Below are 55,895 nucleotides of genomic sequence, written 5' to 3'. Positions count from 1 at the left end.
GGCGCCGCTTTTATGCGAAATTCCACTTCTGCGCACTGCCCTCGCTAGGACGGAATTTTAAACTTAGAGTTTTGAATTTATCCTTAAATTTGGGGGCGCTGTGTAAAATTCATATAAAAAACTCGCCTTATGTGCGGACGAGCGAGCTTTGAAATTCCAAAATTCCTAGAATTTAGCTAAAATTGCGGGCAAATTTAAAGAGGGACGAAATTTTGACTATTTATGATTTGGAGCGCCTGAGGCTGGATGCGAAAAAGCACGTGGAGCAGCTAAAGTTTATTGTCGTCGTAAGCACGATCGTCTTGTTTGCGGTGTTCGGCGCTATCGCGTATTTCGCAGATAGGCAGGGCGCGCAGAGCTTTAGCGCGACGATGCTTATGCTGCTGGCGGTCGCCTCGCTCGCCGTAAGCCTTAAAGAGGTGCACTTAAACGGCTGGCAAAAGGATCTCATCGGCACGGAAAATATCTTAAAGTTCGGCGCGGTCGCGATCTCGTTTTTGATCTTCAAATACTCCGCGGCCTTGCCGCAGGCGTTGATAGGCTTAGCCGCACTTGCGCTCGCGGTGTGGCTAGCGGCGCGGCTTTATGCGCTCGGCGTAAGAAGCGCACAAGATATCTTTACGGGGCGATACCGCCAAAGCTACAAGCAGCACTATCTGGCACCTTTCGTGCGCGAGCTCGGCTACGAATACGTCTCCTACGGCAGCGTGCCGTTTTGGCGCGTGGTGCAGAGCGATCTGTTCGAGTTCATCGAAAATCTGCGCGGCAACGACCGCGTGGGCGGCGCGTGGCAGGGGGTGAGCTTCGAGTTTAGCGATGTGAGCTTTTTTCATCAAAATTTACAGCACGAGCTCGTGGGGGCGTTTTTCGTAGCGGAATTTAACAAACGCATCATCGCGCCCGTTTTCATCTATCCCCGCGAGATACAAAATAAACAGCACGTAGGTCTAAAGCCCGTTGCGATGGACAACGTGGAGTTTGCCGCGCGCTACAAGGTGCTTAGCGGCGAGCCGCAAAATGCGATGTACGTGCTAACCCCCGCATTTATGGAGCGGTTTTTGGCGGTGGGCGATGCGCTCGGGGCGCAGATCTGGGCGAGCATCAGAGAGCGGCGGATCCATATTTTCGTGCACACTAAGCGCGATAATTTCGAGCCTAGCGTCTATGAAAGCGTGCTGCGCCGCGACCCCGCAAGCGAGATAAAGAGTGAAATTTTAAACTTTTTGAGTATCGTTAAAATTTTAAAACTGAATGTGAGGATTTGGATTTAATAAAATTTAAGCGGTATTTTTGCTAAAAATTTTTAACTCTTAAAAGATAATTCGGCGCGTCCAGGCTTATCAAATTTTGATTTCATACGAGGCTATCTTCTAAACGTTTATCGCTTAGCTGCTTATCAAATTTTTGCTTTACTTCTAAACCTGCTCCTAGCCTATATAAAAATTTGCGGCTGGATTTTGTCTAAAATTTTACCCGTTTTTAGCAGAAAATAGGTCTTTAATTCCTGGTATTCCCTGCTCGTTAAAATCGAGGCGTCGATAATGAAATGCTTATCGAAGATAATCAAACTGTCGCCGCTTAGCATATCCAGTCCGAGCCCTAGCCCGTTTACTAATCTAAAAATCAGCAGCGGAAGAATGCCGAGCCCAAATGCTATCGGCACTACGAACGGGGCTATCGCATAGTCTTTAAAGTAAAAAACCGCAGACATCAAAACGAAGTAGATCATAACGACGCTAATTACAAACTTTTTTGTGATTGTCGGCAATTGGAGTTGGGAAGGCCCAAAGGTTCGTTTTATCCCCACTATATTTGATAATTTTATTTCGAGCAGGACTAAATTCTTCTTCGTAGAAAAATACTCTATAGCGGAATTTTTAAATTTAATATAGCAGCTTCCTAGCTCTTTTGGGCGCCTAGTTAGCTCTCCGGGATGCCTATATGGAGAGAGGTATGAAATAATATCTAAAAGAAATAGAAACGGCAGGTATAGCTTTATCATCTCTATCGAGTTGTCTTTGATGATTATCGGATATTTGTCGTAGTCTCTAGACTCGGCTTTTTCTAGCGTAGTGCTGATTTTAAATTTATCCAAATTTAGCTCTTTATAAATAGAATTTCAAAGCGTTTTATATGTTCTTAAATAGGGCGGCGGCGCACAAGTGCGGCGGATAAATTACTATCTGCCGTCGTACGGCTCGCAAAACTGCGCTACGGCTTAAAATCAAAACCCGTCTCACAAAAGCAAATCCGTGGCTCGCAAGTCTGCAGTCTGTAAAATCTATAGCTCACACAATCATGCCGTGCCGTCGGCTTATAAAGTCGCAGTTTGAAAACCGCGCCGTAAAGCCAGCTTAAAATCACGCCCTGCAAAAACCGTGCTCGCGCTGCCAGTCTGTAAAATCATACTCTGTAAAGCGTAAAAAACCGCGGCGCCTCGCTAACTCGTAAAATTTTGGCTCGCCAAAGTCGCGCTGCGCCGCGGGCTGATAAAATCACGGCTCGCACAAACGCAGCGCAATACGCGCAAAAGTAAAATCCGCGGCTTGCGAAATCAAGCCGCAGCATTCAAAAGCGGTAAGCTTTAAATTTTTGGAATTCTGATCTTCTGCCCCGGATAGATTAGGTTCGCGTCCTTGATAACCTCGCGGTTGGCGTCGAAAATAATCTTGTATTTATTCGCGTCGCCGTAGAATTTCTTCGCGATTTTAGATAGGTTATCGCCCTTTACGATGGTGTAGTAGTTCTCGGCGCTATCCTCTCTAATGCCCTCGATCTGCACGTTTTTGATACCTGCGGTGTTGCCCGCGATGAGGGCTGCTTTTTCGAGAGTTTCCTTATCGGCGTTGCCGCTGATTTTGACGGTGTCGCCCTGCACCTCGACCTCTAGCCCCTCTACCGGCGTCGAGCTAAGATTGGCGGCGATCTCGTCTTTTACGGATTTGGCGTCATCGCCTAGACCTAGTAGTTTCTTGCCTGCTTCGGCTACGAATGAAAGTAAACCCATGTCTTCTCCTTTGGTTAAAGTGGCAAAATTTTATCTTAAATTTACCAACGATCAGCTTAGATGCATATCCTTACGGCTTCGCCCTAGCCCAATGATGCGACCTACTGCGCTTACTCTATGCGCGACAGCAGGTTTTCAGACCATCATCGTCGCGCCCATCGATTTATGTTTGCAGCGTATGAATTATCAGCGCCGAGACTACGCTAAATTTTTCGTCAGTAAATTTCTAGCGATCACGGCGCATACGATGCTAAAAACGACGACCGAATATGAGTTGAGATTTAGCCCGCAAAATCCTGCGCTTAGGGCAAAGGCACAAAGCGGCGCGTTTAGATTGATCGCTAAAAAGGCAGCCCCTCCGCAAACCCCCGCTGCGCTTAGGCTAATAGGCAGAATTTCGCCGATCGCAAATCCTACGCATAGCCCTAAAACTGCGCCCAGCGCGAAACTCGGCGTTAGCGTGCCGCCATATCCGCCGCAGCGAAAGATCATCAAAATGCAAAATGCCTTGCAAAACAAGATCGCAAGCAAATACGGGCTAAAGGATGCGGAGTTGAAAGCAAACTGCGCTGCGGAGCGCCCGTTACCTAAAATTTCAGGCACGTATGCGCCGATCGCCGCGGTAAGCAAGAATGCAAATGGCAGTGTAAGCGCGATTTTAAGGCTTTTTATGCGCAGCTTTTCGCACAAGCGCACCCCGTCTTGAAAGTATTTTGCTGCGACCCCCGTGACAAGCCCGATTAGCGCCGCTGCGAGTAAATTCTGTGGGGTAGGAGCGAAGTTTGAAACTGCGTAATAAATTTCTTTTGAAGCTCCGAATTCTGCCGTAGCTGTAGCCACCGCGCTTGTGGCAAAGGCGCACAAAATCGCTCGAGTATCGAAGCTTTTAAGCAAAATTTCTAGGCTAAAAAGCGCGCCCGCTAACGGGACGTTATATGCAGCGCCCAGTCCAGCTCCCGCGCCGCATGCGACAAATAGCCGAAGCTCGTCTCCGCCGATATTTAAGGCACGGCAAATTTTAGCTGCAAATAAGCCACCCAGCTCGCGCGGAGCAGCCTCGCTGCCTACCGGTGCGCCCAGGGCGATGGCTGCAAGCTGCAAAACCGAGTGGATTAAATTTTGCCAAAACGGCGGATTTTGCCCATCCATCATCGAAGCTACGTTTAAAAAGAGTTTTAGTCTTATTAGCAGAATTCTAATTAAAGTTACGATTGCGCCGGCTGCGAGGACGCTAAGAAAGCGCCTAAGCGCAGTGGTTTGCTCTGTGATAATGTGAAATTCCTCATCATTATGTCCGAAAGCAAAAGTTTCAATTTCGTTGATGCCGAAGTTTAAAAGCCCCGCGCAAAGCCCCATTATAACGCCTATCGCGAGGATCGCTAGAAAGAATTTAGTACTCAAAATATGCCTTTTTGAAACGCATAATTATATAAAATTTTAGCTTTAAAAAATCCTTACCGTGCATATAAAAGCAGCTAAAACGCGAGTAAAATTTAAAACAATGGCTAGGAATTTATATCATCTCTGTGAGTAAATTTTGCGCGAAATTCTATGAAGCGCAGGCAGGTACGGAATTTTATTTACGTTAATCGCGCGAGTAAAATTTACATAGATTTTATATCGCGCGTAGAAAATTTAGTAAAATTTCGCATCGCGCGGGAGGATAAAATTTTATTTGAAATTTCTTGCCGCGAGGACAGGCGAAATTCTACGTAAAATTTAAATCTATCCGAGCGGGTAAAATTTTAAATTGAGTAAGCGAGAAAATTTTGCAGAGGACGCGTGGGATTTCGCGCAGAATTCCAATTTACGAAAGAGGGCAAAATTCCGCGTAGAATTCCGATCCGCGTAAGCAGGCGAAATCTCGCGTTAAATTCTAAGCCGCGAGGCTAGGCAAAATTATGCGCGGAATTTTAATTCGTGTGAGTCATAGAAATTTTGCACTCCGCGAACAAATTCGCTTAGGATTTTGCTATTTTTTCCAAATATCGTCGTTTTTGCCGGCTGCGGGCGCGCTTAGCTTTTTATCCAGAGCCGAAATTTTATCCGCGAGCTTTTGCGCGCCGCCGAAAATTTCATCTTTTTTCGGAAGTCCGAAGTGAAATTTTGAGCCTACGCTATCTCCGATGCTTGCAAGTAGCGATTTGGGCGCGTTTGCGATCGCGTCTTTAAAGATCGCCGCATCGATTCCGAGCTCGGCTAAGTTTTTTAACGCCCGCGCAGAGCCGATAAACATCGCGATCTTGGCGTCAAAAAGATAATCGTTTGCTAGCTTTTGCGCGGCTGCGGCGGATTTTTTATCCACGACGATGAAGCGCGCGCCTGCGCCGTTTGCGAGTAAAATTTCATTTATATCGTTCGTAATAACGCTAAATTTTTTCTGCGCCTTTTGCGCGGCGGCGATTAGCCTGTCGTTAAATTTAAAGAGCAGATTGTCGTATTTGAAAACTCCGTCGCCGTTTTTGATGAGATACAGCGGCTCGTAGGGCACGAGCGCGTGGCCTAGGATGATCATTTGCCACCCCTTAGTTTGGCTTCGCAGGATTTGCAAAGGCGCTTTTTATCGCGCAGAGCAAGCTCGTCGTTGCTAAAGTACGTCCCGCACTCGTCGCACGCCAGAAGCTCGGTCGCATCGTCCTTTTTCTTTATGCGAAATCTAGGCACTATCAAAAAATATATGAGCGCCGCGATAACGGCGACGGCTAGAATTTTTCCCATTATTTCACCCCTTTGATCACTAAAAATTTTCTATTTTTCAAAGCGTTTTCGCCGCTAAAAATTTCGCAGTGTGCGCTCGTAAATTCCTTGCGGAATTCTGCTGCTTCCATCTCTGCGCCCGAGCCTTTGTAGAGCAAAAACGTCGTGTTTTCATCGTAAAAGCCGCGGCAAATTTCGACTAAACTTCGCGCGCTCATTAGCGCTCGTGAGCTTATCAGATCGGCGCGCAGCTTTGCGCCGTCTTGCACGCGCTCGGCGTGGATTTTTACGTTAGCTAGAGCAAGGCTAACCTTCGCGTAGGTTAGAAACGCCGCTTTTTTTTGATTTGGCTCAAACAGATGCCACTCGCACAGCGGCAGCGCAAGCGCTAAAAAAATCCCGGGGAACCCCGCTCCCGAGCCGATGTCGCACGCGACGTGCGGATAGCGCGGTATGAAATTCGCTCCGCTTAGGCTGTCGCGCACCACCGCGTCCAAATCATCGTAATTTGTGAGACTATGGACGCGGTTAAATTTTTGCAGACAGGCTTTAAATTTAGCGATCTGCTCGCCAAAGCTCTCGCCCGGCGCAAGCTTCACAGCAGATGCCCCATCTGCTCTTTTTTGACGCGCAGATAGTTTTCGTTAAATTTATTAGGCGTGATGATTATCGGCACGCGCGCGACCACTTCTACCTTTAGATCGTGCAGCTTTTGCGGGTTGTTCGTAAGCAGATTTATGCGTGAAATTCCAAAATGAGCGAGTATGAAATCCACGATCTCGTAGGTGCGCTCGTCCGCTTTGAAGCCGAGCTGATGGTTTGCTTCGATCGTATCGAAGCCCTGATCTTGCAGAGCGTAGGCGTTGATTTTATTAAAAAGCCCGATATTGCGCCCCTCTTGACGCAGATAGATCACCATGCCGCCGTGCTCTTCGATATATTTTAGACTTGCTTCGAGCTGGTCGCGGCAGTCGCACTTTAGGCTGCCGATCGCATCGCCGGTAAGGCACTCCGAGTGGATCCGCACGTTTACGACGCCCTCCAAAGGTTGCTTAAATATCACTAGATGCTCTTTCTCGCCTTGCTTAAACGACTGAACGCGGAAGCTTCCGAAGCGGGAGGGGAGATTTGCGACCTCTGAAATTTTTATATCCATGCTTAAATTTACTCCGATTGTGATATTATAAATCTCACAATTCTAGCTAAAAAAGGAAAAATAATGTTTAAACGATTTAGACGCCTACGAATAAACCCCGCGCTTAGGGATCTGGTGCGACAAACCGATCTGCAAACCCGCTTTCTAATCTATCCGCTTTTCGTGGTGGAAGGAAGCGGCATTAAAAAGGAGATCACCTCGATGCCGGGCGTATTTCAGATGAGCTTGGATGAAATTTTACAAGAGTGCGAGGCCCTCATATCGCTTGGTTTGGATAAAATTTTACTTTTTGGAATTCCTTCGCTAAAGGACAGCATCGGCTCGGATGCGCTAAGCGAGGACGGCATCATCGCGACTTCGCTACGCGCTATAAAGGCTAAATTTCCAAATTTACTCGTCATCACCGATCTGTGCTTTTGCGAATATACCGACCACGGACACTGCGGCATCATCGATCATGTGCATCAGACGGTGGATAACGACGCGACGCTTGAAATTTCGGCGCAGCAGGCGCTCATCCACGCCAAAGCGGGTGCGGACATGATCGCGCCTAGCGGTATGATGGACGGCATTATCGAGATTTTGCGAGGAGCGCTTGATCGCGGCGGATTTGAAAATTTGCCGATTATGGCGTATTCGACGAAATTTGCCAGCGGCTACTACGGGCCGTTTCGCGACGTGGCGGAGAGCGCACCGAGTTTCGGCGATCGCAGCAGCTACCAGATGGATCCCGCAAATAGATTTGAGGCGATCAACGAAAGCCTGCAAGACGAGGCGCAGGGAGCGGACATCTTGATGATAAAGCCCGCGCTTGCATATCTGGATCTAATCAGAGATCTGCGGGAGCGCACGCTACTGCCGATCTGCGCGTATAACGTAAGCGGCGAATACTCGCTGTTGCAGGCGGGCAAGAAGGCGGGTGTGATCGATTATGAGCGCGTGATGATGGAGACGATGATAGGCATAAGGCGCGCGGGTGCTGATATGATCATCACCTATCACGCCAAAGAGATCGCGGAAATTTTAAACAGGGGCTAGCGATGAATAAAGTGGCACTCGAAATTAAAAGTAATGAAATGCAAGCCGTCTTGGATGCCGTGATGAAGCTGGCAAAAAAGATGAAATTTGAAGCTAAAATTTTGCCCGAAAATAGGGATGAGTATATAGAAAATTTTGGCGAGCTTTCGAGCGCCGTTATTGTGAAATTGGATAAGCCGAGCAATAGGGCTGTTTTTGAGCGCTTAAAGGATAAATGAAAAAGACAAATGAAATATTTAACGCTGCATCAGGCTATTTTTATCCACGATAAAATGCTGGAAAAAATAGGCGGAAGCAAGGGTTATAATAAAACTTCGCTTAGCTATTTATCGTCTGCGTTGCAGAATATAAAAAACGATCTGTATTATCCTACTATGGCGGATAAACTCGCGCATTTGACGCATTCGTGCATAAAATTTCATCCTTTTACCGACGGCAATAAAAGGACGGCGATTTTGCTAGCCGATATGTTTTTGTTGGCAAATTCTATAGTTTTGGACGACGAGGAATTTTATGCGGCGATGGAGGACATAGTCGTAAAGGTGGCTATGGGCGATATGACGAAAGGTGATTTAAAAGAATTTTTTAGTAAATTTATAAAAGATAAAGGAGCGATATGAGGCACTTTCTTACGTTAAACGATTTTAGTAAAGACGAGATAATCGAAATTTTAAATTTAGCCTTTGAGATAAAAAAAGAGGCGAAGGCGCGAAATTTTAAGCCATATTTGAAAGATCAAAAATTGGCGATGATATTTGAAAAAAGCTCTACTAGAACGCGCGTTAGCTTCGACGTAGGGATGAACGAGCTAGGCGGGCACGCGTTATTTTTGAGCAGTCGCGACATCCAGCTCGGGCGAGGCGAGCCGATCAAAGACACCGCGCGCGTGATTTCGCGAATGTGCGATCTAATCATGGCGCGCGTAAATCGCCACGAGACGCTAATAGAGCTCGCGGAATTTAGCCGCGTGCCGGTGATAAACGGGCTAAGCGATAAATTTCATCCCGTGCAGCTAATGGCGGATCTAATGACGATCGTGGAGCGCGGTATTGAAACTCCAAAGATAAAAGCCGCGTACGTGGGCGACGGTAACAATATGGCGCACTCGTGGTTGATGCTTGCTAGCAGGCTTGGCTTTGAGCTGCGAATAGCGACGCCTGTGAGCTATGAGGCTGATCCGCAGATACTAGCGCAGGCGCAAGAAAATGCTAAAATTTCAGGTGCTAAAATTTTAATAACGAACGATATAAAAGAAGCCGTAGCGGGCGCAAACGTCGTGACGACCGATACTTGGGTCTCGATGGGGCAAGAAGCGGAAAAGGAGCAAAGAATTCGCGATTTCGCGGGCTTTTGCGTGGATGAAAGCTTAATGGCTCTAGCAGGTAGCGGCGCGATCTTTTTGCACTGCTTGCCGGCGTACCGCGGATATGAGGTAAGCGAGACCGTGTTTGAAGCGCACGCGGATGAAATTTTTGCAGAAGCGGAAAATCGCCTGCACGCGCAAAAGGGCGTTATGGTCTGGCTGGATCAAAAAAGATAAATTTTAGGAGAACGCATGGAAGAAAAAGATAAAGCGCTAAAAAAGATCGACAAAGCGAGCGAATTTTTCGGGCTGGATAGCTCGAAAAGGACGGTTTTTGAAATTTCGCAGGGCGAAGACAACGAGAAAAAACTCACTCTAAAAAGCGGCTCGTGGAGCGATGAGGAGCCGTGGTTCGGCATCGACGAAAATAACGAAGTGCACACGATGATCTCGATAAAATCGCTTGCAAATCTCATCGCCGCGACCAAAAACGCGATGCAGGAAAATTTTAACCTCAAGCTTGAGCGCTCGATTTTGCAGCATACGCCGGTGGATTTCGGCGACGCATGGATCGTGTGTATGGACGAGATCAGAAGGCTAACGGGCGCAAATCCGAGTGCGAAAAGATTAAGCTTAGACGTAGATGCCGTCGTTTCGCGCGTAAAAAGTCTGCATCCGAACCTTTTCATCGACATCGAAGAGCTTATCAAAGCCAAGGCGGGCGGCCGTGAATAGCATAGACTTCGACGCTTACGCGAAATTTTCGCGTCCAGGACCACGCTACACGAGCTATCCGACCGCTTTGGAATTTAGCGAAAATTTCAGCTACGACGGATATTTGAACGAGCTGAAAAATCAGAAAAGCTCCACGCCGCTGTCGCTTTACTTTCACATGCCGTTTTGCCGCTCCGCCTGTTATTTTTGCGGCTGCAACGTAATCTACACGGGCAAGCGCGACAAGATGGATCGGTATTTGGACTATATCGAGCGCGAAATGCAAATTTTAAGCGGCGTCGTGGACGGCTCGCGCCAGGTCGTGCAGATGCACTTCGGCGGCGGCACGCCTACATATTTTAGCGCCGAACAGCTCGCGCGCCACATAAAAAATATCAAAAAATATTTTAAAAACTTCAGCTCCGAAGCCGAGATCAGCTGTGAGATTGATCCGCGATTTTTAAACGCCGAGCAGCTTGACGTGCTCGTTTCAAATGGCTTTAACCGCATCAGCTACGGCGTGCAGGACTTCGATCCGCAGGTGCAAAAGGAGATCCACCGCATTCAGCCTTTTGAGCTTACGCAGGAGGTCATAGCCACGGCTCGCGAGAGGGGGATAAAATCGATAAATATGGATCTGATCTATGGTCTTCCGTATCAGAGCCTAGCTAGCTTTAGGCGCACGCTGGAGCTTGCGCTTTCGCTTGATCCGGACCGCTTCGCGATCTTTAACTACGCGCACGTGCCGTGGATAAAAAAATCTATGCGTAAATTTGACGAAACGACTCTGCCCGAGCCCAAGGTGAAGCTTGAAATTTTAAAATTTACCCACGATTTTTTGAGCGCGAACGGATATGAGATGATCGGCATGGATCACTACTCAAAGCCCGCAGACGAGCTTCATGCCGCGCTTAAAAACGGCTCGCTGCACCGTAACTTTCAGGGCTACACGACCAAGGGCGGCGCCGATTTGATCGGCATCGGGCTAACTAGCATCGGCGAGGGCGCGCGCCACTACGCGCAAAATTTCAAAGATATGGACGCTTACGAGGCTGCGATCGATGCGGGTAGGCTGCCGTATTGCAGGGGCGTTTTGCTAAATGAAGAGGATCTGCTGCGTAAAGAGGTGATTATGGGGCTGATGAGTAATTTCTGCGTCGATATAGAGGCGATCGAGGAGAAATTTAAGATAAAATTTTTCGAGCATTTTGGCGCTAGCCTAAAACAGCTTGAGGCGCTAAAGGATTTCGTACAAGTCTCGCCGCATAGAATTTCGGTAACGCCTACCGGCACGCTTTTGATCCGCAATATCGCGATGTGCTTTGATGAGTATATGGGTAAAAATTTAGGCGAAAAGCGCTTTTCTAAAACCGTTTAAGCGGCGCGGCTATGAGTAAGGCAAAGCTTGGAGCGTTCGATTTTGCGGCACTTAGCGAGCGCTGCGTAAAATGTGGTAAATGCATCCAAGTCTGCACGATTCATGGCATTAACGGCGATGAAGTAACGAGCCCACGCGGATTTGTGGATCTTTTGGGCGCTTACGGCAGAAATGAGCTAAAGCTTGATAAAAACGCTAAGAAAATTTTTGAAAGCTGCTTTTTATGCGCCAACTGCGTAGATATTTGCGGCGAGTCTTTGCCCATAGATACGGCAATCGAGAATGTTCGCGCGCGCATTGCGGAAAAATTTGGCATCGCGTGGTACAAAAAAGCTGCGTTTTGGCTGCTCGGGCACCGCAAAGCGCTGGATCTAGCAGCAGCGCTTGGATACGTGTTTCTTAGCTGTGGCTTTAAGATGCGAAAAGATACGCAAAGCTCTATGTCGCCTAGATTTGACTTGCCACTACTTAAAAAAGAGCGCCTGCTGCCTGCTCCTGCGAAAAAGAGCTTTATGAACTCTCATGCAGAATTTATCGACAACGGCGGCGAAAAAACTATTGGAATTTTTATAGGCTGCATGGCAAACTACGCCTACACGGGCGTAGGCGAGGCGGTTTTACATATCGCGCGAGCGCTAAAGCTAAACGTAAATTTAATGAAGGAACAAGCCTGTTGCGGCGCCCCTGCGTATTTTACGGGAGATTTTGCGGCGGTTGAACGCGTGGCAAAATTTAATATAGCATATTTCGAAAAAGCTCTGCCTGCTCTTGATGCGATTATAGTGCCCGAGGCTACGTGCTCTGCAATGCTGCGGGTGGATTACGCGCATTTTTTTGAAAACGAGCCGCAATGGAAAGCCCGTGCGCAAAAGCTTGCGAGTAAAATTTTTATGGCGAGCGAATACTTTTATAAATTTACAAACTTAAGTGATCTTTTGATGCGCCGCGGCAAAAGGGCTTTAGCGATTACTTATCACGATCCGTGCCATGCCCGCAAAATGCAGGGTATTTGGAAAGAACCGCGCGGCTTGCTCGCTCAAAACTACGAAATAACCGAGATGGATGAGCCTAATAAATGCTGCGGATTTGGCGGCGTGACGATGCAAACCGAGCGCTACGAGCTCGCGCGCGCAGTGGGATTAGCTAAGGCGCGTGCAATGGCAGATCTGCCTGTGCGCGTAGTTTCTGCCGAGTGCAGTGCGTGCAGGATGCAGCTAAATAATTCGCTTTCTTTACGCAGCTCGCAGACGAGGTGCGTAAATCCGTTGGAGCTCATCGCTGAAGCGCTTATGAGTGAGGAAAATTCCAATGGATAAAATTTAACATTTGTGAAATTCCTGCGTTTCGTTAGCTTTTTACTCAATTCACATCCTGGGACAAAATTCCGTGCTTTTGAAATTTTGGTTTTTAAAAATTATGATTAAATTTTATCGTTAGCTTTTAGAGCTTATGGTCTACACTTTTAAGCTTTCGGATATATCAGCCTGAAGTGGCGTGCAGTGTGAACCCATAGGCTTTGCTGCTGCGGTGGGGTTGATTAATATGATTTTAAATACTAAAATTTTGTAGTTTAGAATTTTAGCTGATGGATTTGCGCAAAATTTTAAGAAGTTGAATTGAGGGATGGATTTTGGCAGGAATTCTAATTTTACGCGGTATTATTTGAAATTCTATGGAATTTGCGGCTAATGGCTGGAATTTTGATTTATTAATTCGCGTGGATTTGCTTAGCGTTGCAGGATTAAAGCGCAAATTTTAAATTTCGTAAAATTTAAGAAGTAGTTACGTATGAGCTTCTTGCACTTCGTGGTTTCGACGTTGCGGCAAAATTTCTTTCAAAAATGCCAAAGTATGCATAAAATATACTCACAATTTTCAGCACGAGATATTTGGCAAAAAGGCTAAGCTAGCGAGATCATGGATTTAAATTTAATTTTATTCTTGCTCTTTTGCGTCATCTTCAGAGTCCAGCTTTGCTTCTTCGATCAAGAGCCTGTTGGCTTCGGTAGCCTTTTTTATCTCGCTTAAGTTTTCTTCTATCTTATTTAGGCGCTTTTCAAGGGTATTTAGACGCTTTTCGGAGCGGGAGATAAAATAATAAATCAAATAAATCATAAAAACTATTATGATCCAAGGTACGATTTTCATATAAAATTCCTTAAAATTTAAAATTGCGCGCATTATAGCAGAAATTTTATGAAATTTTAAAATAGGCTGTTTTAGCCTTGACAATTGGGGATTTTTCGGTTATAATTGCCACTTCAATTTCAAAATGCTGGTGTAGCTCAGCTGGTAGAGCTACTGCCTTGTAAGCAGTGGGTCGGCGGTTCGATCCCGTCCACCAGCTCCATTTTTTTGTAACAGTGTTTGACCAGATTTCATCAAAGGGTGAGATACTCAAGTGGCCAACGAGGGCAGACTGTAAATCTGCTGGCTTTGCCTTCCGTGGTTCGAATCCACGTCTCACCACCATGAATTTTTGATGCGGGATTAGCTCAGTTGGCTAGAGCATCAGCCTTCCAAGCTGAGGGTCGCGGGTTCGAGCCCCGTTTCCCGCTCCACCATTTAGGTTTACTGGGAGCTGTAAAACTTAACTGCTTTTATATGCTTACATAATCTAAATTTTGGTCGCATTGTTGGGTATTGGTAGCGATTTCTCTTTGCCTGAGTTTAGGCTCATATGGCTCAGAGGTAGAGCACTTCCTTGGTAAGGAAGAGGTCGCGGGTTCAAGTCCCGCTATGAGCTCCATAAAATAGAGTCGCTTAGTTTGTTGTGTAATCCACAAATCAATAACGGAGGATATGATGGCTAAAGAAAAATTTAATCGTAACAAGCCACACGTAAACATTGGTACCATCGGTCACGTTGACCATGGTAAGACTACTTTGACAGCTGCTATTTCTGCTGTTCTTTCCAGGAAGGGTCTAGCCGAGCTAAAAGACTACGACAATATCGACAACGCTCCAGAGGAAAAAGAGCGCGGTATTACTATCGCTACGTCTCACATCGAATATGAGACTGAGAAGCGTCACTATGCTCACGTTGACTGCCCTGGCCACGCCGACTACGTAAAAAATATGATTACCGGTGCGGCTCAGATGGACGGCGCTATTTTAGTTGTTTCTGCTGCGGATGGCCCTATGCCTCAAACTCGCGAGCACATCTTGCTTTCTCGCCAGGTAGGCGTTCCTTATATCGTAGTTTTCCTAAACAAAACCGATATGGTCGATGATCCGGATCTTTTAGAGCTAGTTGAAGAGGAAGTTAGAGATCTTTTAAAAGAGTATAAATTCCCTGGCGACGAGACCCCAATCATTAAGGGCTCTGCTCTTAAGGCTCTTGAGGAAGCGAAAGCCGGACAAGACGGCGAATGGTCTGCAAAGATTATGGAGCTTATGGATGCGGTTGATAGCTATATTCCAACCCCTGTTCGCGATACCGACAAAGATTTCCTTCTTCCGATCGAAGATATTTTTTCGATTTCCGGTCGCGGTACCGTTGTAACCGGTAGAATCGAAAAAGGTATCGTTAAAGTTGGCGATACTATCGAGATCGTAGGTATTAAGCCTACTCAGACTACTACCGTCACTGGCGTTGAGATGTTTAGAAAAGAGATGGATCAAGGTGAAGCCGGCGATAACGTAGGTGTTTTATTGCGCGGTACTAAGAAAGAGGAAGTAGAGCGCGGTATGGTTTTATGCAAACCAAAATCGATCACTCCTCATACTAAATTTGAGGGCGAGGTTTATATCCTAACTAAAGAAGAAGGCGGACGTCATACTCCATTCTTTAATAATTATAGACCGCAGTTTTACGTTCGTACGACAGATGTTACCGGTTCGATTACTCTTCCTGAGGGAACCGAGATGGTAATGCCTGGCGATAATGTTAAGATTACCGTTGAGCTAATCGCTCCAATTGCTCTTGAGCAAGGTACTCGCTTCGCGATTCGCGAAGGCGGTCACACCGTAGGCTCAGGCGTCGTTTCGAAAATCATCGCTTAATTTTTTTGCAAGCGGAATTTTATAAAATTCCGCTTGCTTTTTTATTCAAGGAAACCAAATGGCAAAGAATTCAAGTAGAGTAAAGGTCGGATTAAAATGCTCCGAAAGTGGCGATATTAACTATACTACTTATAAAAATAGCAAAACTACGACCGAAAAACTAGAACTTAAAAAATATTGCCCTAGATTAAAAAAGCACACGCTTCATAAAGAAGTCAAGTTAAAAGGCTAATGTTATAGGGCAATAGCTCCAACGGTAGAGCGCCGGATTCCAAATCCGATGGTTGGGGGTTCGAATCCCTCTTGCCCTGCCACGAGGATTGGGTATGGAAAAAGTAAAAGAGTATTATAAACAAGCAAAAGTAGAGTTAGATAAGGTAATTTTCCCGACTAAAGATCAAACTAAAACAGCATATATCTCTGTAGTCGTCGTAGTCGTAGTTATCGCACTGTTTTTAGCGTTAGTGGATCTTATTATGTCCGCTTTGATAACGGCCTAAGTAAGGATCGCAATATGGCAAATAAATGGTATGCGATACAAACTTACGCCGGCAGCGAGATGGCGGTAAAGCGCGCGATAGAAGCGCTAAAGCAAGACGAAGCGCTTGAGACTAAGATCGGCGAAGTGCTAGTGCCTACCGAAGATGTTATAGAGGTCAAAAATACAAAGCAAACCATTAAAGAGCGCAGCTTATATCCTGGGTATTGCTTTGCAAATTTAGATCTGGATACCACTTTATGGCATAGAATTCAGATGCTGCCTAAGGTCAGTCGCTTTATTGGCGAGGCTAAAAAGCCCTCTGCGTTACCGGAAAAAGATATCGAAATAATTCTAGAAAAGATTAATAATCGCGAGGCTCCTAAGCCCAAGATTAATTTCGATGAGGGCGAGACGGTTAGGATCGTCGACGGACCTTTTGCTAATTTCAACGGCATCGTAGAAGAGTATGATATGATTCACGGCAAGCTTCGCCTCAATGTTTCAATCTTCGGTCGAAGCACGCCGATTGAAATTTCATACTCGCAAGTTGAAAAGATTATTTAAATTTTATAAGGAGTAAATTTATGGCTAAGAAAGTTGTTGGCGAAATTAAGCTGCAAATAGCGGCCGCAAAAGCGAATCCAAGCCCGCCGGTAGGTCCTGCACTAGGCCAAAAGGGCGTTAATATTATGGAATTTTGCAAAGCATTTAACGAGCGAACCAAAGATATGGCGGGCTTTAACATTCCTGTTATCATCACGGTTTATGCTGATAAAAGCTTTACTTTCATCACTAAACAACCGCCTGCGACGGATTTGATCAAAAAAGCGGCGAAGATAGATAAGGGTTCGGACAACCCTCTTAAAAAGAAGGTGGCGTCCTTAACTAAGGCTCAGGTTTTAGAGATCGTCGAGAAAAAGATCGCTGATCTGAATACCAAAGATAGAGAGCAGGCGGCTAGGATTATAGCGGGTTCGGCTCGTTCTATGGGTATTACGGTTACTGACTAGACCTTTTGACCGCTAAGGTTTAAAAAAGCGGTAGCACTTTAATTGCGGAGAAATATATGCCAAAAAATTCAAAAAGATTCAACGAACTTTTAAAAAAAGTTGACGTAAATAAAATTTATAGTGTAGACGAAGCGGTAAGCACAGTAAAAACTCTAGCTTCTGCTAAATTTGACGAGACGGTGGAGATCGCTCTTAAACTAAACGTGGATCCAAGACATGCCGATCAGATGGTGCGCGGCTCGGTCGTTTTACCTGCCGGTACTGGCAAGAGCGTCCGCGTAGCCGTGATTGCAAAAGACGCAAAAGCTAGCGAGGCTAGCGAAGCGGGCGCCGATATCGTGGGCGCCGATGATCTAATCGAAGAGATCCAAAAAGGAAATATAAATTTCGATGTTCTTATCGCTACTCCAAATTTAATGGGACTAGTCGGTAAGGTAGGTCGTATTCTCGGTCCAAAAGGCGTTATGCCGAACCCTAAAACCGGTACCGTTACTATGGATGTCGCTCAGGCCGTTAAAAATGCTAAGGGTGGACAGGTAAATTTCCGCGTCGATAAGCAGGGAAATATCCACGCAGGCCTTGGCAAGGCTAGCTTTAGCAAAGAGCAGCTTTTAGACAATCTTACGACGTTTATTAAAACCATAAATAAGCATAAGCCAGCGACTGCGAAGGGCAGATACGTAACTCATGCATCGCTTTCACTTACTATGAGCCCTGCAGTTACACTGGATAATCAAGAAATAATCGATTTAAAATAAAATTTTAAATTTTTATCTTAGATTGGAGATAGCTCAAGGTTTTTAACTTAATTGATCGAAATTTTAAAATTTCGATCGCTTGGCTTGAAATCACCGATCGGAAAGGAGACCTAATGACGAGAGACGAAAAATCAAAGATAGTAGCGGAGCTTGGCGAGGCTTTCAAAGCTAGCGAAGCTATAGTAATTTCCGATTTTAAAGGCCTTAGCGTTAAGCAGCTTGAAGATCTTAGAAATAGCGCGCGCGAAGCGGGCGTAAAGGTTCGGGTTATCAAAAATACCCTAGCCAATATCGCTTTAAAAAATGCCGAAAAAAACGGACTTAGCTTTAAAGATACCAATATCTTCTTATGGGGCGAGCAGCTTTCTGTATGTAAAGTAGCGGCTAAATTTGAAGAGAAAAATGAAATTTTTAAGCTTAAGACCGCTCATATCGATGGGGAAGTAGCCGGCGTAGATAAGGTTAGAGCGCTTTCGAAGATGCCTTCGAGAGACGAGCTTATCGCGATGTTACTTCAAGTATGGAATGCGCCGATTCAAAATTTTACGATCGGCCTCAATGCGCTTAAGCAGAAAAAAGAAGCTAGCGCTTAATTAAAATTTAGGAGAATAAAATGGCAATTTCAAAAGAAGACGTTTTAGAGTATATCTCTAATCTTTCGGTGCTAGAGCTTAGCGAGTTAGTTAAAGAATTCGAGGAAAAATTCGGCGTAAGCGCAGCTCCGGTTATGGTAGCTGGCGGCGCAGGCGCTGGCGGCGCAGGCGCGGCAGCGGCTGAAGAGAAAACGGAATTCGACGTCGTATTGCTTGATGCAGGTGATAAGAAAATCAACGTAATTAAGGTTGTTCGCGCCTTAACGGGCCTTGGTCTAAAAGAGGCCAAAGACGCTACCGAGGCTACTCCGTCCGTTCTTAAAGAGGGACTTAACAAAGAAGACGCCGAGAAGGCTAAAAAAGAACTTGAAGAAGCAGGCGCTAAAGTCGAACTCAAATAAATCGCGGAATTTTAAAATTTCGCATACAAATGTGTGCCGGTGCGTCGCATCGGCACTTCTTTCTTTAAAATACAACTACGAGGTAGTGGAATGTTAAACAGCCTATATTCAGGAAATCGTCTCAGGGTGGATTTTTCAAAGGTTCCCAAAGACATCGAAATTCCGAATTTATTACAACTACAAAAGAAAAGTTTTGATCATTTTTTAAATCTTGATAACTCGGGTGGAGAAAGCGGCATAGAGAAGGTTTTCAAAGCCATTTTTCCTATCCACGATGCACAGAATAGACTAAGTATCGAGTATGTAAGTAGCGAAATTTCAAAGCCAAAGTATTCGATTAGAGAATGCATGGAGAGAGGTCTTACCTACTCCGTAAATTTAAAGATGAAGCTCCGCTTGCTAGTGCATGAGCGCGACGAAAAAACGGACAAAAAAATCGGCGTAAAAGAGATCAAAGAACAAGATATATTCATTCGCGACATTCCTTTAATGACCGATAGAATTTCATTTATCATAAACGGCGTAGAGCGCGTCGTCGTAAATCAGCTGCACAGAAGCCCGGGCGTAATCTTCAAAGAGGAAGAGAGCCCGACGGTTCTAAATAAACTTATCTACACCGCTCAAATAATACCTGATCGCGGCAGCTGGCTATACTTCGAATACGACGTAAAAGACGTACTATACGTGCGCATAAATAAAAGGCGCAAGGTTCCGATCACGATCCTATTTCGCGCACTCGGCTACAAAAAACAAGACATTATAAAATTATTTTATCCTATTAAGACGATCTATATTAAAAAAGGAAAATTTCTAACCGATTTTGATCCGAAAGAATACGCGGGCAGGCTCGATTACGACATTATAAATGAAAAGGGCGAAGTGCTTCATCAAGTAAGCAAGCGCCTAACATCTAAAAAAGCGGAGAAGTTAGCAGAGGACGGACTAAAGCTCATCGAGTATCCGGCTGAAATTTTAGCCGAGCGCTACCTAGCCGACGCCATCGTCGATAAAAACAGCGGCGAAGTGCTTTTTGATTCGCTAACTGCGCTAGATGAGGGTAAGCTAGCCAAGATCGCTAACGCCGAGAAAAAATTTACGATTGCTAACGACCTAGCTAGCGGCGTAGATACTTCGATTATAAATTCCTTCATTCAAGATGCGGACGCGCTTAAGCTCTTGCAGCAAAGCGAGGGCATAGACGACGAGAACGATCTAGCTGCGATTAGAATTTACAAGGTTATGCGACCCGGCGAGCCGGTGGTAAAAGAAGCGGCAAAGAGTTTCGTAAACGATCTATTTTTTAATCCGGAGCGCTACGATCTAACCAAAGTCGGTCGTATGAAGATGAACCACAAGCTGGGTATCGAAGCGCCGGAGTACGTAACCGTGCTAACCAGCGAGGATATTATCAAAACCGCAAAATACCTAATCAGGGTTAAAAACGGCGACGGCTTCATCGACGATCGCGATAATCTCGGCAATCGCCGCATCCGCTCGATCGGAGAGCTTTTGGCGAACGAGATGCACCTTGGATTTATCAAGGTTCAAAAGGCGATCAAAGATAAATTTACCGGCATTAGCGGAAATTTAGACGAGCTTATGCCGTATGATTTCGTAAATCCTAAAATCATTACCACTACGCTTATGGAATTTTTCACCGGCGGTCAGCTAAGCCAGTTTATGGATCAGACCAACCCGCTTAGCGAGGTCACGCATAAGCGCCGTCTATCTGCGCTAGGCGAGGGCGGACTAGTTAAAGAGCGCGCCGGCTTTGAGGTGCGCGACGTCCATCCTACGCACTACGGTAGAATTTGCCCTATCGAGACGCCGGAGGGCCAAAACATCGGTCTGATCAATACCCTAGCGACCTATGCAAAGGTAAATGATCTAGGCTTCGTCGAGGCTCCGTATAAAAAGGTCGTAAACGGTAAGGTCACCGACGAGATCGTCTATCTTACAGCTACGCAAGAAGAGGGGCTCGTAATCGCTCCTGCGTCTGCGAAATTGGACGAAGAGGGCAATATCGTAGAGGAGCTTTTGGAGGTTAGAAAAGACGGCGAAAACATCATGGCTAAGCGCGAGGATATTTCGCTGATAGACCTTTGCTCCGGTATGGTCGCGGGCGTAGCGGCGTCGTTGATTCCGTTTTTGGAGCACGACGATGCTAACCGTGCGCTTATGGGCTCGAACATGCAGCGCCAAGCCGTGCCACTTCTGCACTCCACCGCTCCTATCGTCGGAACGGGTATGGAGGCAATCATCGCGCGCGATTCGTGGGAAGCGATCAAGGCTAAACGCGACGGCGTCGTAGAAAAGGTTGATAATAAAAACATATTCATTTTGGGCGAAGACGAGAAGGGGCCGTTTATCGATCACTACTCGATGGAGAAAAATTTACGCACCAACCAAAACACTACCTTTTCACAGCGCCCTATTGTGCGAAAAGGCGACGTGATAAAGGCAGGTCAAATCATAGCCGACGGTCCTAGCATGGACGGCGGCGAGCTTGCGATCGGCAAAAACGCCCTTATAGCTTTCATGCCGTGGCACGGTTACAATTACGAGGATGCCGTCGTCATGAGCGAAAAGATGATCCGCGCCGACGAATACACCAGCGTGCATGTTTATGAAAAAGAGATCGAGGCTAGAGAGCTTAAAGACGGCGTGGAGGAGATCACGCGCGATATCCCTAATATCAAAGAGGAGGAGCTTACCCACCTCGATGATAGCGGTATCGTAAAGATCGGTACTCACGTCAAACCGGGCATGATCTTGGTAGGCAAGGTAACTCCGAAGGGCGAGGTCAAGCCGACGCCTGAAGAGAGGCTTTTACGCGCGATCTTCGGCGAGAAGGCGGGGCATGTGGTAAATAAATCTCTCTACGCTACCGCTTCGATGGAAGGCGTGGTAATCGACGTTAAAATTTTTACCAAAAAGGGCTATGAGAAGGATCCGCGCACGAACAAAGCTTATGAGGATGAAAAAACCGAGCTCGAAAGGGAGCATCACGACAGGCTTTTGATGCTCGATCGCGAGGAGATGCTAAAGGTAGTGGCGCTACTTTCTAAAAGCGCTTTGCAAAGCGATCAAAGCCTAAATAAAAAAGATTATAAAAAGGGCGATAAGGTTAAAAAAGAGGAGCTTGAAAGTTCCAACCGCTTTACGTTAAATTCCTTCGTCAAGGCTTATTCTAAAGCTGTTCAGAAGGAATACGAAGAGCTAAAAAACCACTTCCAAAACGAGAAGCGCAAGCTCAAAGAGGAGCATGACGAAAAGATTGAAATTTTAGAAAAAGACGATATCTTGCCAAGCGGCGTCGTTAAGCTCGTAAAGGTCTATATCGCGACTAAGCGCAAGTTAAAAGTGGGCGATAAGATGGCGGGCCGCCACGGAAATAAGGGCATCGTCTCAAACATCGTCCCTGAGGTCGATATGCCGTATCTTCCTAGCGGACAGCGCGTGGATATCGTGCTAAATCCTCTCGGCGTTCCAAGCCGTATGAATATCGGTCAGATAATGGAGAGCCACTTAGGTCTTGTGGGCTGGCGCTTAGGAGAGCAGATCGCTAAAATTTTAGAAGAGAAAACGGGCGAATGGATAAAAACCCTTCGCGCCAAAATGATTGAGATCGCAGGCGTTTCCAAACTAATGCAGGCTAAAAAAACGCTTGAAAAGATCAGCGACGAAGATCTTTTGAAATACGCTAGAGACTGGGCTAAGGGCGTTAGATTTTCCGCTCCGATATTCGAAGGCATTGTGCCGGAGGATTTCAAAAAGCTATTTGAAATGGCGGGCATCGATCAGGACGGCAAGACCGAGCTTTACGACGGCCGTACCGGCGAAAAGATCAAAGAGCGCGTAAACGTGGGCTGCATGTATTATCTTAAGCTGCACCACCTAGTCGACGAGAAGGTCCACGCAAGAAGCACCGGTCCTTACAGCCTAGTTACGCAGCAGCCGGTCGGCGGTAAGGCGCTATTCGGCGGTCAAAGATTCGGCGAGATGGAAGTTTGGGCTCTGGAAGCATACGGCGCGGCATATACGCTTCGCGAGATGCTAACGATCAAATCCGACGACGTCGACGGACGCTTGGCTGCGTATAAGGCGCTGACAAAAGGCGAGAACGTTCCGTCTACCGGAATTCCTGAGACATTTTTTGTTTTAACAAACGAGCTTAAATCGCTTGCTCTAGACGTTGAAATTTACGAGAATGGAGAGAATAAATGAGCGATAATTCAAATTTAGAAAGAATAGAAATAAAAGAGGACGCCAGAGTCCACGACTTCGACGCGTTTGCAATCAGGCTTGCTAGTCCCGAGCAGATCAAGGCTTGGAGCCACGGCGAGGTCAAAAAGCCCGAAACCATCAATTACCGCACGCTCAAGCCGGAACGCGACGGTCTATTTTGCGCTAAAATTTTCGGTCCAGTAAGGGATTATGAGTGCATCTGCGGCAAATACAAAAAGATGCGCTACAAGGGCTGGAAGTGCGAAAAGTGCGGCGTCGAGATCACGAGCTCGAAGGTTCGCCGTACTAGAATGGGGCATATCGAGCTGGTAACGCCGGTGGCGCATATTTGGTACGTAAATTCCTTGCCTAGCCGCATAGGTACGCTGCTAAACATCAAGATGAAAGATCTCGAGCGCGTGCTTTACTACGAAGCGTATATCGTAGAAAGTGCAGGCGAGGCGTTTTACGACAACGAAAATTCTAAAAAGGTCGAGAAATACGATGTTTTAAATGAGGAGCAGTATCAGAGCCTAAAAGAGCGCTTTTCACAGACGGGCTTCGTCGCCAAAATGGGCGGTCAGGTGATCCGCGATATGCTAGCCGAGCTTGATTTGGTCGAAATTTTAAATTCTTTGAAGGAGGAGATGGCTAACACAAACTCCGAAGCGAAGAAAAAAACCATCGTCAAGCGTCTAAAGGTCGTAGAGAGCTTTTTAAATTCCGGCAATAAGCCCGAGTGGATGATGATTACAAATCTGCCCGTACTGCCTGCCGATCTACGCCCGCTTGTAAGCCTTGAGGGCGGTAAATTTGCGGTTTCTGACGTAAACGATCTATATCGCCGCGTCATAAATCGAAATTCTAGACTTAAAAGGCTGATGGAACTCGACGCACCCGAGATCATCATCCGCAATGAAAAACGAATGCTTCAAGAGGCGGTGGACGCACTTTTTGACAATGGACGTCGCGCCAATGCCGTAAAAGGCGCCAATAAGCGACCGCTTAAATCTCTAAGCGAGATCATTAAAGGCAAGCAAGGTCGCTTCCGTCAAAATTTGCTCGGCAAGCGTGTGGATTTTTCGGGTCGCTCCGTCATCGTCGTAGGTCCAAATTTACGCATGGATCAGTGCGGTCTGCCTAAGACGATGGCGCTTGAGTTATTCAAGCCGCATCTAATCGCTCGCCTTCAAGAGAAGGGCTATGCTACGACCGTTAAGCAGGCTAAAAAGATGATCGAAAATAGGATCAATGAGGTCTGGGAGTGCTTGGAGGAGGTCGTTAAAGATCACCCGGTCATGCTAAACCGCGCGCCGACGCTTCATAAGATGTCTATTCAGGCGTTTCATCCGGTGCTCGTCGAGGGTAAGGCGATCAGGCTGCATCCGCTAGTCTGCGCCGCGTTCAACGCGGACTTCGACGGCGATCAGATGGCAGTGCACGTGCCGCTTAGCCAAGAGGCGATCGCGGAATGTAAAATTTTAATGCTAAGCTCGATGAACATCTTGCTTCCTGCGAGCGGAAAGCCCGTCGCGGTGCCTAGTCAGGATATGGTTTTAGGAATTTATTATCTAAGCCTCGAAAAGCCGGGTGCAAAAGGAACAAATAAAATTTTTGCAAACGTCGATGAAGTAATGCTCGCCGTGGAGGCAAATGCCCTAAATATCCACGCTAAAATCAAAACGATGATCGATCGCCGCATCATCTTTACGACCGCGGGGCGCTTGATCATCAAATCGATCCTGCCTAGCTTTATTCCGGATCATCTTTGGAATAAGATCATGAAGAAGAAGGATATCGCCGAGCTTGTCGATTACGTCTATAAAAACGGCGGCCTTGAGATAAGCGCGGAATTTTTGGATAATCTTAAAAATTTAGGCTTTGAATCCGCGACTAAAGCGGGCGTTTCGATCTCCGTTTCGGATATCATCGTGCCGAAGTCCAAAGCAGGCCTCGTCGAAGAGGCTAAAAAGCAGGTGCGAGAGGTTCAGAACCAATACGGTGCGGGCTTACTAACCGACGGCGAGCGCTATAATAAAACGATCGATATCTGGACCAGCACTAGTAAGAAGCTAGCCGATGAGATGATGAAGATGATGGAGAAGGACAAGGACGGCTTTAACTCGATCTATATGATGGCGGATAGCGGCGCGCGAGGTAGCGCGGAGCAGATCAAACAGCTAGCTGGCATGAGAGGTCTGATGAGTAAGCCCGACGGCTCGATCATCGAGACGCCGATTACTTCAAATTTTAGAGAGGGTCTGAACGTAAATGAGTACTTCATCTCGACCCACGGCGCGCGTAAGGGTCTTGCCGATACTGCGCTTAAGACTGCAAATGCGGGCTATCTGACGCGCAAGCTGATTGACGTCGCGCAAAATGTCAGAGTTACGATGCACGATTGCGGTACGCACGAGGGTATCGAGGTTACCGAGATCGTAGAAAACGGAACGCAAATAGAAAGCTTAGCCGATAGGATTATGGGTAGGGTGCTAAGCTCGGATGTGATTGATCCGGTGTCGAATGAAATTTTATTCACCGAAGGTACGCTTCTAGGCGTTAATGAGGTACGCACCATAGTCGATGCCGGCATCAAATCCGTAAGCATCCGTACGCCTATTACGTGCAAGGCTGAAAAAGGGGTTTGCGCGAAGTGCTACGGCGTAAATTTGGGCGAGGGCAAGCTAGTAAAACCTGGTGAAGCGGTCGGTATCATATCGGCGCAATCAATCGGCGAGCCGGGTACGCAGCTTACGCTACGAACCTTCCATGCCGGCGGTACTGCATCTACCGAGCAGCAAGATCGTCAAGTAATCGCCGATAAGGAAGGCTTTATCAGATACTACAACGTCAAGACCTATGAAAACGGCGGCAAAAATATCGTGATGAACCGCAGAAATGCTGCGGTGCTTTTGGTCGAGCCAAAGATTAAAGCTCCAATTACCGGCAAGGTAAGTATTGATATAACTCACGGCGACGTAAATATAACGCTAAAGGGTAAGAAAGAAGAATTTAAATATACTATCCGACGTCATGATCTAGCTAAGCCTACTGAGCTTGCTGGCGTAAGCGGTAAAGTTGAGGGAAAATTCTACATCGTTTTCAAAGACGGCGAAACCGTTGGAGAAAATGATAGTTTAGTGGAGGTTATAAAAGAAGACTGGAATATCCCTACTCGAATTCCGTTTGCAAGCGAACTTCGCGTCAAAGACGGCGAGCCGGTAACCCAAAAGATCAAAGCGGGAGCAAATGGTACGCTTAAGTATTTCATCCTAAAGGGCGATTATTTAGAGAGGTTAAGAGATATCAAAAAAGGTCATGTCGTAAGCGAGAAGGGTATGTACGTAGTCATCTCCGATGAAAACGGCAGAGAGGCGATCCGCCACTATATACCGCGCGAATCGGTCATTACCTATGATGATAATAGCGTCGTAAAAAGCGAAGATCTTATTGCTAAGCCTAAAAAAGACGATCGATTGATTATCGCCGAGTGGGATCCGTATTCTATCCCGGTAGCTGCAGAGTGTGAGGGTAAGATCAGCTTCGAGGATATCGAGCCGGGTTACACCGCTACGGAGCAATATGACGAGACTACAGGTCAAAGCCGTTTGGTTATCAACGAGTATCTACCTCAGGGCGTTAAACCGGCCATTATCGTAACTCCTAGCAAGGGCGAGCCTATTAAATATAATATAGGACCGAAGACTGCGATTTTTACGAATAAGGGCGATCAGGTAGCGATTGCAGATATTTTGGCTAGGACGCCGAAGGCTGCTGCGAAATCAAAAGATATCACCGGCGGTTTGCCGCGCGTATCGGAGCTATTTGAGGCGCGCCGTCCGAAAAATACCGCGATTATCGCGGACATCGACGGCACCGTTCGCTTCGATAAGGCGTTGCGTGCAAAAGAGCGCATTGTAATCGAGGGCGAGGACGGAACAAGCGCCGAGTATCTAATCGATAAAAGCCGCCAGATCCAAGTGCGAAACGGCGAGTTCGTCCACGCAGGCGAGAAGCTTACCGACGGAGTTATCAGCTCGCACGACGTGCTTAGAATTTTAGGCGAAAAGGCGCTGCATTATTATCTGATAAGCGAAATTCAACAGGTTTATCGCTCTCAAGGCGTCGTCATCAGCGACAAACATATCGAGATTATCGTATCTCAGATGCTCCGCCAGGTTCGTATCGTCGATAGCGGCGATACTCAGCTAATCGTCGGCGATCTCATTAGCCGCCGCAGATTTAGAGAAGAAAACGAGCGCATTATGAAAATTGGTGGCGAGCCTGCGATTGCAGAGTCCGTGCTATTGGGCGTAACTCGTGCAGCTGTTGGAAGCGATAGCGTCATTTCGGCAGCGTCCTTCCAAGAGACTACGAAGGTTTTAACGGAGGCTAGCATCGCGGGTAAATTTGACCGATTGGAGGACTTAAAAGAAAACGTCATCCTAGGTCGCATAATTCCGGTCGGAACCGGTTTGTATAAAGACAAGGAAGTTAAACTTAAAAAATAATTTAGGGCAAAAAGCCCTAAATTTACCTAAATTTAAAGGATGAAACATGAATATGATCAACATAAATTTCGGTCTGTTGTTTATTAGGTTGGGGCTTGGAGTTTGTCTTTTAATGCACGGAATTTTTAAACTTACTCACGGCATAGACGGCGTAAAATCGATGCTGGTAGCCAGAGGAATTCCGGATTTAGTGGCTTATGGCGCATACGTAGGCGAGGTGCTGGCGCCAGCGATGATAATCATAGGCGTATTTTGCCGCATAGGCGCTCTACTTGTGATCGCAAACGTGCTCATGATAATATATGTCCTACACACTCCGTTGAGCGCGCTTACCGGCGTGGGCGGATTTGAGCTGGAAATCGTATATCTGTATCTTTCTGCTGCGATTTGCTTAGTGATCTGCGGCGGCGGAGAGTTTGTGCTGATTAGAGATTAAAATTTAGTTAAATTTACGTTTCTGTAAGTTTAAACAAAGTATAATTCAAATCTTTTTGAATAAATTTTTGTGAAAGGAAAGATGTGCCAACCATAAATCAATTGGTCAGAAAAGAGCGCAAGAAGCTTACCGAGAAATCGAAGTCTCCGGCGCTAAAGAATTGCCCTCAACGAAGAGGAGTTTGTACTAAGGTCTATACCACGACCCCTAAAAAGCCAAACTCCGCGCTTCGTAAAGTTGCCAAAGTAAGGCTTACTAGCGGATTTGAAGTCATCAGCTATATCGGCGGTGAAGGTCACAATCTGCAAGAGCACTCCATCGTGCTAGTTCGCGGCGGTCGCGTAAAGGACCTACCGGGCGTTAAATATCACATCGTCCGCGGTGCGCTAGATACTGCAGGCGTTGCGAAACGAACCGTTGCAAGATCAAAATACGGTGCTAAACGACCTAAAAAATAGTTTGGCCTAAACAGACTGGCACTAGATTTTGCCGAGTTTGAGTAAAATTTTAAAATTTGAAGGAATAAAATGAGAAGAAGAAAAGCTCCCGTTAGGGAAGTTATACCCGATCCGATTTATGACAGCAAAGTAATCACAAAATTTATTAATTCGCTTATGTTCGACGGCAAAAAGAGCGTCGCTACCGAGATCATGTATGGCGCCTTAAATTTCATCGACAATAAAGGCGGCGAGAAGAAAGGTATCGAGGTTTTCAACGATGCCATCGATAACGTTAAGCCTTTGATGGAAGTTAAGTCTCGTCGCGTAGGCGGCGCCACATATCAGGTTCCGATCGAGGTCAGGCCGGCTCGCCAGCAGGCTCTAGCTATTCGCTGGATCATCTCTTTTGCGAGAAAAAGAAGCGAGCGCACAATGATAGAGCGCCTGGCTTACGAGCTTATGGACGCCGCAAATTCTAAAGGCTCTTCATTTAAAAAGAAAGAAGACACCTACAAGATGGCAGAAGCCAACAAAGCTTTTGCGCATTATCGTTGGTAGGAGGGCGTCATGGCAAGAAAAACCCCTTTACATATGGTCAGAAATATCGGAATTGCCGCCCACATCGATGCCGGAAAGACGACTACAAGCGAAAGAATTCTATTTTTTACCGGTATGAGCCATAAGATCGGCGAGGTTCACGAGGGCGCCGCTACTATGGACTGGATGGAGCAGGAGCGCGAGCGTGGCATTACGATTACGTCTGCGGCAACTACCTGCTTTTGGAATAATCATCAGATAAATTTGATCGACACCCCGGGCCACGTAGACTTTACTATCGAAGTCGAGCGCTCGATGCGCGTTTTAGATGGTGCGGTAGCAGTATTTTGCTCTGTAGGAGGCGTTCAGCCTCAAAGCGAGACTGTTTGGCGTCAAGCGAATAAATACCATGTTCCGCGCATTATTTTCGTAAATAAGATGGACCGCGTCGGCGCAAATTTTTACAATGTCGAGCAGCAAGTAAAAGATAGGCTCAAAGCACATCCTGTTCCTATTCAAATTCCGATCGGCGCAGAGGATGATTTCAAGGGTGTTATAGATTTGGTTACTATGAAGGCGCTCGTTTGGGATGATAGCAAGGGTCCTTCTGCTCCCGAGATCGTTGAAATTCCTGCTGAATTACGAGAAAAAGCGCAAGAGTATCGCGACAAAATGATCGAAGCGGTAGCAGAGACTGATGAAGCTTTGATGGAGAAGTATTTTAACGGCGAAGAGCTAAGCGTAGAAGAGATTAAAAAGGGCATCAAGAAAGGCTGCTTAAGCCTAAGCTTTTTTCCTATGCTATGCGGTACCGCGTTTAAAAATAAAGGCGTGCAGCCTTTGCTAGATGCGGTCGTAGATTATCTACCTGCGCCTGATGAAGTGCCTGCGATTAAGGGTCAGTATGAGGACGGCAGCGAGGTTCACGTAAGCTCTACCGACGAGGGCGAGTTTGCGGGTCTTGGATTTAAGATTATGACCGATCCTTTCGTAGGTCAGCTTACCTTTGTGCGCGTTTATCGCGGTGTTTTGGAAAGCGGCAGCTACGTCGTAAATACCGGCAAAGGCAAAAAAGAGCGCATCGGACGCTTGCTAAGGATGCACTCAAATAAACGCGAAGAGATCAAGGAGCTTTATGCGGGCGAGATCGGCGCCGTCGTAGGTCTGAAAGACACTCTTACGGGCGATACGCTAGCTAGCGAAAAAGATAAAGTAATTTTAGAGCGTATGGAATTTCCTGATCCCGTTATCAGCGTAGCAGTAGAGCCTAAAACCAAAGCCGATCAAGAAAAAATGGGTATCGCGCTTCAAAAATTGGCGCAAGAAGATCCGAGCTTTAGGGTTGCGACCGACGAGGAGAGCGGACAGACGATCATTTCGGGAATGGGCGAATTGCACCTTGAGATCATCGTAGATAGAATGCTTAGAGAATTTAAGGTTGAGGCTGAGGTCGGACAGCCGCAGGTCGCATATCGCGAGACTATCCGCAAAACGGTCGAGCAGGAGTACAAATACGCCAAACAATCGGGCGGTCGTGGTCAATACGGTCACGTATTTTTGCGCCTAGAGCCTTTGGAGCCGGGCACTGGATATGAGTTCGTAAACGATATCAAAGGCGGCGCGATTCCGAAAGAATACATCCCTGCGGTTGACAAAGGCTGCCAAGAGGCGATGCAAAATGGCGTTTTGGCAGGATATCCAGTCGAGGACGTGCGCGTGACGGTCTATGACGGAAGCTACCACGAAGTCGACAGCTCCGAAATGGCGTTCAAACTCGCCGCTTCTATGGGCTTTAAAGAGGGCGCTAGAAAAGCGGGCGCCGTAATCTTGGAGCCTATGATGAAGGTCGAGGTAGAAACCCCTGAGGAGTATATGGGCGACGTCATCGGCGATCTAAACAAGCGCCGCGGACAGGTCAATAACATGAGCGAGCGCGGCGGAAACAAGATCATCGACGCATTTTGCCCGCTTTCGGAGATGTTCGGTTACTCGACCGATCTGCGCTCTCAGACGCAGGGTCGCGCGACCTATTCGATGGAATTTGATCACTACGACGAGGTTCCTAAGAACGTCGGCGAAGAGATCATCAAAAAGCGCAACGGCTAATTTAACGGGCGCTAGGGTGCGGCGATAGTTTTATCGCCAATCCCCGGCGCTTCTTTAATTTTAACGGCGTTTAAATTTAACCTGCTTTACAAGCCGGAATTTAAACTCATACTCTAGCTTCAAATAAAATTTTAATCCATAAATTTTAATTTCTGTAGATTGCAAATTTAGATCAAAAAGTTTCAATTAAATTTAAAAATTCAAAACATAACCTAAAACGCGCTCATGATGCCGTGCCTATTATCGTTTTACTAGAAATTTATTTCTTTCGCAGAGAAAGCACTCATGTCGCTATAGCGCTTTGATTTTTATACACGGACAAAATCTCCGCAAGCGGGTATCACAAGTAGGGTAAAATTTTGCCTTCGGTACAGCCTTAAGGCGTAGCGCAACTATCATAGACCTATATCGGACGCGACCATCAGTGCTTTATGCGAGTAGCGGTATTCTCGGGGGCTCTAATTATGCTGCCGCTTTGCGCCGTAAAATTTCATCTTTGCAGAGCGATCTACGCACCGTTCATATATGCCGAGCCGACGCACGAACTCGCCCATTTTCGGATTTAGCAGGCGTTTGCTTTCGCGGGCTTATAATGCGCCCGTTTTAAATTTCAAAACAAAGGAAAATCATGCAACAAACCAAATTACAAGGCGTAAGCGTCGGCCTGTCGGGTAACGAGCTTAAGCTTGGAGATAAGGCGCCAGAGGTTAGTCTGGTCGCGGCTGATCTTAGCGAGGTCAAAGTCGGCGGCGGCACGGGCAAGGCGCAGGTCATCATCGCCGTGCCGTCTCTGGATACGGACGTGCGCGCGACCGAGACGCGCAAATTTAATGAGCGCGCCGCGAGTGTAAAAAATACCGAGGTTTTCGTGGTCTCGATGGATCTGCCGTTTGCCGCGGGCAGATTTTGCTCGACCGATGGGATCAAAAATTTACGCGCCCTAAGCGATTTTCGCGATAAGGAGTTTGCGCGCGCATACGGCGTGCTGATCGCAGACGGCGCGCTTGCGGGGCTAACGTGCCGCGCGGTTTTCGTCGTGGATACCGCGGGCAAGATTGCCTACAAGCAGATCACGGACGGACATCGCAGATGAGCCCGATTACGACGCGGCGCTGAATGCGGCGGCGTTTGCGAGCGGAAGCGCTGCGACGCAGGGCTGATGCAATTTCTAGGTCTGCGGCGCAGACGTGCTTGCTTAAATTTGGCGGGCTTAAAATACGCGGACGGGCGCCTTGCTCGCCCGCAACTTTAAATTTTGAAATTCCACGACGCCCTGAAATTTAGCAGGCTGCGTCTGAATTTCGGCGGATCGCGTTTGCGATATTTCTTACGCAGTTCGCAATAGAATTTTAAAATTTCAATCCCCAATCAATTTATAAATTTATCTCACATTCGGTATGCTTTTCGATCCACCCACATATATTTAGGATTGGTAAAAAACAGCGTGCAATCGAGGTTAAATTTTAGCGCAAAAATACAGGCGGCAGTATCGCGAAGCTAGACCAGGTGCGGATGAAATTCGAATGGGAGCGTATATGCAATACGTGACCGAGCAAATTTTAGACGCAACGACGTATAGTAAAGCGAGGCAATACCGCTACACGGTAAATAAGGCGCAGTATTTTTTCGCTTAAACGAGGCGAAATTTGATTTTTAAGCGTAGGCTAGGCAAGATAGCCTGCCGAGCTTAAAAATCAAATTTCAACGAAGTATAAGTAGAAAAAAGGGTCGCTAAGTATTCAAGTCCGGATAATCCCACGCATTATATTCATCCGTCAGATTATCGTTCTCCGCCCCCTTGCAGCACAGCCACTCCAGCCCGCCGCGCCTCTCCATCACGACCTCTTCATCAAGCCCCGCGCAGTCTGAGCCGTGCACGCGGGCATTAACGCACGCCCAGTGGTAGCGGTAGATGAGATCGAGCGCCTGCAGGATTTCATCCGTGCCCCGCAGCTTAACGCGCGCCGAAAAATCGCCGCCGCTAAAGGTGTCCATCACAAAGGCGCAGTCGCAGATCTCGCTCGGAAAGCTAAGCTCCTCCACGAGCCCCATGGCCCACATTAGCGCCCACAGCGACTCGTATTTCCAGCCCATATTTACGGCCTCGTCGCGGCTTACCTCGCCCTGCGTGACGCGGCGCTCCATGCGCGTGAGCTTGTCTATGTACCCAAAGCGGTTATCGAGAAAATCCTTCGCGCCCTGCTTATCTTCGTCCGTTAGCTCGCCGTTATCTCTGATCGTGCAAGCGCACATTATCGCGGCAAACGAGCAAATCGCGCGGGCGATAACCTCGTCCTTTTCTCGCGGCGCGACCTCGCCCGTCTCGTATCGTAGCGGCAGATGATCTATATACGGCACGCCCTGCGATTTTAAAATTTCGATGCTTATATCCTTGCGCTCCTGAGCGGTCTTGCCGATCTTTGCGGCGTTTGCGCTATTTTTGCCGCCTTTTTTGAAAAAATCCGAAAATGCCATGAGCTCTCCTTAAAATTTTAAACGTATTTTAAGACAATCGCGCAAAATTTCAGCTTACGGCGACGACGCGGATTTTTAAATTTAAGTTCAAACCGAGCTTTGCAAATCGGGCGGAAATTTCACGCTGCGTTACGAATTTATGCGGCGCCGCGCAGGCTCGTCCGTGCCTGCAACGAAGCCTAATGTGGCGTCTGAGTGGATACGTTCATAGTGGCTAAACGCTTAAATTTGCAGGCGTTTTAAATTTATAACCCTTTGCGAGCCGTCTGCGGCAAGCGGCGCAAACTAGCGGCGGCGAAGGCGGCTTTGAGATCGTACGGCTGCGATATGGCGGAGCGACCTTTTGCTTACATGGACGCCCTTGCGCGAGCGGTCGTCTTTTCTTGCATAACCAAGCCGTTTAAGCGAGAAAAAGATTAAATTTTAAAAGCGCGCGTGATCCAAGCGGCGCTTTTTTGCGTAAGCGCCGCCTTTGCTCGCGCTAGCGATGCCGCCCGTTTACGGCGTCGTAATATTCGGCAGTTTGTCGTTGTTTGGATCAAATTTTAAAATTTTACCGTCCACGCAGCGCTTCGCGTAAAAATAATCTTTGTAAAAATAAGCGCCGCAGCTAAGCCCGCGACCGATCGCTTCGTCGTTTTGAGTTTATCTTTGATCGCGGAGAAAATTTCCCCAAGTAGCCGCGCCCGGATTTTTTGCGACGAGCCGCAGCGCGATCATCTCTATAGCTTCTTGCGTTTCTGCTCCGCCCGTGCCTTCTATGATGCTTCGATACATATCGTCGTAAAATACCTTTGCAGGCAGTTCGGGCTCTTGCGGCGATTTTGACGAAATAAAAAATTTTAAGCCTTGCCTCAGGTCGATTAAGTTTCGGAGGTTACTCGAACCGGTTTTGGCGGCACCATAAGCACCGCCGATTTCTTTTTGCAAATATACCGTCCCGCTGCAGCCGGTAAGGGTGTCTGCGATATACGGAATAAAATCACCGAGCGGCATAAGAAGGTGGACGTGGGGCATTTTATCTGCGTTTTAAATTTTACTCTTTATGACTTCAGCGATCGTGCGCCGCTTTAAAGATACTTATATTTTGATCGCGCTCCACATAAGCAAAACGCACTTTACCGCGTAAATTTAAAAGCGGCGCCCGTATTTAGCCGAGCGCCGCAATTAAAATTTAGCCGATTTGCGCATTCAAACGAGCGGTGCCGTAGGGCGTACCTCTCGGTTAAATTTAAGCGGGCGTAATCAATACTTAAACGAGCTGCCCGGCTCGATCAACTTAACCTTTTGCTTATAGTTCATCTTAAGCACCGCGGCAGGCCCGAGCACGGTCGCCTTATCGCCTTCAAGCCAAAACGCCGTACCTTCCGGCATCGCGTACACCGTCGATTTTTGATTAGCGATCAAAAATTCCTCCAGCCTCTCCTCTCTGCTTTCGCCGTTGTGTCCCGCAGGCTTGCCCGAGATGAAGTGCGGATTGATCTGGTACGGGAAAATATTGAAGGTATTAAACGACTCAGGCTCGATGATCGGCATATCGTTCGTCGTCATCATCGTAGCGCCCGCGACGTTCGAGCCCGCGCTCCAGCCGATATATGGCGTGCCGTCCTCGACCATTTTGCTGATTAGCGCGATGAGCTCGTTTTCGTACATATCGTGCACGAGCTTGAAGGTGTTGCCGCCGCCTACGAATATGCAATCCGCGCTCGCGACTTCCTTCGCGGCGTTTTTAGCGTGGTGGACGCCGACGATGTTTAAGTTTAAGCTTGCAAGCGCCTCTTTGACGCGTTTTTCATATTCGTCGTAGCTCCTGCGTAGGCTCGCGTAAGGGATGAAAACGATCTTTTTGCCCGCGAGGTTGTTCTCCTGTGCAAATTTACCGATCCATGCCACTGCGTGCGATAGATACTTCGTGTCCTTGTAGCCCGAGCTTGAGAGCAGCAGCGCTCTTTGCTTGCTATGATCGCGCTTAGAGAGCTTAAACGCCTTTTCGCTCGCAGCTAGTTCGCTCGTACCGAGCATCGCAGTGCCCGCCGCCAAAGCGGCTACCTTTAGCAGGTTTCGTCTTTGATTTTGCATCTTTTCTCCTTTAATCAAAGTTTGTATTTACTCTGAAATTATATTCCTTTACATATAAAGAGGGGCTGAATATCCGGTTTAAATTTCGCTTGCGCGCAGGCCTCGGCAAGGTAAAATTTTAAAACTACTAAATTTTAAAATTAGGCGAGGCGCCGCGTCGTAAAATTTTAAAGCGCGGCTAAATTTATGAAATTCATGGCGCCGGCACGAGGTTAAATTTAGCGAATTTTCGGCTAAATTTAAACGCGAAAGAGTATAATCGCGCCATGGTTTTAACGCAAAATTTGATCTATGAAATTTTATCGGTCGTGGAGGAGATCCCCGCGGGTAGGGTCGCTAGCTACGGACAGATCGCGCGCCTGATCGGGCTGCCCGCTCACTCGCGGCTCGTGGGGCGCGTGCTCTCGCAAGCAGAGCTCTACGGCGACTACCCGTGTCACCGCGTCGTAAATCACGCGGGCGCCTTGACGGCGAGCTTTGCGGCTCAGCGCGAACTGCTAGAGGCTGAAGGCGTGGAATTTAGAGGCGAGCGCGTCCGTATGAAAAAGCGCCATTGGGGGTGCTAGGTATAGAATTTTAATCGCCCTATAAGTAGCCCGGCATAGAATTTGCGGATCGTTTGAAGCGTGAAATTTTGAATTGTCCGCGACATGGAATTTTAATTTATAAAATTTTAGATCTGCACCGATTTAAGCGGCGTAGCGGCAGCGCTGCCGATCGCTAAGAGCCTGTGAGCTTTATTTACTTGTAGATGCGGCGCAAATCATCATGCGCGAAAAGATAAATTTTATCTTTTTGCGCGGCGGTTTAAAACGCTAATTCAAGCGGGCTCCTAGGCAATCAGCCCGCCGCAGTTTTACGAAGCAGGCGCGACGTCGCCTATTAGTTTTTTCACCGCGAGCTTTGTCATGCCCGTTTCGACGCCACTTGTAGATTTTAGCTATCATAAATTTTGTAGCGGCCGAACTGGCGGCCGATCTGTCCGTCCTCGGCGCGTTAAAATTTTAAATCGATGCGGCTTCTGCGGGAGGCGGAGAAAAAGGGGGCGAAATTTTAAAATTTACTCAATCCGCTCTTTGAGCGCACCGGTGCGGGACGTTTTGCGGTGCGCCGATTTGAGTTTCGCACGGGGCTCCGTTTCGGCGGCGTAGCTAGGCTTATTTAGCGATACGGCTCGCAACGCTTATCGTCCTTTTGGCGGCAGGCTCCATCTTGCACAGCAGCTTTGCTATCCGGCTAGCTTTTTGGGCCTTGGGCGCGCTACCAGCCGCTTAAATTGCATTCTTACGGCGCGGTGCTATTTGGGGGCGTGAAAAGCCCTCGCATATCGCCCCCCCTTTATTTTCCTATCGATGCCGCCCGCGTAGCCCGTGAGGCTGCCGTGCGTGCCTACGACGCGATGGCAGGGGATGATGATCGAGATTTCGTTGTGTCCTACGGCGCCGCCCACGGCTTGCGCGGACATCTTCGCTAGCCTGCGCGCTGCGGCGATTTCGCGCGCGATCTGCCCGTAGGTCGTGGTCTGTCCATAAGGAATTTTGAGTAAAATTTCCCATACGGCGCGTCTAAACGCCGAGCCTACGGGATTTAGAGCGGGCGTAAAACCCGGCCGCGTCCGCTAAAATACAGATCGAGCCAGCGCCTAGTTTGATCAAAAACAGCCAGATTTTTTCCTCAAAATACTCGTTTTGCTCGTTTTGCTCGTTTTGCTCGTTTTGCTCGTTTACGCAGAATTTTTCGTCCGCGCCTTGCGCCGAAAGATTGGTCGCGCGAGGTTTTTTGCCCGTGTCTTTAACTGCAAAACCGCGCGTGAAGAATTTTTCGCTCGCTATAAGTGTGTGCGCAGAATTCTACGTCCACATCGCTTGCCGCCTTTGCCGCGATATCACTCTTTTCACTCTTTTTCAACGCCGCAAAATCGCGCCGTGTTTCGCTCGCGGCGTGTTGCTTTTTGCGAGCAGATCGGCGCTACCCCGCTTTTTATCCGTGCCGCTTTTCGCCTCTAGCGCGCAGCCTTTCTCGTAGCAACCCTCTCTCGCGGCGGCATCTGTTTTTGCCGCAATATCGCGCGCATAGAATTCGCCGTTCGCACCGCTTGCCGCGAGAGCGTGCGCGTAGTATTTCTCGCCCTCGAACCACAGTCCGCAAAGCCCCGCCTCATCGCCTGCGAGCGTGATTTTACCAAGCGGCGAGTCGTAATATGTGATAAATTTCATCGTTGCTCCTATTTTGCGATTAAATTTAGGCGCCGCAAGCAGCGTCTAAATTTCCCAAATTTCTAAAATTTGCGGACAGATTTTAGCTACGCTTTGCTTAAACCCCGCCTTTTGCGCGCTGCTCGGGTCGCTAAGGGCTTCAAATTTGCAAAAAAGCTCCGCGATTTTTAGCCAGCCCACAAGATTTAGATCGAATTTTTTCAAATTTGTCTCGGACAAAAACTCCAAATCATGGTCGTAAAACGCGATCTCGCCGCCAGAGCTTAGCAACCAAAGATCGCCGGTGCCGCTATCTGCAAAGATACAAAACTCGAGCAACAGCTTGCTATCGCCCTCAAAAGGAAATTTTGCCGCGTCGTTGCAGCGTGCGATCTTATGCTCTTTCAGCACTCTAAAATCGCCCGCAATCTCCCTGCCGAGGGATATTTTTTAGCTCGTTTTTGTTCAAAATTTAACCCCTCCGCTTTAGTTTCGCTTTTTGACATAAAATATAAAAAAGCCTACCATCGCTGCGAAAATCACGCACATCGCAAGCGTTACGATGAGCGTGCCGTGCGCCGAGCCGCTTAAAAACAGCCCCGTCGTGTTCATCCCGAAAAAGCTCGTGATGAAATTTAGCGGCAAAAGCAGCGACGAGATGATCGTGAGAATGTAGATGTTGCGGCTAATCTTGTCGTTTTTGAGGCCCTGGATGAACTGATAGATATCCTCGATCCTCACGGCGTATTCGCTCATCACGCCCTTGAAAACGCCCGCTTCGTAAGCGTAGTTTTTCAGCCGCTTTTTAAGCGCCGTTTGCTCGTTTCCGCAGATGAGCAGCGCTTCGTAAAAATGCGAAATTTTGTTTTGAAATTTTCGGATTTCATATTTTAGGATAGAGTGCTTTTTCATAAATTTTGAAAAATCGCCGCGGCGCGTGTAGATTTTTTCGTAATTCTCAAGCTCTGCGGAGTGCTCTAAAATTTTATCACGGTACTGCGCTAGGATCTTTTTTACGACCGCGAAAAACTCCGCCTCGCTGCTAAGCCGCACCTCGCCGCTCGCATCATCTTGCAAATAGATCGCGCCCGCGTCGAAAATAAAGCGGTAGTTTTGCTCGCGCGGCGCGTCCGTCACGAAGTACACATACTCGCGATCCTCGGCGTAGTAATAGCCCGAAACGCTGCGCTTTTCGGTAATCGGGTTCAATGTGGCCTCCTTATTTAATCGTTTTAAATTTACGGAATTTCAGAATTTCGTTGCAGATTAGAATTTTGAAATTTCGCCGCCAATAGGAATTCTAAAATTCCGCCGCCATTTAAATTTTATCGTATTTGGAATTTCAAAATTCTTTTGCGCTTGGAATTTTAAAATTTTTGCAAGCTTTAAATCTCGGCTAAATTTTAAAATTTCGCATGCCGTAATTCAATCCCTATTAAAATTTAACGCGAGCCTTACGGCTCGCCCTTCGAGCGTGCAAGGGGTTGGGGGATTTTAAGGGGGAAGGGGAGCGCCTCGCAAGTAGCGCCCCTTCCCCCTTAAGAGAAAACGCTGCCACGACCTAAATTCCATAGGCAGAATTCTACATAGAGAAATCTTAAATTTATTACAAGATGAAATTCTATTTTGTAAATTGTTACAAAATTTTATGATATAGCCTAGCTCTCGGGTGCATTATGCGCGATATTCGTAAGGGGGCGGCGCTCGGAGTTAGCGGGGCGCCCCCTTACCAACCCCCACCCGCGCGACGCTAGCGGGGCGGACTACGTCCGCGTTATTTAAATTGCGGCTACGCCGCATGGAATTTAGTACAAAGTCCCGCTGAAATTTTAGCGCAAAGTCCGTCGCAAGCTCTTGTGCGGAAACATATTAAAATTACATGGCGAAGTCCGTTTGTGTCGCGTGATCGTAACGTGCGCTAAATTTTAGAATTTCAATCCGAGCCCTCCATATTTCAAATTTAAAACGTGGACTAAATTTAAAATTTAAAGCCGAGGACAAATTTTAAAATTCCGCGGCGAAATTCTATGTTAAAAGCACCCGTGCTTTTGTAAAACCTCGGCGAAGGCATAGATGAAATGAGCGAATTCCGCATCGTTCGCGCTCGCGTCTGAGGCGAAAAACTTTTGAGTCGAAGCTTAGAGCTAAACGAGTCTTTAAACTAAATCCTACAGCGAGACGACCTTTGAGCCGAAGCCTCCTTCTGCGGGCGTGCCGTCGCGAAAGCCCTTGACGCTAGGGTGCGATTTCAAAAACTCCTTTACCGCGTAAGCGAGCTTGCCCGTGCCAATGCCGTGCTTAACGATGATCTCATCAAAGCCCATCACGAGGCTTTGGCTGATGAATTTATCAAGCCTGCTGATTGCTTCCTCGGCGCGCAGGCCATGCAGATCGAGGCTCAGAGATGCAGAGGCGGGCTTTTGCACCTTGATGCTGATATTTTTTGCGGGCGCGGGCGCTGCACCGTTGCGCTTTAGCTCGCTAAGCGGCACGCGCAGCCTGATGCCGTCGCTTAGCATCAGCGCCTGGGTTTTACTGAGCGATAAAATTTCGCCCTTGATCTTGCCGTATTTTACGCGATCGCCTGCTTTGAAGCTTTGCGGCTCCGGCGTGCTGAGTTCGGGCTGCTGCACGGCCCGTGCGAGCTCGTTTGCGCGGTTTATGGCGCGCTGCTTTTCGCGCACGTCGCTTAGGCTCACGCTGCGTTTGGCCTCCGAAATTGCGCGATAGTATTCGTTTTGCAGCCTTGAAAGCTCGGCCTTAAGCTCGCTTTGCGCGCGCTCGCGTTGATCTTTTAGCGCTTCGCTCAACGCGTCTAATTTCTCCTTTTTTTGCTGCGTCTGGGCTAGTTTTTGTTTTAGTTCAAGCTCTAAATTTATCGCTTTTGAGATCGCTTCGTTCAGGTTTTCTTTGTTTTCGCCGTAGTTTTTGCGCGCCGCGGCGATCAAATTTTGCGCTATGCCGTAGCGCAGCGCGGTTTCAAAGGCGTAGGATTTGCCGATCGTGCCCTTTAAAAACTCATATTTCGGCGCGCTGTTTTTCTCGTCGTAAAGCGCCGCCAGCAGCTCCACGCGCGGATCTTTCGCCAGCAGCATCGCCAGGCGCTTGTGATGCGTGGTGATGATCATCTTCACGTCGCCGCTTATTAGCTGCTCGATCATCGCGCCGTATAGGCTTGCAGCCTCCTCAAAATCGGTACCCAGTTCAATCTCATCGACGCCGATTAGAATCTCTTTGCGCCCGAAAAGCTTGCTAAAGGCAACCATCCTGCCCGCGAAGGTCGAGATGTCGTTTTTGGAGTTTTGCGGATCCTCCATTATGAGCTCGAACTCCTTAAAGGTGCCGATGCGGCTGTTGCTTGCGCGAATAGGCATCGGAAGGAGGTACTTAGCTAGCAGCGCCGCGCTTAGAATGCTTTTTAAAAGCATCGATTTTCCGCCCGCATTCACGCCGGTGATGAGTAGAATTTTGCCGCTAAATTCCACGCTCACGCGCTTTGGATTTTTAAGCGCGGGGTGGGCGAAGCTATCTAGGACGATGTCGCGCGAAGGCTCGGGCAGGACGAACTCGTAATCGCTCGCTCTTGCCATCGCAGCGCGCGCAATCAGCGCATCGATCGCATCGAAAGCGGCATTTATAAATTTTAAAAAAGCTAAATTCTTATTAAAAACCGCACTAATCTGCTTGCAGTGCTCGAAAACGATCTGCTCTTTCTTATCCAAAATCGCGCTTTGAGCGGACTTCAGAGCCGCGATCGCGTCGGGAAGCACGTAAAAATAGCCTCCGCTTGAGCGCGCTACGACGCTGCCTTTTAGCACGTGATTAAAGCCGCCGCGCACCAGCAGAGCCTCGGTGTCGCTTATGTAGTGGATCTGCGTGTCGGCGAGATAGGGCGAAAGAGCTTTGGAATAGATCAGCCTTTTTAGCGTCTGCTCGATCTCGCCCTTTTTTATCTTAAACGCCTCGTTCAGCGCGCCGAAGCGCTCGTCTATCGCGTCGCGAAAGCTGCCTTGATCGTCGAAATAATCCTTTAATTGCGCGATGGGCGCAGGAATCTCGATCTTCGCAAGCCAAGCGGCAAGTTTGCCCTCAAAAGGCTGCTTTTTGAGATATAAAAAGTAGCGAACGATCTTGCTAAATTCGTAAATTTCGCTGATATGAAGCACGCCGTGTTTTGAGATGCGCATCAGCGCGTCGTCTAGGTTCGCGACGCTTTCGCACTGCGCGAGATCAAATTTCGTAAGCTCCGAAATTTTTTCAAAATTTAGCTTGCTGTCGCCGCTTAAAAATAGCGGCTTTTCGCGCGCCAAAAAGCTTTTAAATTTGGCTAGATACTCGCCTAGATCGAGGCGCGTAAAGAGTTCGTCACTGATCATAAACGCACTCTTTAATCTTGTAGGTTTTGCCCCTAAACTCCGCGCCCGCGCTTTTTTTGGCGATGAAAGCGCCCATCGAAAAGGAGTAGGTGAAGCTCTCTCGCGTTACGATCTGCGCGGAGCCTTGCTCTTTGTCTGCGGCGAAATTTTGCGTAGCTTTAGAATTCTGTGCGGAGCCTTGCGGATCGGAGATTTGCGTGTTGCCTCGTTGCGCTGAATTTTGTGAGGCAGAGCTTCGCATACCTCCTTGGCTCGCGGAATTTTGCTGCATGCGTTTCTGCGTATCGTTCTGCTGCGTAGAATTTTGCGAAGCTACGTCTAAATTTTTAGTAGAATTTTGAGATTTAAAATTTTGTCCAGGCTCGGCGGAATTTTGCGAAGTAGGGCTTTGTGCGGAATTTTGTCCGTCCGAGACGGCGCCGTTTATTTGTGCAGCGGAAGTATGCTCGTTCATTTGAGCGGTGGAGCTTTGTGCGGCGGAAGCGGTTCTGTCCTGCGCGTTTAAATTTGCTTCGCCGGCTTGCACGCCCAAATTTTTCGCATCCGCGCCGTGTTTTTCGGGAGAGGAATTTGCCGCGCCGTGCGTTTCAGAAGCGAAATTTATCGCGCCGCCGCATCTTAATCTGGCGCCCGCGTTAAATTTAAAAACCATCTCCTCCTCAAGCTTGGCGGAGCGCTCGCTCGCGCTTTCGTAAAGATACGCCCCCGCGCACAGCAGCACGATCAGCGCTGTGGCGATGATTTTAGCCCTTTTGCTTAAAATTTCGTCCCGCACGAAAAAGATCGCCGCGATAAATAAAAATGCGAAAATAAACATCAAAAATCTCAAATTTTATCCTTGCCCGCCCGTAGCGGAGTTTGTCTAATAAATTCGGCGAGAGTTTTCAAGCCTAAAATTCTCCGCGCAACTGATAGGTGATGTCGCCTGCGCCAAATCCGATCACGAGCCCGTCGTTTATGATGTGGCGGACGCCGAAAATATCGCTAAATTCTATCCGCTCGCCGTTTCTAAAGACCCTCTCGGTAAAAAGTGCCCCAAGCCCCTTAAACTCCTCTTTCAGATCGATGCCGTTGCTAGGCTCGCCCGCGGCGTAAACGGGCAGTACGACTAACTCCTCCACGCCCGCAAAGCACTCTTTAAAGGCGTTTAAATTCGCCTTAAGTCTGCTGAAGCGGTGCGGCTGAAAGATCGCCGTGATCTTGCTAAGCCCTAGTAGGCTAGCGTATTCGCGCGCGCTTTGAAGCGTCGCTCTGATCTCGGTGGGGTGGTGGCCGTAGTCGTCGATCAGCACGAAGCTCGGGGTGGCGCACAGGATGTCGAAGCGCTTTTTGATCCCTTGGTAATTCAGTAAATTTTTACGGATCTGCTCTAGTCCCGTCTCGCATGCAGCGGTTAGGATCGCCAGCGACGCGTCTATGGCGATGTGCCTTCCTAGCCCGTAAACCTCGAAGCGTCCGAGCTCTTTTAGATTAAAGCTCATAAATGGCTGATGATCGCGCAGCAGCACCTTCAGATCCGTTATGTCGCGCGACGGAAAGAGCTTGATACAGCCGAGCTTTATCGAGCTTAAAAACTCATCCTCGGCGTTTATAACGCGGATCTTGGCGCGCTCCAAAAAGCCGCGATACGCCGCGTGAAATTTATCCAAATCGTTGTCGTAATGATCCATATGCTCGGGCTCGGCGTTGGTAACGACTGCGACGTAGGGGTTGGAATTTAAAAAGCTAGAATCGCTTTCGTCGGCTTCAAAGATGATGTTTTCGCTGTTTTCATATTTCATATTCGAGCCGAACTGCTTGGAGATCGCGCCGATGATAACCGAGCCGTCTATCAGCGCCGAGGTTATCGCGCTCGTGGTGCTTTTGCCGTGCGCGCCGGCGACTGCGAAGACGCGCTTGTCTTTTAGCACGAAGGGCAGGGCCTCCTTGCGCGAGAGGCAGACGATACCCTTTTTGCGCGCGGCTTGCAGCTCGACGTTGTCCTCTTTGATCGCGGCGGAGTAGATGACGATCTCCTGATCTTTGATCGCCGAAGCGTCGTGCGGCGTGATGATCTCCATGCCGTCCGCTCTTAGCTTGTAGGTCGTCTCACTCTCTTTGATATCAGAGCCTGAGATGATAAAATTTTTCTCGTGTAAAAATCTCGCTAGCGCGGAGATGCCTATGCCGCCGATGCCGATAAAATGAACCTTTTTCACCTTTGTCCTTAAATATTATAATAGATAATTACGTTTAAATTTTTAAATCCCGCGCCGGCGAAATTTAAAAATTTAAACCATTCCGCGCCTAGAAATTCGCCTTTAAATTTTTACGAGCTCGCAGCGTTGGGCAACCCCGTCTCGCTACTTTCAGATCTGCTTTTAAAATTTAGCTCTAGAAATTCGCCGTTTAGAATTTCGCCTTTTAAAATTTGAGCGTTCGAAATTCCGCGCTCAAAACCCCGCTTCGAAACGGAAGCGCTTAAAATTCTACGGCTCAAATCCGCCGTTAAAGCCTTGCGGCGAGCGGGGCGCCGCCGCGCCCACCCCATCGTTTCGCGCACCGAAGCCGCGTAAATTTCGGTAAATTTCATCGCACGTCCATTATTTAAATTTAACGTCTGAAATTTTGCCGCTCGGGCTCCGCTGCAGAGTCTATTTGCCGCTTTATGCTTTAAATTTAGCCGCTAAATTTAAAATTTCGTCGAAATTTTAAATATAAGTGCGCCCGTTGATCGCCTTTATTAGCGAGAGCATATCGACGTTATCGAGGCTAACGCCCGTAGGCACGCCCTGAGCGAGCTTGGTAAATTTCAAACCCAGATCCGCGAGCTTGTCCTCGACGTAAAGCATGATCCCGTCGGAGTTGATGCCCGGCGTCAGCGCAAATATCAGCTCGCGCGCGCCGTTTCGGCTCACCATGTCGCGCAGCGCGCTCACCGTCTCTTCGCTCGCACTTTCTAGCACGAAGTAGCGGCCGTTGTAAATTTTATTGCTCTCTAAAATAAAGATATCTTTAGGATTTTCGACGATGCAAATTTTATCGCTTTCGCGCTCCTCATCGGCACAGTATTCGCAGATCTCGCCCTCGCATACCGCTCCGCAGATGTGGCATCTGTGCAGTCCACGCACTGCCTCTTCGATATTGTGCGCTAAATTTAGCCCTAGGAAAGAGTTTTGCACGCTTACGTAGTACGCAAAGCGCAGGGCGGATTTTTTGCCCACGCCAGGAAGCTTTTCAAAGCTTGCGACTAGCTCTTCGAATTTGTCTGTGCCGCTCATTTGGCGCCCTTCGGCGAAAAGACGATCGAGAAGTAGTGCGTACCGTCGCTGTAGTTGTACTCGAAGCGAAACTTATGCAGCTCGCAAATTTTATCGATGATGTAAAGCCCGAGCCCCATGCCAGTAGCTTTCTCGTCTTTATTTCTGATAAAAGCCTGCTTATAGTGCTCGAATGATTTTGCAAGCGCTGCGCCGCGGTTGGCGACGCTTACTTTATTTTCGTCGCAGATGATGCGGACTTTTTTATCGCTGGAGTATTTTAGGGCGTTATCGATTAAATTTTTAATCGCCAGCGCAAATAGTCCGAAATCCACGTTTATCACCGCATCGCACTCGATATCTGTGCTAATGAGCTCGTCCCAATTATCGAGCATCGACATATCTTTTACCTGCTCTAAAATGAGGCTGAAATGATAATCCTGATAGTTGAGCGAGTAGCTTTTTGAGAGCAGTTGCTCGATTTTAGCAAACTCGTTGATTAAAATTTCAAGCCGCTCGAAGACATTTACGAGCCGCTCTTTTTGCGTTTCGTCATCGAGCATTTCGGTGATGAGCCTGCCCTTGCCGATCGGGGTTTTGAGCTCATGCATGATGGTGCGTAAAAATAGCTGGCGCGAGCGGATCAGCTCTTGAATTTTAGCGATTGCGTTGTTAAATTCCTGCGCGACCTGCCCGATCTCGTCCTCGCTATGCGTGGCGGCTAAATTTACGTCCAAGTTGCCTTGAGCGAATTTTTTAATATTTTTGCTTAGTTTTTTTAGCGGCGTAAAACTTCGCACGATTGATAGATAAAGCGAGATTAAAACCGCCATCGTAAGCAGAAATCCGACCCAAAGCGGATCGTTTAAATTCTTCGTGCCAAGGCTTTCGAAAACCACGACGAAAGAGTTGTTTTTGATATTTAAAAACAATGAATTATTATACTCAACCGAACTAAACTCGCCGATAGAAGTATCTTGGACGAAAAAAATTTTACCACTCGTGATGATGTTTTGGATGATATTTTTGTCTTTTACAAGCTCCAAGCCATAGCTGGAGAAGTAGCGCTCAATATCGCTAGGAGGGGCATTACGCTTGTATAGCTCAAGTAGATTATTGACCGCATTTATTTGATTGGCCTGCATGCTACCTAGGGCTCTATTCATCTGCATTCGTGCGAATGTGATGAAAAGCACGCAGACTAAGATGATCGCGATTACAAAAAAAACCGAAATTTTGGTGATTAATGAGTGTTTCATCCTATGAGCTTGTAGCCGATACCACGAACCGAAAAGATATGCTTAGGCGCTTTGGAGCTGTCGCCGATCTTGGTGCGTAGGCGCCCGATGATGACGTCTAGGCTCTTTGAATCCTTATCTTTTAGGCTCTTGCAATGGTATACAAGCTGCTCGCGGGATACCGAAAAACTATGTTGCTTGATTAGGTATTCTAAAATTTCATACTCCGCAGGCGTTAGCACGAGCGACTCTTCGCCGAAGTAAATTTCATGGCGCTTGTCGTCGATACGAAATACGCTATCTGTGGCGGTTTCTTCCTTCTCGCTAGCTTTTTTATAGCGGCGGATGAGACTCATGATGCGCGCGTGCATCTCTTTTGGATCATAAGGCTTGGGTAGATAATCGTCCGCACCGATCTGAAGGCCCACTACGCGATCGCTAACGTCGCTTCTAGCCGAGCTTATGATGATCGGGATGTCGTATTTCTCGCGGATCTCTTTGCAGACTTCAAGTCCGTCCATCCCAGGAAGCGTAAGATCCAAAATCAGCAGATCGTAGTTTTTGATCCCTGCGCTAATGCCCAGATACGGGTCTTCGAAGTTTGTAACTTGGATGTTAAATTTAGCCAGATATTCGGTTAGAAGCTGTGCGAACTCGCTGTCGTCTTCTATCATCAATACATTTATCATTTTTTATCCTTTGCATCGTTGATTTGAAATTTTAAATATTGCATTATACATAAAAATAGTTAAGTCTTAACTTGCGTTTTATTAAATTTAGATAAAATTGCCCCTTTTGTATAGTTCAAGGAGAATTTCGTGGAAGAAGATTATTATGAAATTTTAGGCGTGGCGCGCGACGCGGACGCCGAGACGATAAAAAAGGCGTTTCGAAAGCTTGCTTTAGAATTCCATCCCGATCGCAACCAGGGCGACAAAGAATCGGAGGAGAAATTTAAAAAGATCAACGAAGCGTATCAAATTTTAAGCGACGATCAAAAGCGCAGGATGTATGATCGCTACGGCAAAGAGGGCATTAGCGGCGCATACGGCGGCACGGGCGGCGGAGGATTTGATTTTAGCTCCATTTTCGGTGATTTTTTTGAGCAGGCATTCGGCGGCGGCAGTCGCTCGACTCGTCCTAGCGATCCATACGGCATAGATACCGAGCTGGCCGTAACGCTGGAGTTTAAAGAGGCTTTAGAGGGCGTTCACAAGGAGATAAAATACAAGATCAAAAAGCCGTGCTCCGCCTGCGATGCCACCGGCTCGAAGGATAAAAAAAGACATACTTGCTCCGCTTGCGGCGGCACGGGGCGCGTCGCGGTCAGGCGCGGATATATGAGCTTCATCCAAAGCTGTTCCGAATGCGGCGGCACGGGCGAGATCGTAAAAGACAGATGCAAGGATTGCGGAGGCAAGGGCTTTACCGAAGAGGACATGAACCTTAAATTTGACATTCCCGCAGGCATCGACGACGGACAGCGCGTGCGCTTAAGCGGCAAGGGCAACGTCTCTAAAACCGGCGAGATCGGGGATCTGTACGTGATAGTGCGCGTGAAGGAAGACAGCCACTTCCTACGCGACGGAGACGACCTGTATATCGAGGTGCCGGTGTTTTTTACGCAGGCGATCTTGGGCGAGAGCATCGAGGTGCCGACGCCGCGCGGCAAGGCGGAGCTGAAGCTCAAAGTAGGCACCAAGGACAAGCAGCGCTTCACGATCTACGGCGAGGGCGCGCCGAATATCCGCACCAAGAAAAACGGCGATTTGATCGTGCAGGTAAACGTCCAGACGCCTAAAAAACTCAGTGAGAAGCAAGAGGCGCTTTTGCGCGAACTTCAAGAAAGCTTCGGCAGCAAGGGCGGAGACGACGAGGGGATACTTGATAAGATCAAGAATTTTTTCAAGTAATTTGTCTTGATTTGTCTTGCGCGGCGATTATTTAAGCTTTAGTTTAGCGGGCTGCGGAATTTTAAATTTAGCCGCTGCCTGTTTAGTCCATCCGCTGCTTGTTTGGTCGCTCGCTTGCCGTCGTTCATTTGATCGTAGCTTGCTTGATCTTCGCCCGCTGCTTCATGTGATTAGCAACTATCGTTTAGCCGCCGTTTGCCAAGCGTCGTCTGTTTGATCATGGCAAACACTGCGCGGCTTTATAAGGCAATGCTTGCGAGTAGAATTTTATCCGCGTCTGCGACGGTCTTTGAATGCTACTGCGACGTTAAACGACGGCTTGAAGCAGCGCGCGCGCCGTAAAAGCAGTTTATAAATTTAAAAAGGACGAAAATGGATCGCAAAAACGGACCTGCGAATTTCAGATCCGCAGATGATGAGATGTTTGCGTTTTTATCGAGCTTGGGCGATCGCTGGCGAGTGAGCGAGGGCGGAGCGCGCTTTATAGAGGAAAATTTCACCTTCGTCGGTTCCAAGCCCGTCTTGCGGGGATTGAAAGATTACGTGACCGCGGGCTGCCTGAGCTTTGCCGGTGCCAGAAGCTTCATAGGCGCAAACCCCGCGGTAAAAGCGAGGATTTTAGGCGGCGAAATCTGCTATCTAGGCGATAGTTTAACGAGCGCCGAGGTTAAATTTGCGCCCGAATATTTTTACGATTTTTTAAAATTTATAATGGAACAGATCCCTGAACACCACTATTTTTTCAGCCCTACCGCGCGCTGGCTCCTGCTGGTTGCGATGGAGAAATACGTGGAATTTGCGGCTTTGGATTAATATTTGGATCCACGAAAATTTGCGAAATTCGCTATCTGCGCCGCGCAAGTTCGGACTGGCTGCGGCTTGCTACGGCGTGGGGCGAAAGAGGAGTGAAAGATCGGTTGAAATTACGACTGCAAAGATCGTGCCACAGTGACGTGAAATTTAAACGGGCGCTCCGTTCGCGAACTAGCCCTTGCCTAGCTTGATACGTGCCCTAAAATCGGGCATTATCTGCGCGATCAGCGCGTAAAAATCCGCTCCGTGGTTTGCGTGGATGAGGTGCGCGAGCTCGTGCAGCACGACGTATTCGACGAAGCGCGGATCCCGCTCTATCAGGCTTAGCGAGAAGTTGAGATAGCCCTTTGCGTGATTACAGCTGCCCCAGCGCGTCTGCATTTTACGCACCCGCACCCGCGCGATCTTGCGGCCTATCCGCGGGGAAAATTTCGTGATATAGCGCAGATAAAGCTCAAGCGCAAAGGCCTTTTTAAACGCCGCGAAATCGTTCTCGCTCTCGCAAAAGATCACGTCTCGTGACATAAAAATTTTATCTTTAAATTTAGAGCTTTGGATAAAATTTTTGATCGTAAAATCGGGCTCGTCGCGCTCCGCCGCTTGCACGCTTTGTGCTACATTTTGCGGCACGTTTTCGCTCGCAGATTTTGAAATTTTTTCGCTAGCGACCGAAATTTCTTTGCCTAGGACAAAGCTAAAATTTGAAATTTCTCCGCTTGCAGCGGGTTTAAAATTTGAAATTCCTTCGCCCGCGATAGGTTTAAATTTTAAAATTTCGTCCCTTGCGGCGGGGTTAAATTTTAAAATTTCACCGCTTGAGGCGGAGTTAAATTTGCCCGCATCGCTGCTTTGTGAAACGCGCCCGTCCGAGTGAAATTTTAAATTTTCGCCGTAGGATTGCTCACCGCCGTTTTGCTCTAGCGCTTCTGTCCTGATACGGCTCGATTTTAAAAAACCCTCGCCCGCTAAATTTTGTGCGCCGCCGCGATTTAAATTTTGCCCCCGTGTCCCTAAAGTATTCGGATTAAATTTAAAATTTTTACTACTTTCCAGGCTTAGACCCTCTTGTGCGAGGTTAAATTCCAAATCCGTGTCCGCTGCGCCATTTTGTGCCGCCGTATTTATAAACCCGCCGCCTTGTCGCATTTCACTCTGCTGCGCGAGCCCTTGCGCTACATCGTCAGGTAGGTTAAATTTTAAATTCTCGCCCGCCGCATTACTTTGCGAAGTGCGTTCGCCCGAGTGAAATTTTAAAATTTCACTTCCCGTGCCGCCGCCTGCGCCGTCATTCATGCCACCCGTACTGTTATTTGCGCTGCCTCTCACATCGCCGCCATCGCCGCCGCTACCGCCTATGCCTACGCCGCTTTGTAAATGAGCCAAATTTACGCCGCCCACGTCACTACTCGCATCGCCATTCGCCCAGTTCACGCCGCCCTGTGCGCCGCTATCGTCTAAATTTTTACTCGCGCCGCAGTTTGTGCCCAGCTCGACCTCGCGGCTAAATTTCAGCTTGTAAATTTTGCCTAAAATTCTAACCCGATCGCTCGCTAGTAGCTTGCTTCGCAGCCGCGCCAGCGTCTTTCGGATCCACTCCTCATGCTTTAGGATGAAGTTTTCTGCCTGCGCCGCGGTGTAGGAGCGCGGCACGCTCACGCTGATCTCGCAGTCCTTGCTAATGCGGATGCGCGCGTATTTCATCCGCTTAAAGCGCAAGCTGATCGGCAAGCCTAGCAAATTTAGACTAACTTTTTGCTCTGCCATTTTTTACTTATCCATCGCGCCGTATTGGCGCTGCCGCGCAGCCACTCGTCGCAGAAAAACCCGATCCAAACGCCCAAAATTCCATACCCCAGATGAATACCCAAAAGCCAGCCCACCGGGATCGAGACGCCCCACATAAAGATCACGCCCATCGCAAAGGGAAACCTCGCATCGCCGCTTGCGCGTAGGGCGTTTACGAAGACGATATTAAGCGTCCGCCCGAACTCAAGCCCTAGCGTGAGGTAAAAAAGCGGCCGCATGACCTGCTTGTGCACCTCGCTTAGGCTTAACATCTCCATAATCTGCTCGCGCGCTAAAAACACGATCGCGACGAAAAGCGCCGTCGCCCCGAGCCCGAAGCGCAGCGCGGTAAAAGTGTGCCGGTACGCCTCCTGCGGCTTGGCGGCGCCCACGAGGCGGCCTACGATGACTTCGTTTGCCATGCTGATCGCGCTTCCGCCGAAGAAGATGAATGATGAAATTTGAAAATAGATCGTCTGCACGGTAAGGCTCGCCTCGCCCATGCTCGCGACGAAGGCGAAGGCGACTAGATACTGCACGATCCACAGCATGTTTTCGCCAGCGCTAGGAAGCCCTACGGATAGAATTTTACGTAGCGTGGCGAGCTTGATCTTTAAAAACATCGTGAGGTAAAATTTTATCTTTAGCACCTTCGTAATGATGAGAAAGAATAAAAATACGCCGATCATGCGCCCCGCGATCGTGCTCACGCCGATACCCTCAAGCCCGTAGTACGGCAGTCCGAACGGCCGAAAGAGCACGACGTAGTTGCCTGCTAGCGTTACTAAATTCATCACCACGGAGACCGCGATGATGAAATTTGCGTATCCGTAAACGCGCACGATGGCGCTAAGCACGATCGCGACGGCGTCTATCGCAAAGACGATGCTGATGACTTTAAGATAGATCGCGCTTTCGCTCAAAAGCTCGGCAGGCACCTGCAGCGCATGCAGCAAAAACGGCGCGCAACTAAAGACGAAAACGCCGCTACAAAGCCCCACAAGCGCGTTAAATGCGATGCTCGTGTGGATCGCGCGCATGGCTAGGACTTTGTTTTTCGCCCCCAGCGCCTGCGCTACGAGAACCGAGCAGCCCACGGCCAGAAAGCCGAAAACGGTGATGAAGAGCAAAAATATCTCGTTGCCCGCCCCAAGCGCGCCTACTAGCGAGACGTCCACGCGCGAGATCATGTAGGTGTTGATAAACGTGGTCACGAGGCGCAAAAACATATCGATGTAGATTGCGAGCGAGAGCCTTAGTAGCGAGATTTCTTTCATATTTTGCCTTTATTTGCGGGAAATTGTAGCCGAAAATTCTTTTAGGTTTGCTTTTGCGTAGGTGGGGGCGAGTGGAGTTGTTTTAGCGCGCCCCGCGTAGAATTGGAATTTACGGCGCCGTGCGAGAATATACAGTGATTTATCGGGGACGAGCGGTTTTTTCTTTGGCGCTGCGGCGGCGAATGAATGGTTTTAATAAACAGAGCGTGGAATTTAAACGCGGATGTTTTTAAACAAGCGTCAAGTTATCTCAATAGATTTTGCTTAAATATCGCTAGGATAACGATTGTATCGTTGGGTTCATCTATTAGATATGGGATTACGAAACCCTTGAATATGAAATCTCTAATTTTATCATCGTCAAAGCTTTTTGATCTACGAAATTTATACGGCATAAAGCCAAGCTCGCCTGCTCGCGCAAAAAGCTCGTTTTTAAAATTTTCTGCTGCATCCTCTGAGCGCTCCGCGATAAATTCCACGATCTTGCTAAGTTGCGCACGAAATCTTTTAGACTGGATTATTTTCAATTTTTCCAGCCCTTGCCTAGCTCCTCAAAGCCGCTTAGATCGCCGTTTGCGTATGATTTTAAATCTGCATCCATTCCGTTTTTTATCTCGTCGTAACTTTCGCCTGATCTAAACTCCGATAAAATCGTTTCTAAGTTTTTCTCGCCGCTTAGGGTGATCTGCGCGGAGGGATCGATCTTTAAAAAAAGTTTCTTAAAAGTTTCGAGAGTATCGCGATCGATGCCGCTTTGGATCTGCATAGTGATCATTTTGGCTCCTTAAATTTTAACGATTATAGCAGCTCATAGCTAAATTTAAAATTCCAACCGTTTTAGAGCCAAGGCTCGATAAAATTTTAAAATTTATGCCCGCTAGATCGAATTTCGCTTCCTCATGTGGACCGTGAAGTGCTCCGACGCGTCCTTAAAGCCGCACTTTTGTAGGAATTCTCCGGCGCCCTCAGCCTTATGCAGAGGAGTTACGACAAAGGTGGTGGTGTGCGCAAAGCGCTTATTAAAGGCATTCACGAGCGCCGTGCCGATACCGCGCCTTTGATAATCCTTATGAACTATCACGCAGTAAAGATAGCTCGTAGCGAAGTTGTCGCGGTCGCAAAACGCCTCCAGCACCCCCACGGTCTTGCCTTGCGTTTTGGCGATCGCCACGTAATCATAGGTTCGCCACACCCTGTATGTCTCGTGCGGCGGCACGGAGGCTGCGTTTTGCTCCGTATCCCAGCCGATCGAAATCATTATCTCATCCAGATCGCTAGGCTTAAAATCGGCGGAATTTTCTAAAATTTCAAACTCCATCTTCGCTCCTTAATTGAAATAGCTTTTCAAATCGCAAGTATATCGCCGTAGCTTTAAAATGGCATTAAATATCAATTAGCGGCTCTTTCGGCGAGGTTTAAATTTTAAAATTTAAAGGCGAGGCAGGGCGCGGTGCGTAAATTTAAACCCGAATTTAAAATTCTAACCATTTACCGCAATTTGATATAAACTCGGCAAAATTTTCCCAAGGATCCCCGATGCAAACGCTTGATTTTCACGTCCATCTGCTAAGCAAGGAGGTGCGCTTCGACCGCCCTTACGACAGGCTCGCGCTGCGCCTTTTCGGCAGGCGCTTCGGCATAGACGTATCGCGCGCGATCAAAGAGCCCTATGAGGCCTATGTGGACGCTCTTCTAGGCGGGCTTAGAGCTTCAAAATACGTTAAAAAGGCAGTACTTTTCGGCGTGGATGCTAAATTTAGCGACGCGGGCGAGCTAATCCATCGCGATAAGACCGTCTGCGCGGACAACGACAGCGTGCTTGAAATTTATCAAAAAAACCCTGATCTCATCGTGCCGTTTTTTAGCATCAATCCAAAAAGGGCGGACGCGCTAGATGAGATTGATCGCTGCTTCGAGCTCGGATTTAAGGGGGCGAAATTTTTACAAAATTATTGGGATCTGGATACGAGGCTGCCTCGCTACGCGCCGTATTTTGAAAAGCTCGCCAAGCTCGGCTTGCCGCTGGTGATTCACGTCGGCAACGAAAGCTCGGTGCCGAGCTCGCGCCGCTGCGAGGCGCTGGAGATGATCTACGCGCCGCTTGAGCTGGGTGTCACGACGGTGTGCGCGCACATGGCGATTAACTATGAGTATTCGCATATTTTTCGTGCGCTCTCGCGCCGCCCGCGAAATTTCGGACACGATTATTTCGCGCTTCTGGCGCTTTTGCGCACGCACAAAAACCTCTACGCCGACGTTTCTGCTCTGATGACGCCGGTGCGCGCTAAGGCTCTGCCGCATCTTGCGAGCCAAACGGACGTGCACTCGCGCCTGCTTTACGCTTCTGACTTTCCGGTGCCGTATTCTGCGATATACAACACCTACGATCTGCGCCTGTCGCAGCGTATCGCGCTGCATAAAGAGCCCAACCCTTTCGATCGCAATGTGCGCGGACTGCTCGCGTATTTCGGCGAGGATAGCGAGCTGTGGAGTAATTACAAAAAAATTTTGCCCTTTGCGTAGACGGTGAAATTCAGTGAAATTTAGGAAGCGGGCGTGAATTTTATAAAATATTTTTTCTCGGAAATTTTTAGGTTATTTAAACTCGTTATAAGCGCCGCACTTGTGCTAGCTGCGGGGGTTTTTAATCTACAAACTATTCTTTTCGGAGCCGGATTTGGCGGAAAATTATGAGCAAAATCGCGTTCAAATTTTATCTTTGCGCGATTTTGTGCGCGAGATAAAGCCCGAGGGAGTTTCTTTTGACGTTCGTTTCGACGGCGACGAGGTCTCAAGCATGAGAGCCGTGAATAAAGACAAAAATCAAAGTGCGAGTTTTTATAGTATAGACGAAAGGATGAACGAGCGCGCTGTTTTAAAAATCCTAGGCTGGGATTTTGGGACTTTTAACGAACTTAAAGCCAAAGCAAAAAGCGCAAATGCCCAGGGTGTAAGCATCTGGGAGGGCAAGGGCAAAACCGCTATTTATTACAAAGACGGGTTTGTGTCGGAATTTTACGAAATTTTCGAGGGTCCTGCGAGCGAGGCGGCGAAAAAAGACTACGAGATCGGCTGTGATGATAGATTTGCCGCAGACGGCGTGGTGATGGCGCGCGACGGAGGCGCTACTACGGGCTTTATATGCGTGGATAAGGACGGCTACGGTATTAAACGCAGATGAAATTTTATAACGGTTTTGGATGAAATTTTAGCGGGAATTTTTGTAGAAATTTTTACCCTTGTTACGGAGATTTTGCGAGAATTTTTTGCTGTTATTGCGAATATTTTAGGGTTGTTGAAAATATTTCGCAGCACCCCTTTTGTCGCGCCTGTCGCTTGACAGCCGCCCCGCTAAATTTTAAAATTTAAACCGAGCAGCGTGTATCGTAGTACCAAAGCGTTCTTTAGCGCGGTGCAAATCTTGAAATTTTAGCGGTTTAAATTTTAGCTAGCAGTTACACTAAATGAAACGGCGAGATCATACGCGGCGGCGCACCGCTTTAAATTTAGCTCACAGGCGTGCTAAATCCTAGCCGCGACATAATTTGTTTTAAATTTTATAACGACGGCTCGCTTTAAATTTTAAACCGCTAGCGCAACCTGCAAAAATTTAACGTCGACCTGCTTGAAATCCGCATTGCGCCACGCCGCCACGCCGCCACGCCGCCACGCCGCCACGCCGCCACGCCGCCACGCCGCCACGCCGC

Annotated in this window: 53 protein-coding genes, 5 tRNA genes and 2 pseudogenes; 33 read left to right on the top strand and 27 right to left on the bottom strand. The window is 47.9% G+C overall.

What is annotated here, in order from left to right; all coding sequences use genetic code 11:
- Positions 1 to 212: 212 nt before the first annotated feature.
- On the top strand, positions 213 to 1,271 hold the full coding sequence (locus KH703_RS08295; RefSeq protein WP_304295398.1) for a DUF3137 domain-containing protein: 1,059 nt from the start codon (positions 213 to 215) through the stop codon (positions 1,269 to 1,271).
- Between the two features lie 161 nt (positions 1,272 to 1,432).
- On the opposite strand, the gene KH703_RS08290 is transcribed toward KH703_RS08295, so the two are convergent.
- The 7 genes from KH703_RS08290 to ribA all read right to left on the bottom strand — a co-directional run bounded on the left by KH703_RS08290 (position 1,433) and on the right by ribA (position 6,860).
- Positions 1,433 to 2,095, bottom strand: coding sequence for a hypothetical protein (locus tag KH703_RS08290; RefSeq protein ID WP_304295397.1), 663 nt, complete (start codon positions 2,093 to 2,095; stop codon positions 1,433 to 1,435).
- Between the two features lie 489 nt (positions 2,096 to 2,584).
- Positions 2,585 to 3,007: a peptidoglycan-binding protein LysM gene (gene lysM, locus KH703_RS08285; RefSeq protein WP_304295396.1), complete on the bottom strand. Its 423-nt coding sequence runs from the start codon at positions 3,005 to 3,007 to the stop codon at positions 2,585 to 2,587.
- A 198-nt stretch (positions 3,008 to 3,205) separates the two neighbouring features.
- A complete protein-coding gene (locus tag KH703_RS08280; RefSeq protein WP_304295395.1) occupies positions 3,206 to 4,408 on the bottom strand; it encodes a chloride channel protein in 1,203 nt (400 codons plus the stop codon).
- A gap of 571 nt (positions 4,409 to 4,979) precedes the next feature.
- Positions 4,980 to 5,522, bottom strand: a complete 543-nt coding sequence (locus tag KH703_RS08275; RefSeq protein ID WP_304295394.1) for a hypothetical protein — start codon at positions 5,520 to 5,522, stop codon at positions 4,980 to 4,982.
- Positions 5,519 to 5,725 carry a hypothetical protein gene (locus KH703_RS08270; protein ID WP_295153197.1) on the bottom strand — a complete coding sequence of 69 codons (207 nt, stop codon included), beginning with the start codon at positions 5,723 to 5,725 and terminating at the stop codon, positions 5,519 to 5,521. Before KH703_RS08270 ends, KH703_RS08275 begins: the two co-directional genes overlap by 4 nt.
- On the bottom strand, positions 5,725 to 6,303 hold the full coding sequence (gene rsmG / locus KH703_RS08265) for a 16S rRNA (guanine(527)-N(7))-methyltransferase RsmG (protein WP_304295393.1): 579 nt from the start codon (positions 6,301 to 6,303) through the stop codon (positions 5,725 to 5,727). The genes KH703_RS08270 and rsmG overlap by 1 nt, the downstream gene beginning before the upstream one ends.
- On the bottom strand, positions 6,300 to 6,860 hold the full coding sequence (gene ribA, locus KH703_RS08260; RefSeq protein WP_304295392.1) for a GTP cyclohydrolase II: 561 nt from the start codon (positions 6,858 to 6,860) through the stop codon (positions 6,300 to 6,302). Before ribA ends, rsmG begins: the two co-directional genes overlap by 4 nt.
- 63 nt (positions 6,861 to 6,923) lie before the next feature.
- Here ribA and hemB point away from each other — a divergent pair, with 63 nt between their 5' ends.
- The 7 genes from hemB to KH703_RS08225 are packed head-to-tail and all read left to right on the top strand — an operon-like array spanning position 6,924 to position 12,609.
- Complete coding sequence (hemB, locus tag KH703_RS08255) at positions 6,924 to 7,898, top strand: porphobilinogen synthase (RefSeq protein ID WP_304295391.1); 975 nt, start codon at positions 6,924 to 6,926, stop codon at positions 7,896 to 7,898.
- A gap of 2 nt (positions 7,899 to 7,900) precedes the next feature.
- Entirely contained in the window at positions 7,901 to 8,116 is a 216-nt protein-coding gene (locus KH703_RS08250) for a hypothetical protein (RefSeq protein ID WP_304295390.1), read from the top strand.
- Between the two features lie 9 nt (positions 8,117 to 8,125).
- Positions 8,126 to 8,518 carry a type II toxin-antitoxin system death-on-curing family toxin gene (locus tag KH703_RS08245; RefSeq protein ID WP_304295389.1) on the top strand — a complete coding sequence of 131 codons (393 nt, stop codon included), beginning with the start codon at positions 8,126 to 8,128 and terminating at the stop codon, positions 8,516 to 8,518.
- Positions 8,515 to 9,438, top strand: coding sequence for an ornithine carbamoyltransferase (argF, locus tag KH703_RS08240; protein WP_304295388.1), 924 nt, complete (start codon positions 8,515 to 8,517; stop codon positions 9,436 to 9,438). The genes KH703_RS08245 and argF overlap by 4 nt, the downstream gene beginning before the upstream one ends.
- A 15-nt stretch (positions 9,439 to 9,453) precedes the next feature.
- Complete coding sequence (locus tag KH703_RS08235) at positions 9,454 to 9,936, top strand: DUF2603 domain-containing protein (RefSeq protein WP_304295387.1); 483 nt, start codon at positions 9,454 to 9,456, stop codon at positions 9,934 to 9,936.
- On the top strand, positions 9,929 to 11,293 hold the full coding sequence (gene hemN / locus KH703_RS08230) for an oxygen-independent coproporphyrinogen III oxidase (RefSeq protein ID WP_304295386.1): 1,365 nt from the start codon (positions 9,929 to 9,931) through the stop codon (positions 11,291 to 11,293). Before KH703_RS08235 ends, hemN begins: the two co-directional genes overlap by 8 nt.
- 11 nt (positions 11,294 to 11,304) lie before the next feature.
- A complete protein-coding gene (locus KH703_RS08225; protein WP_304295385.1) occupies positions 11,305 to 12,609 on the top strand; it encodes a (Fe-S)-binding protein in 1,305 nt (434 codons plus the stop codon).
- A gap of 619 nt (positions 12,610 to 13,228) precedes the next feature.
- Here KH703_RS08225 and KH703_RS08220 read toward each other — a convergent pair.
- Positions 13,229 to 13,441 (bottom strand): hypothetical protein, encoded by a 213-nt coding sequence (locus KH703_RS08220; RefSeq protein ID WP_297882846.1) that lies wholly within the window; start codon positions 13,439 to 13,441, stop codon positions 13,229 to 13,231.
- 126 nt (positions 13,442 to 13,567) lie between these two features.
- On the opposite strand from KH703_RS08220, the gene KH703_RS08215 reads away from it, so the two are divergent.
- The 20 genes and pseudogenes from KH703_RS08215 (at position 13,568) to tpx (ending at position 31,958) form a co-directional block, all read left to right on the top strand.
- A tRNA-Thr gene (locus tag KH703_RS08215) sits at positions 13,568 to 13,643 on the top strand.
- A gap of 37 nt (positions 13,644 to 13,680) precedes the next feature.
- Positions 13,681 to 13,765 (top strand) — tRNA-Tyr (locus KH703_RS08210).
- Positions 13,766 to 13,777: 12 nt separating this feature from the next.
- Positions 13,778 to 13,854, top strand: a tRNA-Gly gene (locus tag KH703_RS08205).
- 113 nt (positions 13,855 to 13,967) lie between these two features.
- Positions 13,968 to 14,042: transfer RNA gene (locus KH703_RS08200), tRNA-Thr, on the top strand.
- A gap of 56 nt (positions 14,043 to 14,098) precedes the next feature.
- The gene (gene tuf / locus KH703_RS08195; RefSeq protein WP_040304280.1) at positions 14,099 to 15,298 is read left to right on the top strand and encodes an elongation factor Tu; all 1,200 of its coding nucleotides are present in this window, start codon (positions 14,099 to 14,101) and stop codon (positions 15,296 to 15,298) included.
- A gap of 58 nt (positions 15,299 to 15,356) precedes the next feature.
- Complete coding sequence (gene rpmG / locus KH703_RS08190; protein WP_005872634.1) at positions 15,357 to 15,530, top strand: 50S ribosomal protein L33; 174 nt, start codon at positions 15,357 to 15,359, stop codon at positions 15,528 to 15,530.
- A gap of 6 nt (positions 15,531 to 15,536) precedes the next feature.
- Positions 15,537 to 15,612: transfer RNA gene (locus tag KH703_RS08185), tRNA-Trp, on the top strand.
- A gap of 12 nt (positions 15,613 to 15,624) precedes the next feature.
- Positions 15,625 to 15,798 (top strand): preprotein translocase subunit SecE, encoded by a 174-nt coding sequence (secE, locus tag KH703_RS08180; RefSeq protein ID WP_005872632.1) that lies wholly within the window; start codon positions 15,625 to 15,627, stop codon positions 15,796 to 15,798.
- Between the two features lie 14 nt (positions 15,799 to 15,812).
- Positions 15,813 to 16,343: a transcription termination/antitermination protein NusG gene (nusG, locus tag KH703_RS08175; RefSeq protein ID WP_304295384.1), complete on the top strand. Its 531-nt coding sequence runs from the start codon at positions 15,813 to 15,815 to the stop codon at positions 16,341 to 16,343.
- Between the two features lie 20 nt (positions 16,344 to 16,363).
- Positions 16,364 to 16,789, top strand: coding sequence for a 50S ribosomal protein L11 (gene rplK, locus KH703_RS08170; RefSeq protein WP_005872629.1), 426 nt, complete (start codon positions 16,364 to 16,366; stop codon positions 16,787 to 16,789).
- 56 nt (positions 16,790 to 16,845) lie between these two features.
- Positions 16,846 to 17,547, top strand: a complete 702-nt coding sequence (rplA, locus tag KH703_RS08165) for a 50S ribosomal protein L1 (RefSeq protein WP_291939398.1) — start codon at positions 16,846 to 16,848, stop codon at positions 17,545 to 17,547.
- A gap of 113 nt (positions 17,548 to 17,660) precedes the next feature.
- Positions 17,661 to 18,140 carry a 50S ribosomal protein L10 gene (gene rplJ / locus KH703_RS08160; protein ID WP_295152864.1) on the top strand — a complete coding sequence of 160 codons (480 nt, stop codon included), beginning with the start codon at positions 17,661 to 17,663 and terminating at the stop codon, positions 18,138 to 18,140.
- A 20-nt stretch (positions 18,141 to 18,160) separates the two neighbouring features.
- Positions 18,161 to 18,541, top strand: a complete 381-nt coding sequence (rplL, locus tag KH703_RS08155; protein WP_177386842.1) for a 50S ribosomal protein L7/L12 — start codon at positions 18,161 to 18,163, stop codon at positions 18,539 to 18,541.
- Between the two features lie 90 nt (positions 18,542 to 18,631).
- The gene (gene rpoB, locus KH703_RS08150; RefSeq protein ID WP_304295383.1) at positions 18,632 to 22,768 is read left to right on the top strand and encodes a DNA-directed RNA polymerase subunit beta; all 4,137 of its coding nucleotides are present in this window, start codon (positions 18,632 to 18,634) and stop codon (positions 22,766 to 22,768) included.
- Positions 22,765 to 27,279, top strand: a complete 4,515-nt coding sequence (gene rpoC, locus KH703_RS08145; RefSeq protein WP_304295382.1) for a DNA-directed RNA polymerase subunit beta' — start codon at positions 22,765 to 22,767, stop codon at positions 27,277 to 27,279. Before rpoB ends, rpoC begins: the two co-directional genes overlap by 4 nt.
- Positions 27,280 to 27,325: 46 nt before the next feature.
- Positions 27,326 to 27,715 carry a DoxX family protein gene (locus KH703_RS08140; RefSeq protein ID WP_005872615.1) on the top strand — a complete coding sequence of 130 codons (390 nt, stop codon included), beginning with the start codon at positions 27,326 to 27,328 and terminating at the stop codon, positions 27,713 to 27,715.
- Positions 27,716 to 27,798: 83 nt separating this feature from the next.
- Positions 27,799 to 28,173 carry a 30S ribosomal protein S12 gene (gene rpsL, locus KH703_RS08135; protein ID WP_291939381.1) on the top strand — a complete coding sequence of 125 codons (375 nt, stop codon included), beginning with the start codon at positions 27,799 to 27,801 and terminating at the stop codon, positions 28,171 to 28,173.
- A 69-nt stretch (positions 28,174 to 28,242) separates the two neighbouring features.
- Positions 28,243 to 28,713, top strand: a complete 471-nt coding sequence (rpsG, locus tag KH703_RS08130; protein ID WP_304295381.1) for a 30S ribosomal protein S7 — start codon at positions 28,243 to 28,245, stop codon at positions 28,711 to 28,713.
- A 9-nt stretch (positions 28,714 to 28,722) separates the two neighbouring features.
- Entirely contained in the window at positions 28,723 to 30,798 is a 2,076-nt protein-coding gene (gene fusA, locus KH703_RS08125) for an elongation factor G (protein ID WP_005872609.1), read from the top strand.
- A gap of 628 nt (positions 30,799 to 31,426) precedes the next feature.
- Positions 31,427 to 31,958, top strand: a pseudogene (gene tpx, locus KH703_RS08120) (thiol peroxidase).
- A 571-nt stretch (positions 31,959 to 32,529) separates the two neighbouring features.
- Here the strand turns inward: tpx and KH703_RS08115 are convergent.
- From KH703_RS08115 to pepE, 3 genes are all read right to left on the bottom strand, one after another.
- Positions 32,530 to 33,273: a DUF4272 domain-containing protein gene (locus tag KH703_RS08115; protein WP_304295380.1), complete on the bottom strand. Its 744-nt coding sequence runs from the start codon at positions 33,271 to 33,273 to the stop codon at positions 32,530 to 32,532.
- Between the two features lie 645 nt (positions 33,274 to 33,918).
- Complete coding sequence (locus tag KH703_RS08110; RefSeq protein ID WP_304295379.1) at positions 33,919 to 34,290, bottom strand: hypothetical protein; 372 nt, start codon at positions 34,288 to 34,290, stop codon at positions 33,919 to 33,921.
- A 228-nt stretch (positions 34,291 to 34,518) separates the two neighbouring features.
- Positions 34,519 to 35,352 (bottom strand): dipeptidase PepE, encoded by an 834-nt coding sequence (gene pepE, locus KH703_RS08105; protein ID WP_304295378.1) that lies wholly within the window; start codon positions 35,350 to 35,352, stop codon positions 34,519 to 34,521.
- Between the two features lie 266 nt (positions 35,353 to 35,618).
- Here pepE and KH703_RS08100 point away from each other — a divergent pair, with 266 nt between their 5' ends.
- The gene (locus KH703_RS08100) at positions 35,619 to 35,918 is read left to right on the top strand and encodes an MGMT family protein (protein ID WP_304295377.1); all 300 of its coding nucleotides are present in this window, start codon (positions 35,619 to 35,621) and stop codon (positions 35,916 to 35,918) included.
- 731 nt (positions 35,919 to 36,649) lie between these two features.
- Here the strand turns inward: KH703_RS08100 and KH703_RS10070 are convergent.
- The 11 genes and pseudogenes from KH703_RS10070 to KH703_RS08045 form a co-directional block, all read right to left on the bottom strand.
- A pseudogene (locus tag KH703_RS10070) lies at positions 36,650 to 37,023 on the bottom strand (methylated-DNA--[protein]-cysteine S-methyltransferase); the annotation flags it as partial.
- 233 nt (positions 37,024 to 37,256) lie between these two features.
- A complete protein-coding gene (locus tag KH703_RS08090; protein ID WP_304295376.1) occupies positions 37,257 to 37,568 on the bottom strand; it encodes a hypothetical protein in 312 nt (103 codons plus the stop codon).
- A 45-nt stretch (positions 37,569 to 37,613) separates the two neighbouring features.
- On the bottom strand, positions 37,614 to 37,958 hold the full coding sequence (locus KH703_RS08085) for a hypothetical protein (RefSeq protein ID WP_304295375.1): 345 nt from the start codon (positions 37,956 to 37,958) through the stop codon (positions 37,614 to 37,616).
- Between the two features lie 75 nt (positions 37,959 to 38,033).
- Entirely contained in the window at positions 38,034 to 38,756 is a 723-nt protein-coding gene (locus KH703_RS08080) for a CorA family divalent cation transporter (protein WP_304295374.1), read from the bottom strand.
- A gap of 959 nt (positions 38,757 to 39,715) precedes the next feature.
- A complete protein-coding gene (locus tag KH703_RS08075; RefSeq protein ID WP_304295373.1) occupies positions 39,716 to 41,923 on the bottom strand; it encodes an endonuclease MutS2 in 2,208 nt (735 codons plus the stop codon).
- Entirely contained in the window at positions 41,913 to 42,752 is an 840-nt protein-coding gene (locus KH703_RS08070) for a hypothetical protein (RefSeq protein WP_304295372.1), read from the bottom strand. Before KH703_RS08070 ends, KH703_RS08075 begins: the two co-directional genes overlap by 11 nt.
- 61 nt (positions 42,753 to 42,813) lie before the next feature.
- The gene (gene murC, locus KH703_RS08065) at positions 42,814 to 44,121 is read right to left on the bottom strand and encodes a UDP-N-acetylmuramate--L-alanine ligase (RefSeq protein ID WP_304295371.1); all 1,308 of its coding nucleotides are present in this window, start codon (positions 44,119 to 44,121) and stop codon (positions 42,814 to 42,816) included.
- Positions 44,122 to 44,231: 110 nt separating this feature from the next.
- The gene (locus tag KH703_RS08060; RefSeq protein WP_304295370.1) at positions 44,232 to 44,495 is read right to left on the bottom strand and encodes a hypothetical protein; all 264 of its coding nucleotides are present in this window, start codon (positions 44,493 to 44,495) and stop codon (positions 44,232 to 44,234) included.
- Positions 44,496 to 44,613: 118 nt separating this feature from the next.
- On the bottom strand, positions 44,614 to 45,183 hold the full coding sequence (gene recR, locus KH703_RS08055) for a recombination mediator RecR (RefSeq protein WP_304295369.1): 570 nt from the start codon (positions 45,181 to 45,183) through the stop codon (positions 44,614 to 44,616).
- Positions 45,180 to 46,421 carry an ArsS family sensor histidine kinase gene (locus KH703_RS08050; RefSeq protein WP_304295368.1) on the bottom strand — a complete coding sequence of 414 codons (1,242 nt, stop codon included), beginning with the start codon at positions 46,419 to 46,421 and terminating at the stop codon, positions 45,180 to 45,182. The genes recR and KH703_RS08050 overlap by 4 nt, the downstream gene beginning before the upstream one ends.
- Positions 46,418 to 47,089: a response regulator transcription factor gene (locus KH703_RS08045; protein WP_005870149.1), complete on the bottom strand. Its 672-nt coding sequence runs from the start codon at positions 47,087 to 47,089 to the stop codon at positions 46,418 to 46,420. Before KH703_RS08045 ends, KH703_RS08050 begins: the two co-directional genes overlap by 4 nt.
- A 129-nt stretch (positions 47,090 to 47,218) precedes the next feature.
- On the opposite strand from KH703_RS08045, the gene dnaJ reads away from it, so the two are divergent.
- Both dnaJ and KH703_RS08035 read left to right on the top strand, forming a co-directional pair.
- Positions 47,219 to 48,313, top strand: a complete 1,095-nt coding sequence (gene dnaJ / locus KH703_RS08040; RefSeq protein WP_304295367.1) for a molecular chaperone DnaJ — start codon at positions 47,219 to 47,221, stop codon at positions 48,311 to 48,313.
- Between the two features lie 372 nt (positions 48,314 to 48,685).
- Complete coding sequence (locus KH703_RS08035) at positions 48,686 to 49,126, top strand: hypothetical protein (RefSeq protein ID WP_304295366.1); 441 nt, start codon at positions 48,686 to 48,688, stop codon at positions 49,124 to 49,126.
- A gap of 171 nt (positions 49,127 to 49,297) precedes the next feature.
- On the opposite strand, the gene KH703_RS08030 is transcribed toward KH703_RS08035, so the two are convergent.
- The 5 genes from KH703_RS08030 to KH703_RS08010 form a co-directional block, all read right to left on the bottom strand.
- Positions 49,298 to 50,890 carry a M48 family metallopeptidase gene (locus tag KH703_RS08030; protein WP_304295365.1) on the bottom strand — a complete coding sequence of 531 codons (1,593 nt, stop codon included), beginning with the start codon at positions 50,888 to 50,890 and terminating at the stop codon, positions 49,298 to 49,300.
- The gene (locus tag KH703_RS08025; RefSeq protein WP_304295364.1) at positions 50,866 to 52,188 is read right to left on the bottom strand and encodes an MATE family efflux transporter; all 1,323 of its coding nucleotides are present in this window, start codon (positions 52,186 to 52,188) and stop codon (positions 50,866 to 50,868) included. Before KH703_RS08025 ends, KH703_RS08030 begins: the two co-directional genes overlap by 25 nt.
- A gap of 245 nt (positions 52,189 to 52,433) precedes the next feature.
- Entirely contained in the window at positions 52,434 to 52,715 is a 282-nt protein-coding gene (locus KH703_RS08020; RefSeq protein WP_304295363.1) for a type II toxin-antitoxin system RelE/ParE family toxin, read from the bottom strand.
- Positions 52,712 to 52,963 (bottom strand): hypothetical protein, encoded by a 252-nt coding sequence (locus KH703_RS08015; protein ID WP_304295362.1) that lies wholly within the window; start codon positions 52,961 to 52,963, stop codon positions 52,712 to 52,714. The genes KH703_RS08020 and KH703_RS08015 overlap by 4 nt, the downstream gene beginning before the upstream one ends.
- Positions 52,964 to 53,065: 102 nt before the next feature.
- Entirely contained in the window at positions 53,066 to 53,506 is a 441-nt protein-coding gene (locus KH703_RS08010; protein WP_298956849.1) for a GNAT family N-acetyltransferase, read from the bottom strand.
- Between the two features lie 218 nt (positions 53,507 to 53,724).
- Here KH703_RS08010 and KH703_RS08005 point away from each other — a divergent pair, with 218 nt between their 5' ends.
- Positions 53,725 to 54,711, top strand: a complete 987-nt coding sequence (locus KH703_RS08005) for an amidohydrolase family protein (RefSeq protein WP_304295361.1) — start codon at positions 53,725 to 53,727, stop codon at positions 54,709 to 54,711.
- A 154-nt stretch (positions 54,712 to 54,865) separates the two neighbouring features.
- Positions 54,866 to 55,369, top strand: coding sequence for a hypothetical protein (locus tag KH703_RS08000; RefSeq protein ID WP_304295360.1), 504 nt, complete (start codon positions 54,866 to 54,868; stop codon positions 55,367 to 55,369).
- Positions 55,370 to 55,895 lie beyond the last annotated feature (526 nt).

This window comes from Campylobacter gracilis, from assembly GCF_018374135.1.
Taxonomy (GTDB): Bacteria; Campylobacterota; Campylobacteria; order Campylobacterales; family Campylobacteraceae; genus Campylobacter_B; species Campylobacter_B gracilis_A.
The sequence above is the reverse complement of the archived record's forward strand: the minus strand, read 5'-3'. Positions and strand labels throughout refer to the sequence as shown.

Excerpts from the sequence above, each read along its gene's own strand:
- tuf (WP_040304280.1), top strand. The coding sequence starts at position 14,099 with ATGGCTAAAGAAAAATTTAATCGTAACAAGCCACACGTAAACATTGGT.
- rpsG (WP_304295381.1), top strand. The coding sequence starts at position 28,243 with ATGAGAAGAAGAAAAGCTCCCGTTAGGGAAGTTATACCCGATCCGATT.
- KH703_RS08250 (WP_304295390.1), top strand. The coding sequence starts at position 7,901 with ATGAATAAAGTGGCACTCGAAATTAAAAGTAATGAAATGCAAGCCGTC.
- KH703_RS08075 (WP_304295373.1), bottom strand. The coding sequence starts at position 41,923 with ATGATCAGTGACGAACTCTTTACGCGCCTCGATCTAGGCGAGTATCTA.
- KH703_RS08115 (WP_304295380.1), bottom strand. The coding sequence starts at position 33,273 with ATGGCATTTTCGGATTTTTTCAAAAAAGGCGGCAAAAATAGCGCAAAC.
- rplL (WP_177386842.1), top strand. The coding sequence starts at position 18,161 with ATGGCAATTTCAAAAGAAGACGTTTTAGAGTATATCTCTAATCTTTCG.
- KH703_RS08035 (WP_304295366.1), top strand. The coding sequence starts at position 48,686 with ATGGATCGCAAAAACGGACCTGCGAATTTCAGATCCGCAGATGATGAG.
- KH703_RS08110 (WP_304295379.1), bottom strand. The coding sequence starts at position 34,290 with ATGCCCCACGTCCACCTTCTTATGCCGCTCGGTGATTTTATTCCGTAT.
- KH703_RS08005 (WP_304295361.1), top strand. The coding sequence starts at position 53,725 with ATGCAAACGCTTGATTTTCACGTCCATCTGCTAAGCAAGGAGGTGCGC.
- KH703_RS08050 (WP_304295368.1), bottom strand. The coding sequence starts at position 46,421 with ATGAAACACTCATTAATCACCAAAATTTCGGTTTTTTTTGTAATCGCG.
- KH703_RS08060 (WP_304295370.1), bottom strand. The coding sequence starts at position 44,495 with ATGAAATTTACCGAAATTTACGCGGCTTCGGTGCGCGAAACGATGGGG.
- argF (WP_304295388.1), top strand. The coding sequence starts at position 8,515 with ATGAGGCACTTTCTTACGTTAAACGATTTTAGTAAAGACGAGATAATC.
- KH703_RS08220 (WP_297882846.1), bottom strand. The coding sequence starts at position 13,441 with ATGAAAATCGTACCTTGGATCATAATAGTTTTTATGATTTATTTGATT.
- KH703_RS08030 (WP_304295365.1), bottom strand. The coding sequence starts at position 50,890 with ATGGCAGAGCAAAAAGTTAGTCTAAATTTGCTAGGCTTGCCGATCAGC.
- rpoC (WP_304295382.1), top strand. The coding sequence starts at position 22,765 with ATGAGCGATAATTCAAATTTAGAAAGAATAGAAATAAAAGAGGACGCC.
- KH703_RS08015 (WP_304295362.1), bottom strand. The coding sequence starts at position 52,963 with ATGATCACTATGCAGATCCAAAGCGGCATCGATCGCGATACTCTCGAA.
- KH703_RS08090 (WP_304295376.1), bottom strand. The coding sequence starts at position 37,568 with ATGAAATTTATCACATATTACGACTCGCCGCTTGGTAAAATCACGCTC.
- ribA (WP_304295392.1), bottom strand. The coding sequence starts at position 6,860 with ATGGATATAAAAATTTCAGAGGTCGCAAATCTCCCCTCCCGCTTCGGA.
- KH703_RS08275 (WP_304295394.1), bottom strand. The coding sequence starts at position 5,522 with ATGATCATCCTAGGCCACGCGCTCGTGCCCTACGAGCCGCTGTATCTC.
- rplA (WP_291939398.1), top strand. The coding sequence starts at position 16,846 with ATGCCAAAAAATTCAAAAAGATTCAACGAACTTTTAAAAAAAGTTGAC.
- KH703_RS08140 (WP_005872615.1), top strand. The coding sequence starts at position 27,326 with ATGAATATGATCAACATAAATTTCGGTCTGTTGTTTATTAGGTTGGGG.
- KH703_RS08025 (WP_304295364.1), bottom strand. The coding sequence starts at position 52,188 with ATGAAAGAAATCTCGCTACTAAGGCTCTCGCTCGCAATCTACATCGAT.
- lysM (WP_304295396.1), bottom strand. The coding sequence starts at position 3,007 with ATGGGTTTACTTTCATTCGTAGCCGAAGCAGGCAAGAAACTACTAGGT.
- nusG (WP_304295384.1), top strand. The coding sequence starts at position 15,813 with ATGGCAAATAAATGGTATGCGATACAAACTTACGCCGGCAGCGAGATG.
- hemB (WP_304295391.1), top strand. The coding sequence starts at position 6,924 with ATGTTTAAACGATTTAGACGCCTACGAATAAACCCCGCGCTTAGGGAT.
- KH703_RS08100 (WP_304295377.1), top strand. The coding sequence starts at position 35,619 with ATGGTTTTAACGCAAAATTTGATCTATGAAATTTTATCGGTCGTGGAG.
- recR (WP_304295369.1), bottom strand. The coding sequence starts at position 45,183 with ATGAGCGGCACAGACAAATTCGAAGAGCTAGTCGCAAGCTTTGAAAAG.
- rplK (WP_005872629.1), top strand. The coding sequence starts at position 16,364 with ATGGCTAAGAAAGTTGTTGGCGAAATTAAGCTGCAAATAGCGGCCGCA.
- KH703_RS08235 (WP_304295387.1), top strand. The coding sequence starts at position 9,454 with ATGGAAGAAAAAGATAAAGCGCTAAAAAAGATCGACAAAGCGAGCGAA.
- KH703_RS08010 (WP_298956849.1), bottom strand. The coding sequence starts at position 53,506 with ATGGAGTTTGAAATTTTAGAAAATTCCGCCGATTTTAAGCCTAGCGAT.
- rpmG (WP_005872634.1), top strand. The coding sequence starts at position 15,357 with ATGGCAAAGAATTCAAGTAGAGTAAAGGTCGGATTAAAATGCTCCGAA.
- secE (WP_005872632.1), top strand. The coding sequence starts at position 15,625 with ATGGAAAAAGTAAAAGAGTATTATAAACAAGCAAAAGTAGAGTTAGAT.
- rplJ (WP_295152864.1), top strand. The coding sequence starts at position 17,661 with ATGACGAGAGACGAAAAATCAAAGATAGTAGCGGAGCTTGGCGAGGCT.
- KH703_RS08270 (WP_295153197.1), bottom strand. The coding sequence starts at position 5,725 with ATGGGAAAAATTCTAGCCGTCGCCGTTATCGCGGCGCTCATATATTTT.
- KH703_RS08045 (WP_005870149.1), bottom strand. The coding sequence starts at position 47,089 with ATGATAAATGTATTGATGATAGAAGACGACAGCGAGTTCGCACAGCTT.
- rpoB (WP_304295383.1), top strand. The coding sequence starts at position 18,632 with ATGTTAAACAGCCTATATTCAGGAAATCGTCTCAGGGTGGATTTTTCA.
- pepE (WP_304295378.1), bottom strand. The coding sequence starts at position 35,352 with ATGCAAAATCAAAGACGAAACCTGCTAAAGGTAGCCGCTTTGGCGGCG.
- fusA (WP_005872609.1), top strand. The coding sequence starts at position 28,723 with ATGGCAAGAAAAACCCCTTTACATATGGTCAGAAATATCGGAATTGCC.
- KH703_RS08245 (WP_304295389.1), top strand. The coding sequence starts at position 8,126 with ATGAAATATTTAACGCTGCATCAGGCTATTTTTATCCACGATAAAATG.
- KH703_RS08225 (WP_304295385.1), top strand. The coding sequence starts at position 11,305 with ATGAGTAAGGCAAAGCTTGGAGCGTTCGATTTTGCGGCACTTAGCGAG.